This window comes from Pseudomonas sp. (genome assembly GCF_030150285.1).
Classification (GTDB): Bacteria; Pseudomonadota; Gammaproteobacteria; order Pseudomonadales; family Pseudomonadaceae; genus Aquipseudomonas.
In genome coordinates this window covers 1-56,641 of the sequence record NZ_JASLGE010000089.1, presented here as the reverse complement: position 1 = coordinate 56,641, position 56,641 = coordinate 1, and the positions used below count along the sequence as shown (strand labels likewise).

General features: G+C 55.2%; 53 protein-coding genes and 2 pseudogenes (1 of these 55 cut by a window edge). 9 read left to right on the top strand and 46 right to left on the bottom strand.

Annotated elements, in window-relative coordinates:
- A protein-coding gene (locus tag Q1W15_RS20940) for a DUF3696 domain-containing protein (protein ID WP_300731784.1) crosses the window boundary here: on the top strand, positions 1–1,464 show its 3' portion. The gene continues 60 nt to the left of window position 1, outside the view; 1,464 of the gene's 1,524 nt are visible here — the last part of the coding sequence; the start codon falls outside the window, past its left edge; the stop codon is at positions 1,462–1,464.
- A complete protein-coding gene (locus tag Q1W15_RS20935; RefSeq protein WP_300731782.1) occupies positions 1,461–2,447 on the top strand; it encodes a hypothetical protein in 987 nt (328 codons plus the stop codon). Before Q1W15_RS20940 ends, Q1W15_RS20935 begins: the two co-directional genes overlap by 4 nt.
- A 625-nt stretch (positions 2,448–3,072) precedes the next feature.
- Here the strand turns inward: Q1W15_RS20935 and Q1W15_RS24570 are convergent.
- Both Q1W15_RS24570 and Q1W15_RS20930 read right to left on the bottom strand, forming a co-directional pair.
- Positions 3,073–3,750 (bottom strand): HNH endonuclease, encoded by a 678-nt coding sequence (locus tag Q1W15_RS24570; protein WP_367280646.1) that lies wholly within the window; start codon positions 3,748–3,750, stop codon positions 3,073–3,075.
- On the bottom strand, positions 3,725–5,119 hold the full coding sequence (locus tag Q1W15_RS20930; RefSeq protein WP_300731780.1) for an AAA family ATPase: 1,395 nt from the start codon (positions 5,117–5,119) through the stop codon (positions 3,725–3,727). Before Q1W15_RS20930 ends, Q1W15_RS24570 begins: the two co-directional genes overlap by 26 nt.
- A gap of 177 nt (positions 5,120–5,296) precedes the next feature.
- Between Q1W15_RS20930 and Q1W15_RS24565 the strand changes: the two genes are divergently transcribed.
- Complete coding sequence (locus tag Q1W15_RS24565) at positions 5,297–5,506, top strand: ATP-binding protein (protein WP_367280645.1); 210 nt, start codon at positions 5,297–5,299, stop codon at positions 5,504–5,506.
- Positions 5,507–5,546: 40 nt separating this feature from the next.
- Here Q1W15_RS24565 and Q1W15_RS20925 read toward each other — a convergent pair.
- A pseudogene (locus Q1W15_RS20925) lies at positions 5,547–6,267 on the bottom strand (SOS response-associated peptidase family protein).
- A gap of 149 nt (positions 6,268–6,416) precedes the next feature.
- On the opposite strand from Q1W15_RS20925, the gene Q1W15_RS20920 reads away from it, so the two are divergent.
- The gene (locus tag Q1W15_RS20920) at positions 6,417–6,845 is read left to right on the top strand and encodes a LexA family transcriptional regulator (RefSeq protein WP_300731777.1); all 429 of its coding nucleotides are present in this window, start codon (positions 6,417–6,419) and stop codon (positions 6,843–6,845) included.
- A pseudogene (locus Q1W15_RS20915) lies at positions 6,835–8,120 on the top strand (Y-family DNA polymerase). The gene Q1W15_RS20920 and the pseudogene Q1W15_RS20915 overlap by 11 nt, the downstream one beginning before the upstream one ends.
- A gap of 51 nt (positions 8,121–8,171) precedes the next feature.
- On the opposite strand, the gene Q1W15_RS20910 reads toward Q1W15_RS20915, so the two are convergent.
- The 19 genes from Q1W15_RS20910 to Q1W15_RS20820 form a co-directional block, all read right to left on the bottom strand.
- Positions 8,172–8,444: a DUF3077 domain-containing protein gene (locus Q1W15_RS20910; protein WP_300731775.1), complete on the bottom strand. Its 273-nt coding sequence runs from the start codon at positions 8,442–8,444 to the stop codon at positions 8,172–8,174.
- A gap of 410 nt (positions 8,445–8,854) precedes the next feature.
- Entirely contained in the window at positions 8,855–9,148 is a 294-nt protein-coding gene (locus Q1W15_RS20905; RefSeq protein ID WP_300731772.1) for a hypothetical protein, read from the bottom strand.
- Entirely contained in the window at positions 9,145–12,063 is a 2,919-nt protein-coding gene (locus Q1W15_RS20900) for a conjugative transfer ATPase (protein ID WP_300731770.1), read from the bottom strand. The genes Q1W15_RS20905 and Q1W15_RS20900 overlap by 4 nt, the downstream gene beginning before the upstream one ends.
- Entirely contained in the window at positions 12,063–12,494 is a 432-nt protein-coding gene (locus Q1W15_RS20895) for a TIGR03751 family conjugal transfer lipoprotein (protein WP_300731768.1), read from the bottom strand. The genes Q1W15_RS20900 and Q1W15_RS20895 overlap by 1 nt, the downstream gene beginning before the upstream one ends.
- Complete coding sequence (locus Q1W15_RS20890) at positions 12,472–13,953, bottom strand: TIGR03752 family integrating conjugative element protein (RefSeq protein ID WP_300731765.1); 1,482 nt, start codon at positions 13,951–13,953, stop codon at positions 12,472–12,474. The genes Q1W15_RS20895 and Q1W15_RS20890 overlap by 23 nt, the downstream gene beginning before the upstream one ends.
- On the bottom strand, positions 13,943–14,809 hold the full coding sequence (locus Q1W15_RS20885) for a TIGR03749 family integrating conjugative element protein (protein WP_300731763.1): 867 nt from the start codon (positions 14,807–14,809) through the stop codon (positions 13,943–13,945). Before Q1W15_RS20885 ends, Q1W15_RS20890 begins: the two co-directional genes overlap by 11 nt.
- Entirely contained in the window at positions 14,806–15,462 is a 657-nt protein-coding gene (locus tag Q1W15_RS20880) for a PFL_4703 family integrating conjugative element protein (protein ID WP_300731760.1), read from the bottom strand. Before Q1W15_RS20880 ends, Q1W15_RS20885 begins: the two co-directional genes overlap by 4 nt.
- Positions 15,459–15,839, bottom strand: a complete 381-nt coding sequence (locus Q1W15_RS20875; RefSeq protein ID WP_300731758.1) for a TIGR03750 family conjugal transfer protein — start codon at positions 15,837–15,839, stop codon at positions 15,459–15,461. Before Q1W15_RS20875 ends, Q1W15_RS20880 begins: the two co-directional genes overlap by 4 nt.
- 12 nt (positions 15,840–15,851) lie before the next feature.
- A complete protein-coding gene (locus tag Q1W15_RS20870) occupies positions 15,852–16,190 on the bottom strand; it encodes a TIGR03745 family integrating conjugative element membrane protein (protein WP_300731756.1) in 339 nt (112 codons plus the stop codon).
- A gap of 18 nt (positions 16,191–16,208) precedes the next feature.
- Positions 16,209–16,448, bottom strand: a complete 240-nt coding sequence (locus Q1W15_RS20865; protein WP_300731754.1) for a TIGR03758 family integrating conjugative element protein — start codon at positions 16,446–16,448, stop codon at positions 16,209–16,211.
- Positions 16,445–16,753 carry an RAQPRD family integrative conjugative element protein gene (locus tag Q1W15_RS20860; RefSeq protein ID WP_300731835.1) on the bottom strand — a complete coding sequence of 103 codons (309 nt, stop codon included), beginning with the start codon at positions 16,751–16,753 and terminating at the stop codon, positions 16,445–16,447. Before Q1W15_RS20860 ends, Q1W15_RS20865 begins: the two co-directional genes overlap by 4 nt.
- Positions 16,754–16,981: 228 nt before the next feature.
- Positions 16,982–17,344, bottom strand: coding sequence for a DUF2931 family protein (locus Q1W15_RS20855; RefSeq protein ID WP_367280644.1), 363 nt, complete (start codon positions 17,342–17,344; stop codon positions 16,982–16,984).
- Between the two features lie 187 nt (positions 17,345–17,531).
- Entirely contained in the window at positions 17,532–21,620 is a 4,089-nt protein-coding gene (locus Q1W15_RS20850) for a P-loop NTPase fold protein (RefSeq protein ID WP_300731744.1), read from the bottom strand.
- 828 nt (positions 21,621–22,448) lie between these two features.
- A complete protein-coding gene (locus Q1W15_RS20845; RefSeq protein ID WP_300731743.1) occupies positions 22,449–23,204 on the bottom strand; it encodes a TIGR03747 family integrating conjugative element membrane protein in 756 nt (251 codons plus the stop codon).
- 12 nt (positions 23,205–23,216) lie between these two features.
- Positions 23,217–25,382, bottom strand: a complete 2,166-nt coding sequence (traD, locus tag Q1W15_RS20840; RefSeq protein WP_300731740.1) for a type IV conjugative transfer system coupling protein TraD — start codon at positions 25,380–25,382, stop codon at positions 23,217–23,219.
- A 13-nt stretch (positions 25,383–25,395) separates the two neighbouring features.
- Positions 25,396–25,893, bottom strand: coding sequence for an integrating conjugative element protein (locus tag Q1W15_RS20835; protein WP_300731737.1), 498 nt, complete (start codon positions 25,891–25,893; stop codon positions 25,396–25,398).
- Positions 25,890–26,447 (bottom strand): lytic transglycosylase domain-containing protein, encoded by a 558-nt coding sequence (locus Q1W15_RS20830; protein ID WP_300731734.1) that lies wholly within the window; start codon positions 26,445–26,447, stop codon positions 25,890–25,892. Before Q1W15_RS20830 ends, Q1W15_RS20835 begins: the two co-directional genes overlap by 4 nt.
- On the bottom strand, positions 26,432–27,097 hold the full coding sequence (locus Q1W15_RS20825) for a TIGR03759 family integrating conjugative element protein (RefSeq protein WP_300731833.1): 666 nt from the start codon (positions 27,095–27,097) through the stop codon (positions 26,432–26,434). Before Q1W15_RS20825 ends, Q1W15_RS20830 begins: the two co-directional genes overlap by 16 nt.
- Before the next feature lie 111 nt (positions 27,098–27,208).
- Positions 27,209–27,895, bottom strand: a complete 687-nt coding sequence (locus Q1W15_RS20820; RefSeq protein WP_300731731.1) for a methyl-accepting chemotaxis protein — start codon at positions 27,893–27,895, stop codon at positions 27,209–27,211.
- A gap of 1,205 nt (positions 27,896–29,100) precedes the next feature.
- On the opposite strand from Q1W15_RS20820, the gene Q1W15_RS20815 reads away from it, so the two are divergent.
- Positions 29,101–29,649: a 3'-5' exonuclease gene (locus tag Q1W15_RS20815; RefSeq protein WP_300731728.1), complete on the top strand. Its 549-nt coding sequence runs from the start codon at positions 29,101–29,103 to the stop codon at positions 29,647–29,649.
- A 28-nt stretch (positions 29,650–29,677) separates the two neighbouring features.
- On the opposite strand, the gene Q1W15_RS20810 is transcribed toward Q1W15_RS20815, so the two are convergent.
- From Q1W15_RS20810 to Q1W15_RS20700, 23 genes are all read right to left on the bottom strand, one after another.
- Positions 29,678–30,160, bottom strand: a complete 483-nt coding sequence (locus tag Q1W15_RS20810) for a Mov34/MPN/PAD-1 family protein (protein ID WP_300731726.1) — start codon at positions 30,158–30,160, stop codon at positions 29,678–29,680.
- Positions 30,157–31,941: a ThiF family adenylyltransferase gene (locus Q1W15_RS20805; protein WP_367280643.1), complete on the bottom strand. Its 1,785-nt coding sequence runs from the start codon at positions 31,939–31,941 to the stop codon at positions 30,157–30,159. The genes Q1W15_RS20810 and Q1W15_RS20805 overlap by 4 nt, the downstream gene beginning before the upstream one ends.
- A complete protein-coding gene (locus Q1W15_RS20800) occupies positions 31,925–33,175 on the bottom strand; it encodes a nucleotidyltransferase (RefSeq protein ID WP_300731720.1) in 1,251 nt (416 codons plus the stop codon). The genes Q1W15_RS20805 and Q1W15_RS20800 overlap by 17 nt, the downstream gene beginning before the upstream one ends.
- 12 nt (positions 33,176–33,187) lie before the next feature.
- Positions 33,188–34,342: an SAVED domain-containing protein gene (locus Q1W15_RS20795; protein ID WP_300731717.1), complete on the bottom strand. Its 1,155-nt coding sequence runs from the start codon at positions 34,340–34,342 to the stop codon at positions 33,188–33,190.
- Between the two features lie 808 nt (positions 34,343–35,150).
- Positions 35,151–37,403: a DEAD/DEAH box helicase gene (locus Q1W15_RS20790; RefSeq protein ID WP_300731714.1), complete on the bottom strand. Its 2,253-nt coding sequence runs from the start codon at positions 37,401–37,403 to the stop codon at positions 35,151–35,153.
- A gap of 99 nt (positions 37,404–37,502) precedes the next feature.
- Positions 37,503–38,939 carry a DUF6094 domain-containing protein gene (locus Q1W15_RS20785; RefSeq protein WP_300731711.1) on the bottom strand — a complete coding sequence of 479 codons (1,437 nt, stop codon included), beginning with the start codon at positions 38,937–38,939 and terminating at the stop codon, positions 37,503–37,505.
- A 23-nt stretch (positions 38,940–38,962) separates the two neighbouring features.
- On the bottom strand, positions 38,963–39,562 hold the full coding sequence (locus tag Q1W15_RS20780) for a hypothetical protein (RefSeq protein ID WP_300731708.1): 600 nt from the start codon (positions 39,560–39,562) through the stop codon (positions 38,963–38,965).
- A 77-nt stretch (positions 39,563–39,639) separates the two neighbouring features.
- Complete coding sequence (locus tag Q1W15_RS20775; RefSeq protein ID WP_300731706.1) at positions 39,640–39,921, bottom strand: hypothetical protein; 282 nt, start codon at positions 39,919–39,921, stop codon at positions 39,640–39,642.
- Positions 39,922–40,005: 84 nt separating this feature from the next.
- Entirely contained in the window at positions 40,006–40,611 is a 606-nt protein-coding gene (locus tag Q1W15_RS20770; protein WP_300731704.1) for a DUF3275 family protein, read from the bottom strand.
- A 197-nt stretch (positions 40,612–40,808) separates the two neighbouring features.
- Entirely contained in the window at positions 40,809–41,303 is a 495-nt protein-coding gene (locus Q1W15_RS20765) for an STY4534 family ICE replication protein (protein WP_300731701.1), read from the bottom strand.
- Between the two features lie 99 nt (positions 41,304–41,402).
- Positions 41,403–41,654, bottom strand: a complete 252-nt coding sequence (locus Q1W15_RS20760; RefSeq protein ID WP_300731698.1) for a hypothetical protein — start codon at positions 41,652–41,654, stop codon at positions 41,403–41,405.
- Between the two features lie 376 nt (positions 41,655–42,030).
- Positions 42,031–42,363, bottom strand: coding sequence for a hypothetical protein (locus Q1W15_RS20755; RefSeq protein ID WP_300731695.1), 333 nt, complete (start codon positions 42,361–42,363; stop codon positions 42,031–42,033).
- A gap of 74 nt (positions 42,364–42,437) precedes the next feature.
- Entirely contained in the window at positions 42,438–43,487 is a 1,050-nt protein-coding gene (locus tag Q1W15_RS20750) for a nucleotidyl transferase AbiEii/AbiGii toxin family protein (protein WP_300731693.1), read from the bottom strand.
- Positions 43,468–43,875, bottom strand: coding sequence for a DUF6088 family protein (locus Q1W15_RS20745; RefSeq protein ID WP_300731690.1), 408 nt, complete (start codon positions 43,873–43,875; stop codon positions 43,468–43,470). The genes Q1W15_RS20750 and Q1W15_RS20745 overlap by 20 nt, the downstream gene beginning before the upstream one ends.
- A gap of 820 nt (positions 43,876–44,695) precedes the next feature.
- Positions 44,696–45,136 carry a type IV pilus biogenesis protein PilM gene (gene pilM, locus Q1W15_RS20740; RefSeq protein WP_300731687.1) on the bottom strand — a complete coding sequence of 147 codons (441 nt, stop codon included), beginning with the start codon at positions 45,134–45,136 and terminating at the stop codon, positions 44,696–44,698.
- A 24-nt stretch (positions 45,137–45,160) separates the two neighbouring features.
- Positions 45,161–46,531, bottom strand: a complete 1,371-nt coding sequence (gene pilV, locus Q1W15_RS20735; protein WP_300731685.1) for a shufflon system plasmid conjugative transfer pilus tip adhesin PilV — start codon at positions 46,529–46,531, stop codon at positions 45,161–45,163.
- Positions 46,532–47,056: a type 4 pilus major pilin gene (locus Q1W15_RS20730; protein ID WP_300731683.1), complete on the bottom strand. Its 525-nt coding sequence runs from the start codon at positions 47,054–47,056 to the stop codon at positions 46,532–46,534.
- A gap of 20 nt (positions 47,057–47,076) precedes the next feature.
- Entirely contained in the window at positions 47,077–48,168 is a 1,092-nt protein-coding gene (locus Q1W15_RS20725; RefSeq protein WP_300731680.1) for a type II secretion system F family protein, read from the bottom strand.
- Positions 48,158–49,660 (bottom strand): GspE/PulE family protein, encoded by a 1,503-nt coding sequence (locus Q1W15_RS20720; protein WP_300731677.1) that lies wholly within the window; start codon positions 49,658–49,660, stop codon positions 48,158–48,160. The genes Q1W15_RS20725 and Q1W15_RS20720 overlap by 11 nt, the downstream gene beginning before the upstream one ends.
- A complete protein-coding gene (gene pilP / locus Q1W15_RS20715) occupies positions 49,657–50,157 on the bottom strand; it encodes a type IV pilus biogenesis protein PilP (RefSeq protein ID WP_300731675.1) in 501 nt (166 codons plus the stop codon). Before pilP ends, Q1W15_RS20720 begins: the two co-directional genes overlap by 4 nt.
- On the bottom strand, positions 50,147–51,466 hold the full coding sequence (gene pilO2, locus Q1W15_RS20710; protein ID WP_300731673.1) for a type 4b pilus protein PilO2: 1,320 nt from the start codon (positions 51,464–51,466) through the stop codon (positions 50,147–50,149). The genes pilP and pilO2 overlap by 11 nt, the downstream gene beginning before the upstream one ends.
- A gap of 1 nt (position 51,467) precedes the next feature.
- Positions 51,468–53,198 (bottom strand): PilN family type IVB pilus formation outer membrane protein, encoded by a 1,731-nt coding sequence (locus Q1W15_RS20705; protein ID WP_300731672.1) that lies wholly within the window; start codon positions 53,196–53,198, stop codon positions 51,468–51,470.
- Complete coding sequence (locus tag Q1W15_RS20700; RefSeq protein WP_300731671.1) at positions 53,195–54,193, bottom strand: TcpQ domain-containing protein; 999 nt, start codon at positions 54,191–54,193, stop codon at positions 53,195–53,197. Before Q1W15_RS20700 ends, Q1W15_RS20705 begins: the two co-directional genes overlap by 4 nt.
- Before the next feature lie 611 nt (positions 54,194–54,804).
- Between Q1W15_RS20700 and Q1W15_RS20695 the strand changes: the two genes are divergently transcribed.
- The 3 genes from Q1W15_RS20695 to Q1W15_RS20685 all read left to right on the top strand — a co-directional run bounded on the left by Q1W15_RS20695 (position 54,805) and on the right by Q1W15_RS20685 (position 56,353).
- A complete protein-coding gene (locus Q1W15_RS20695; protein WP_122552633.1) occupies positions 54,805–55,095 on the top strand; it encodes a DUF3892 domain-containing protein in 291 nt (96 codons plus the stop codon).
- A gap of 401 nt (positions 55,096–55,496) precedes the next feature.
- Positions 55,497–56,183: a hypothetical protein gene (locus Q1W15_RS20690; RefSeq protein ID WP_300731658.1), complete on the top strand. Its 687-nt coding sequence runs from the start codon at positions 55,497–55,499 to the stop codon at positions 56,181–56,183.
- Positions 56,183–56,353, top strand: a complete 171-nt coding sequence (locus Q1W15_RS20685) for a hypothetical protein (protein ID WP_300731655.1) — start codon at positions 56,183–56,185, stop codon at positions 56,351–56,353. Before Q1W15_RS20690 ends, Q1W15_RS20685 begins: the two co-directional genes overlap by 1 nt.
- Before the next feature lie 107 nt (positions 56,354–56,460).
- On the opposite strand, the gene Q1W15_RS20680 is transcribed toward Q1W15_RS20685, so the two are convergent.
- The coding region (locus Q1W15_RS20680; RefSeq protein ID WP_300731653.1) for a transposase domain-containing protein at positions 56,461–56,641 on the bottom strand (181 nt) is incomplete at its 5' end.

Here is a 56,641-nt window from a genome sequence, read left to right as displayed (position 1 = left end):
CTGGCTCCGATAACGTTGATTTACGGGCCTAATTCTTCAGGGAAAAGCTCAATCATTCATTCAATTATGCTACTAAAACAATCGCTGACGCGGCCGAATGTGCAAGGCGGACTGGTTTCTAACGGGGAGTTCGTCGATCTAGGCGATTATTCGTCCATGGTTCACGGCCATGAATTAAAGCGCGCAATTTCATTCGGCTTTTCATATCTCCCTAATAAAAAACAATCAATTGCCGAATATGGCTTTGACGTTTTTGGAAAGAACAGAAGAAAAGAGTTTGAGTTGGTTTATAATTATGCAGGAGGAAAGGTTGACTACAAGGGGTTTTCGTACCTCGATTCAATGTCTGTAAAGGTGAGTAACGAGTCAAATTCTTCTGTCGTTTTTGCAAGTACAGTAAAATCTACACTCTTGCGTGCTATGGAAATCGAGATGGCAGAGCTGAATAAGCTTGAAAAGCCATCGGAAATAATGACTTCCAAGGACAAAGCCGCGGCAGCAGATAAAGCCGAAGGGTTGAGGAAGCGGCTTCCAGCAAAGAGATTAGCTGCATCGAGAACATTTATTTTTGGTGATGGTGGCTATTCTGCAGCTTATGAATACTTAATTAACCATCCCAATGCAAACTCAAAAGATGCTAATCCGAAGAAAGTATTAGACTTTGTAAATTTCAGGAGTGACTTGAATTACGCTACGCCTTCGATGGCAGTAATGGAGGGGAGAACGAGCTCAAGTTTTTCAGTCGAAACCTTCGTTCAATTGAATTTTGCATTTAGCAGCCTGGCTTCTGACCTTAAAAACAAGTTTGGTGCCATTACATATCTTGGCCCTCTTAGAAGTCATCCAAGTCGGTTTTATGCACCTAAGGCAGATCAGGACGAATCAGTAGGTAAACAAGGTGAAAATGTCGCTAAGTTTATCTATGAACGACCTGAAATGCAGGATGATATAAACTCTTGGTTTACTCAGTTTGAAGTTCCTTATGAGCTCTCATCGGAAAGTATTGGTACGGATGTGACCGGGCCAGTCATCTGCCTTCAACTGAAAGACAAAAGAACTGGAGTTAAAGTCGGACCCTCAGACGTTGGCTTTGGTATCGGCCAAATGCTTCCTATATTAGTGGAGGGCTTAGTTAGAGATAATAGCATTATTTGTGTTGAACAGCCGGAGATCCATCTGCACCCTAGATTGCAAGCGCATCTAGCTAATTTTTTCGTGGCTACATGCAAAAGTAATCAATGGATTGTGGAGACTCACAGCGAATCGCTTATACTTAGACTTCAAGGAATGATGTCTCAAGGCTTAGTAACGCCAGAACAAGTCGCCGTTCTTTATGTGGAGCCTACATCTTCTGGTGGTGAGGTAACACAGATCAGGATGGATAGTGAAGGTGATTTCATTGACCCATGGCCTGAAGGTTTTTTTGAAGAGAGGCTGACGGAAAAATTCAGGGGGAGAAGATGATCTCCGAATTCTCTCTGGATCACGACTTCTTCAGTGCTAGAACATTGAATGACGATGCTAATAGTGCTGCGCACGACTTTATCACGCGTTCTTGGCTAGATGTAGGTGTGCTAGTTCTTCCACGCGGAGGAGTTTCTGATATCTTGAAATTAATTGATACGTTACCTCCGAAGTTTCGCCAAAGATGGCTTGAAGCTTTAGAGTACGGCAAGAAATACGAAGTCGATCGTGAGTGGTGGGATTTTTCTGACTATACGGACTTTTCAAAGATTCGTGAATTAAGCTCTGTTTTTAAAACGGCTTTCTCTGAAGAAACCGCAGGCCTGCAACTTGGTGCCCAAGATAGTTACAAGCAGTTCTGCACCGAAACGAATTTTGAATTACTTGCAGCTGGAGTGTGCAGCGAGTCAATAAATATCACCAACTCATTAGGCTTAAGTGAGTCGGAAATACTAGAATCGGATACTCCGAAAAAGGTTTGGGATACTCGATTTGAGGCGCTAGCGCGACATTCAAAGAAGATAACTATTGTAGATCGCTATTTTTTCGAAAATATTCGTAAAGCAGCGTCTCGCGACTCTACAGACGAGGCGATGAAAAATTTCTTTAGCTTTTTATCTAAGATTGATAAGAAATTTAATATTAGAATTATTTCACACGGTGGCGAGAAAGGCAGCGATTTTCATGCTGGAGTATATGACGCTTTTTATAAGGGAGTATACAAGATACCAGCTTATTGGAAGGTAATAGGAAGCTTGACGCTTGTGTCAGCAAAAGAGGATTTTTTTATAAAGAAATCGCATGATAGATTTTTAGGTTTTGATCGGCATATTTGTCAGGTGGGAAATGGCATGAGAATTTTAGGTGCGACCCCAATTCCAAGCAGTACGTTTTTGGCAAAATTTGATCGAGATGGGGATTTATCACGGCGCGAAAGCTTGGCAAGTAGTCGTGACTTCCAACTTTGGCACGAGATTTTTTAAACATTTAGAAGTATCCAAGAATGGGTTGGTCATCTGCCTTTTGGTTATTTCTATCTTGCATGTCCGGCAGCTGCGGGTCAATTTTATTTGAGCTAACCGGTCACTATTGGCCGGAAGTGGCCAGTGATAGAGCATGGGTGCCTTGAATAGACCACTATGTGGACAACGATTCGTGGTGCTTTTATTTTTCGTCTCATGCTGCGCACTTGGCAACACAATCAATCCGGACAAGAGGCAGCATGAGTAAATTGAATTAGCAAATACCCGCAACTGAATAGTTCGGATAGTTTCAGTCTTCTCACTCCGGCCAGGTAATATAGATATGATCAGCCTTGGGCACAGAGAAAAATTTCGGCGCGCACTCTATTATCTTGCGGTTGGTGACGGTGACACTGTTAGCTGGCATGTTAAATCCGTAAGGTCTAGTCTGCCCTAAGAAAGCTTTTTATCTCGCTCAGGTGTGTGCTTTAATATTTGTCTATTTCGTATGCATGAGTGAATGTGGTTGTCCCCTTATAAGGATTTAATGTTGCTCTGGGTTTTGAGTAGAGCTGCTTAAATATAGCCTCACCTTGATAGGCAAAGTGAGGCAGTATTATCGATTTGGTCGTTAAAAGGGAGAAGTCTATGCAATGTTCATTTTGCTTAAGGACGTTGCAAGCCGGCTTAATATTCTTGTTTTTTGAACGCTTGATGATGCGTCAATCCAATCGCTCATTATTTTATGCAATTGATCATCGTCAAGATACTCATCGTCCACATTAAAGTTGTTGTGGAAATACCTATTGAGCCTGCATGCCTGAATGGTGAATATCCCCTTCTCGGTTTTGTCGGTGTACCTGACTCCAAACTTTTCGATGTGGTCATCCCAGTCATCGAAGTGCGGATGAACAATTAAGAAAGCACTTGATGACCTTGGGTACTGTCTCCTGGGTACGTTGCCTGAAGGCGCGCTAAGCGTGTCGGGAATCTGGTTGAGAGTTTCCTGATTTCGTTTGATTACATTGCAATCTGCGCAAATCACACATAGGTTTTTCTCTTCAAACATAAAGTCTATATGCAACGACTTTGGGACAATATGTTCGACATGGGCGTTATCTGCTGCCCGCGTCGAAACTCGCTCTTTGCAGTAGGCACAAATCCCTCTCTGCTCATTTCGGTAGTGAGTCCTGATAAACGAGCGAACCGGTAACAACTCATCACACCCCCAGGATCTATGGCTGAAATCGCCACATGCCTTTGTAAGAGTGATGATTTCTAAATGTGCAGTCTCACACTTAACGGGATTTGCGATTAGTGGCATAATGGCTACCCATTTCGAGTGCGGAATTTATTAGTTCGTAAAGAGGCTCGCTTCTATCTAATGTATCTGCGAATTTACTAAGCTTCCTAAGCTCGTCGTAGGTCTCTTGATCGATCTTTTTATGTTTGCGAAGGCTAGACATAGTCTTGAATGCCAATCGAACGATATATTCGTTCATGCTTCCTGGGGCATCAAACAACTCGGCCAGTTGGTAGTCTGCCGACTTTTCCCTAAAATCGGAAGCGCTGTAAATTTCGCGTCTACTTAGTGACGTTATGAAGCAGTTTGTGCTGCTGAGCTTTGAGATTATTTGCGGCGAGTGTGTGGCAATATAAAAATTGCACCGTCTATAATCTGAAAACACATTGATTAATAGACTCATGAAGCGTTCTTGCCACTTGGGATGCAAGCTGATTTCAGGCTCGTCAATAAATACTTGTGATTCGTCTGTAATGTGACCAGCGATTCCTAGCATGATAACCAGCATGCACTGTTCACCCGAACTGGCTCGACGCAATGAGAAGTCGTAATTGTCTGGCTTAGCCAGTCGGAGATCCATTAGCTTGATTAGGCCATGTCTGAGCAGTGTTATCGTACACGCCAACAGGTGTTCGTTACCTCGGATGCTCCCACCGAAAGTATGTGTCCAATCTAGTCCATGTTCATAACTGACTGTTAGGGTGATATGCTTTCTATTTACACAGTACGTTATGAAATAACCTAGTGCGTTATCGATAGATTCGTACTCATCTAGAGATAGATTGGCTAGTGCTGATGCACCTCTTGAGTCAAATTTTATATTGTATTTGTTTTCGAAAAAGTTAATTGATTCGCTTGAAATGGTGATGTCAGAGTCGAATATTGCTCGATGTCTATTTGCTGGCTGGAATAAAGATTTAAATACGAAATCTAGTCGTGATTCGAAATTCAGCTCACGGAATACGTTGGCCAGCTTCTGCAAACCTTGTTTTGATTGCAGTTTGTCAAGTATTCCAATTGTTGCTGAAGAAATAAGTGAGATTGAACCAGAGCTCATGGAGCCCATTTCACGCATTCCAACATATCGGTAGTTGGAGTGTATGGCGTCGTAAGGACTGTTGTTTTTGGGGAGCTTAAATGTGTCAAATGGGCTGGTTGAAACGGTAATAACTTTGGGAATACCGCCGTTGTATCTCTCGCGATATTTCTTAATATAGTTGTCAGCCGTAAAATCATTACGCTCAGCGAGCATTGCCGAAATGTTCGTCAGCAGTCGACTCTTTCCAACCCCATTGCTGCCTACTAATATAGAATAACTATTTTCATACGGATCATAAAGATTTGGGATGATTAACGGTATGTCTTCAAAGTCATATACTACGCTGTTCAATTTAAGCTCCTTGCTTAAATCGCTATAGGGGTCGAAGGCCCTTAGCTTCGCTTTCTAATTTAGGTAAGACAGGATGATTGATTACGACGTTCTCAACGTTACCACTAATGGCCAATCGCTTTCTACGCCCCTGAAGCTACCCATTCACCTTCTTTTCAAAACGTCGTCCTGAACGGTGTGCCGATACCTGAATCTTTGATACCTCTCCTGTTCAGCTCTGATCGACGCTACTCCCATCAGCAAGACAGCTCACCATTCGCTTCGGAGGTGCTTGGATTAGGACTCTTCATAGTTCACGAACTGGTAGTGGGGCATGGTGGGCGAATTGACGTTACCTCTTTAGCCGCGAACGGCACTGCGTTCGATGTGCTCTTGCCCCTGGCGTGACGGCAAATGAGATACCAAGCACCTGACTACTTATTGCCCGTTATCGGATTGTCATCAAATGCATTTGTAGCTCATCCCCCACCGGCACAATCAATCTAGCCCTATCATTCCGCACATTCCGCACATTCCCCACCTCCTTACCAACCCGAAACCACTCAAACGCCTCAGTAGCCTGGCACCCGCCCAAATCCAATTCCTCAGCTCTCCCAGCATCCAAATCACGCGCCACCCATTCCCGAGCATACTCCGGGGCAAACACCAGCGGCCGCCGATCATGAATATCAACCATCCCTTGGTCACTCGCTGCGGTGATGATCACAAAGCCATCCCCGTCATGAGGCTCTAACCCCGGATGCACTTGTGCAAGCGCTGCAAAAAACATCGGCGCCTGGCTTTTCAAGCGTATGAAGTAGGGCTGTTTCTTTTTCGGGTCGTCCGGATCTTTGACCCACTCGTACCATCCATCTGCCATGACCAAAGCACGGCCATTGGGCCACAGTTGTTTGAAGAATTTGCCGGTGGTGACGGTTTCTGCGCGGGCGTTGATGGGGTCCGGGCGTTTGCCTTTTGCCCAGACCCCAGTGCACGGGATCAATCCGTAACCCGTCTTCCACGCCATGAAGAATGTTGACGCGGGAGCAGGGGGCGATGTTGTAGCGGCCAATGGGGTGGTTGTCATACCCGCTGACGATCTTTCTGTCGCTGGCCAATACGTCCAAGTAATCAGCGATGCCTCGGTACTGCACAAATCGTCCGCACATGGCGAGGACCTCGTGGGCTTTAGCGACTGCAGGGAGCGTAGACGCATTAAACGGGATGTTCCTCTCGTCTAAATCTCATGCGGACGTATTGCTCGGATCTGCCCTACGCTGTTAACTGTATATTCGTACAGTAATCGAGGGCGCAGGTCATGAGCTACACATTATTGGGTCCTTTGGTGGAGGGCGGAGTTCCTATTCCCCTGTGTTTGTTCAAGATTCCGGCTGGGTTTCCGTCACCGGCGGCGGATCATATCGAGCAGGTGATTTCTCTGGATCAAGTGCTCAATGTGCGTGCGCTGCATGTTTATCTGGCGTCTATTGATGGCGACAGCATGCAGGGGATCGGGATTTTTTCGAGGGATTTGGCGGTGATCGATCGTTCGGTCGAGCCCATTCATGGCCACGTGGTGGTGGCGTTGCTCAACAATGACCCCGTCTGCAAGCGTCTTTGTATGCGAGGCAAAGACGTCATCCTCAAGTCAGAGAACCCCAAATACCCGGACCGGCATGTGATGGAAGGGGATGATTTGTCTATCTGGGGTGTGGTGACTCACAGTGTGCGCAGCCATGGTCGCTAAGCCCAGTCCGGTTTTCGCGCTGATCGACTGCAACTGTTTCTATGCCAGTTGCGAGCGGGTGTTCAGGCCGGATTTGGCCAAAGTCCCCATCGTGGTGCTCAGTAATAACGATGGCTGTGTGATCGCCCGCAGTTATGACGCCAAGCCGTTTGTGAAAATGGGCGAGCCGTATTTTCAGATCAAGCAGCGGTTGGAGCAGCACGGCATTATTGCGTTCTCTTCGAACTACGCGCTGTATGGCGACATGAGCGAGCGGGTGATGAGCTTGATTGAGTCGATGGTGCCAGCGGCGGAGGTTTACAGCATCGATGAGTCTTTTGCTGACTTTACGGGCCTTCTGGATGCTACCGCGATGGGGCGGGCGTTGCGCGCCAGGATCCTGAAGTGCACGGGGATTCCTGTCGGGGTGGGGATCGGCCCCTCCAAGACGTTGGCCAAGCTGGCCAATCACACGGCCAAGCGCCTGCAGGCGCGCACCGGAGGCGTGGTCAATCTGTGTGGTGACTTTGAGCGCGCCTGGGTGCTGCGAAATACTGCGGTGTCTGAGGTGTGGGGAGTAGGGCGGCGTATGACCGTTCACCTGGAAAGCATGGGCATCAAAACCGCGATGGACCTGGCCAGGGCGGATCCTTGGACGTTGCGCAAAAAATTCAGTGTGGTGATTGAGAAAACCGCTCGCGAATTGGCCGGAACGCCCTGTCTGGAGCTCGATGAGCCGTATCCTCCGAAGCAGGAAATCTGTTGCAGCCGCATGTTTGGCAAAAGGCTGACAGAACTGGCTCCGATCAAAGAGGCCGTGGCCACCTACATGATGCGCGCCTCGGAAAAGCTGCGGGCACAAAAGTCCTACTGCAAGAAACTCCGGGTCAGCATTCGCACCGGCATGTTCAATCCGGATGAAGCGAAGTACGCCAAGGGCGTGGTGGTGACGCTGCCGCTGCCGAACCCGACCGATGATGTGCGGCTGCTGACCAAGGCTGCAGTCGATGCGCTCCAGCATGATTTTCAGCCCAAGTTCAAATACAGCAAAGCCGAGGTGTTGCTCATGGATCTGCGACACCCGGGCGACTTCTCGGATGATCTGTTTGCGGTCAATCAGCCGGCAGAGGCGACCAGGGTGATGGCCGTTCCGGATCAGATTAATGCGTGTTGGGGCAGGGGCACGCTGCGGGCTGCCAGCGTGCCGAGTCTCCCGGATTGGGCCATGCGCAGGGCAATGATGAGTCAAGCTATACGGCCCGGCTGGATCAGTTGTGGCGGTTGTCGTGCCTCTAACCGTAGGACACGACCCCATCCAATAGCGATGGGGCTGTCCAACCCATCCTGTTACGGTACGCCTTGAAGGCCCAAGGTCACGTCGTCGATGATCGCTTTGGCCATCTCACTGAGGTAGTGCGAGGCCCAGCGCAGGGTTTCGTGGCCATCGTCCATGGCACCCAGGTACGAGAGCGTGTTGACGCAGTTCAGCAGTAAAGAGGCGTGCTGCAAGGCTTCTTCGCCCGAAACGCCGGCATTGACGCTGAACAGACGCTGGTGCTGTGCGTTGCATTTGCCGAAGGTGGCACCGCCAACGGTTTTGATCAACGGAGAGACGTTCATAGGGCACCTCGGTTCGCAGTGAGGTGTTGGCTTTTGGGCAGGTTGATCGTGCGCGTTGAGTGATTGCTAGAGGGAGTGAGAGCGTGCATCTGGCATTACTCCTGTATGTGAGGAGCTGCCACGGTTCGCCGTCAAACGAATAAGGGTGGCAGCTGTGCGCAGGTTGACGGACCGGGCATACAGGACCCCGGCAGACCCGAAGGTCTCCCACACACAGCCGCCATAAACATATAAGCGGGCACAAAAAAAGCGCCTGCTATTGGAATGGTGGGCGCTGTGCGCCTGTATGAGCTCGGGCCGTCAAACCCGTTCGCTGAATGTGCAGCGAAGGCAAGAGAGTAAACCTCAGTATTCTTAAGTGCAACTGCGCGCTGGCCAGGAGCGTTTGCGCAATCGGGTTCAACACGGTCTCAAACCGGGGTATCACAGCGCTTCACTGCCAACCCGTGTTGACACAACGCCTCAAACAACGCGGCTTCTGCCTCTGACGGTTGCGGATGCTCCCTCATCCAGCCTTCAAGCACGGCCCGTAATTGGCCTTGAATATCGCGACGGTCAACGGCTCGGTTGAGCACTTCCTGGAGTTGTTCGATCAACACCGGCGCGCACACTTCCAATGTTTGCAGGGCATCTTCGCCAGGCTGTTGAAGCAACTGTGTCAGGCTTTCGATCAAGTTTTGGGTCAGGGTGTTGAGTGTTCTCATGCCGGTGGCTCCAGGGCCGAGTCGGGTTCGGGAAAGGTGAGGGTGTGGGGTTCAATTCCGCGGCTGCGATCCAGTGTCGCGGCGACGTTTATGGCGGCGTCGAGTTCGTTGCAGCCTGTGGCTTGCATGAGGTCGTAGCGTTGTTTTTTCTCTTCCGGTTCGGTCATGGCCAAGGCCAGGAACAGGCTGGGCGGTACGGCGCGAAAGAGCATTTCCAGGCTTTTGGAGAGGACGACGCCTTCGGTGAATTTGCCGCTTTCTTTGCGGGCGGACAGCATCATCGACTTTTGAGCCGAGCTCAGTTCTCGGAAACGGGCGATTTTCACCACTTCGTCCGGGGGCATGTTCAGGCAGATCCACCACTCGATCATGTTGAGCAGGGCTGAGGCTTCGGGCGGTACGTCGTCGACGTTCTGGGTCGCCATCCAGAACCACGCGCCCAGCTTTCGCCACATTTTGGTGATCTTGACGGAGTACGGGGAGAGCAGTGGCACCCGCAGTTGGATGTGGCCTTCGTCGGTGAAAAACACCAGGGGGCGGCCTTTGAATTGGTCCCGTTCAGCGATGTTGTTGACGGCGTTGAGCAGCGAAATATAGGCGATGGCCATCTGTGCACTGTAGCCCTCGCGCGCATAGGTGGCCAGGTCAACGATGGTGATATCCGCCTCTGGCCAGGGCGTGCCGGGGCGGTTGAACATCTCGCCTTCGCTGCCCATGCAGAACATGGACAGGGCTTCAGCCATTTCCAGAAAACGGGCGCTTCGAGCGGCCGGGATGCCGGGTTCCAGGCCTGTTTCGTGGAGGGCTTCGCGGATGTCTTGGGGAAGGACGATGCGTTGTTCGGCCACACATTTTTTCGCCGCGTTGAGAATGCATTGGCGGATGGCGCTGCGGTCGGCGCGGGTAAGGCGGGCGTCTTCTTTTTCTTCACCGCCGGTGATCATCAGCCTGGCGGTGATTTCCATCTCGCCCAGAATGTCCCGTTGTTCGTCTTCGGTCTGGCTGGCCAGGTGTTCGTCCGAGGCTTCGAGGTCGTCCGCCTTGAAGATTTTGACGTTATGGCTGGGCTCAATGAGTTTCACCGCGTCCGCGAAGGGCGCAAGGCTGACACCGGAACCCGGTGCCAAGCGGACGCGGTTGACCGTCAGGCCCAGACGTTTAGCGAAATCCCCGAGCAAGCCAAAGCTGTTACCCGCTTCGACGATAAACAGGCGGGGCCGGTAGATCGCCACGAGCTGGCTGAGCATGCCGGTCGCTGTGGCGGATTTGCCTGAGCCGGTGGGGCCAAAGATGAAGAGGTGCGCGTTCATTTGCCGATCGAGCCGATTCAGCGGATCGAAGGTCAGCGGCGCACCGCCGCGATTGAATAACGTAATGCCGGGGTGGCCTGTGCCCGTTGAGCGGCCCCATACGGGGGCGAGGTTGGCAATGTGTTGAGCGAACATCAATTGCGTGTACCAGTCCAGCGCGCGGCGTTGGTTGGGGTCGAAGTTGCCGGGCAGCCAGCGTAAATACGTGTTCAACGGCGCGACTTCATCCTGAGGGTCAACCGGCTCCATGCCTGCCCCGAGGAGGGCGGTACTGAGTTGCAGGCTGCGTTCCTGCAGTTGCGCGCGATCACGGCCGCGCAGGTAAAACGCCACGCTGCCCCGGTAGAGCTTGTGCTTGCGGCCGAGTAATTGGCGGGCGGTGTTTACGTCTTCGCGGGTGAGGATGGAGGCCTGGGTATCGCCCACGGCTTTGCGTGAGAGCTTTTCCAGATGGCTGTCCAGTGTGTCTTGTGGGGTGATGACCAGGGTTATGCACAGCAGGGTGTCTTCGGGCATTTTGTCGAACAGGGCATTGAGGGCATCGCCGCCCTTAAGGGTTTCACCCGTCAGGTGGCCGGTCTTGGGCGCTTCGCGCAAGCGATCAAGTACCACCACGCGATGGGGTAAATCGTCGAAGTACCACAGCCCGGTGTCGGGTTCCGACACGGGCTCGCGGTAGAGCAGGTTTTGCGAAAAGTCGGTTCCGCTGGCCAGCGGCAACTCGTCTTCTTGGGCTATGGGCACCTCTTTGCACACCAGGGCGTAGAAACGCCGGATGTCGGCCTCCGCAGGCCCGAGGTGGTCAGGGCGCGGGTTGAACCAATGAATCAGCCAGTGGCGGATCGCGTGGCCATCCATGCGATGGCTTTTAATGCCGGCGTTGGCCAGGCCTCCGGTCAGGCGATCGCAGATGATTTTCAAATAGGGGCCGGGAGCCTGGCCGCGCACGTCCAGGTCTGTGCGCTGAATGCGGCGATAAACGACCAGCCGTACGCGGCGCTGCTGGCCTTTCCAGGGCAGTTTGCTGACGGCGGTGTCTTCGAATAGGCCGCCGGGTTTGGAGATGGCCTCCAGGTGTTGCTTCATCAACGTCAGATACAGCTCGGTGAACGCCGTGCCTTGTGCGCGGGGCTGAATGTAGTCGTGCAGTTGCTGCAAATAATCGTCCCAATTGGTTTCGTCCTGGGCGTAGAGCTGAACGACCCAAGGCGAGGTTTCCAGTTCATCAAAAGAGTCCTGGAGTGCGTTTTCCAGCGCATCGCGGGCTTTGCGCAGCCACTCGGGGTCGCGGCCTTCGGTGCCGATGGGCGTCAGTTCGAAGAATGCAGCGCGGGAAACACCGTCCTCCAGCAGCATGGCTTTCTCTGCCGGTAAGTAGTCGACCCAGGGCAACAGGTCGACGAAGGACGCGTTGACGTCGTACAGCTTGGCCACGTCGGCGGTGGTAGCCGGTTTTTTCTTGAGGTTGTGCCAGTTGTCCGGGGAAGGAATGCCTGCCGTCGCGAGGCGCTCGAAGTAGCGTTCAGTGGCGGCTTCGCTGGCTTGAGCGTCATCAAGGTCAGGTTCTGTGCGCAGAGGTGCTGCGAAGCTATCCCAGAACTTCATCAATAGTCCTCCGTGCGTTCACCGGGCATGGCGTATTGCACCCGCTGATACAGCGGGAACACGGTGGAGTAGCCCGGAATCGGTGCCGGGTCGGAGCCCGCAAGGTGAGGGAAGACATACATCACCAGGTCCGGGTTGGGCAGGCGTTTGAACTGGCTGTAAATCTCGTTTTGAGCCGTGCGGGTGAACAGGGTGTTGTCGGCCGGATTGGCTTCCAGAGGTCTGCGCAGGCCTTGGCGGGCATCGAGCAATTGACGGCCCGCCGTGTTGCCGCCGGATCCGCCGGTGCCCTGATCCCAGACGTCCATCATCGTGTTGTTGCCGTGGGGCAGCAGTTCGTCCTTGCTGGTGGAGCAGGCTGAAACCAGCAGCGCGATGGCCAGCGCTGCGCCTGATTTCAGACCACGATTAATCAAGCGACGTCGAGGCATGGCGGGCTCCTGAGCGGTAATCGACCTTGCGGCCCTTGAGTTCGTAATCGAGGGTCAATTGCTGATCCAGGTGCACGGCAATTTGAGCGCCGGGCTGGACGTACACGGCGGCAAAGGCTTGCCCGTAGAGCTTGTTCACCCAACTGGAAATATCATTGACGCCCTGGCCAATGATCTTGCCCATGGCTTCGCTGCCGGACATGCCCACGGTGCCCATCGTGCCGGTCTGCGGATTGATGAAGGTACTGGCGTTGGGCTCTGACTTGATCAGCGAGGCGGCCCCGGCCCCTGCAGCGGTAATCAGCACTTGAGAGCCGATGTACTGCGAGGCGTTGCTTTTGCGTTCGCCGCTGATACAGGGAATGCCATAGGCATCGCTGATCCAGCCCAACCCGCCCTGGATCGTGGTCTGGTTGCCGCTCTGACTGGTCTGGTTGTTAGTCGCCTCGTCCTGCGGGGCGGGCAATGTGCGAACGGTGCCGTCGTTGAACACAAAGGTCAGGCTTTTGATCTGCCCGCGCACGCACGACAACGTCCAGTCGCCGGAAGCGGTGCCGCTGGCCACCGCACCGGCGACGTCGGGCAAGTCGATACCGTTGGCGGTGAGGTTGTCTGGACCGATCAGCACCTTGAAGGGGTAGGGATCGTTGACCGTGCCATCGATGGGAACCCGGCCGATCAACGCAGACATGGCCACCGAACCCATCAGGGTTGAGTTTTGCGGCAGGGTGTAGACCTTGCGCACGTGCTTGCGGGCTTCTTGCGATGAGGGCTCGCCCGTCACGGAGCGAGCCCCGACATTTAGAGCGTGCTGGCCCCGGTCCAGGGTTTCGCCAAATGAGCTGGGGAAGTTAAAGCCGTTGGCCGCTTGATTCGATCCAGCGGCAATGGGCTTGCCGTTGACATCGACGGGCGTCGCGTCCTGCGGATTGATCCAGATAACGTCGAGTTCGGGGGCACCCTGAAAGCCTTGGCCATCACCCGGCTGCACGCCGAAACCAATGGGTAAGTCGGAGCCAGGGGTACTGCCCGCTCCCGGCTGGGTGCTCAGGGTGTTGTAGTGCTGCTGCAGCGTGTCAAAGAACGTCTGGCTTTGTTGTTGCGACGTCTGCTTTAGAACGTTCTGAGCGTTTTGCAGCTGGGTGGCAACGTTGTCATCGATGTTTTGCAGGCGCTTTTGCAGCTCCAGATTCTGCTGTTTGAGCGCGTCATTAGTCTTCAGCGCCTGGCTGACCTGGTCCTTGAGTTGCCGGCTTTCCGCGACAATGGTGCGCAGCGTGTCGCCGGGCGTATCGCCGTCGACCCCAAGCTTTTTGGCCTCACCTGGATTGAGCGTCAGCGTGCCCGCGTCTTGACCGTCCGGCTCGGAACCGCCACTGCTGAAGAGTTTGACCAGGACGATAACCGCGAGGATCGCGAACGGAATCACCAGGAATTTAATCAGCGGATTATTCTTCACGGCGCGCTCCTTTCGGATCGATCTGCCCGACGGCCACGGGCAACAGCGATTCAGCCAGGCCGTGGTCACGGGTCACCAGATACACCGTTGTGGTATCGGTCGGCTCGCCCCTGGCCCCCAGATAGGGATGCTGAAAAGTTGCGGTGACGAAATCGCCCATCAGGTCACGCGGGTCGAGCGATACAGGCTGGGTGCTGGTATTGCGCAATTTCACGGCGGTTACCCAGAACGCATCAGCTCGCCAACTGCCCAGCGCAGAGGCTTCGACGGGTAAAGCGGGCAGTAGGGTTGTAAGGTTCAGGTTCCGCTTGATATTGACTTGAGCGATGCCGGTCACCGGCTCAACCGTGCGCAAAGGCGCGTAAAGCATCTGAGCCGCATAGCGCGTGATGACCACCGGTAATGGGGTTTCGCTACGGGCAGGTGGCGGGGGCTCTTCGGTATTTTGCTCTGCAGAAGGAGGTTCAGATTGGGCGCTGGTTTGCCCATATCGTTTAGGCGCGCTGTCACCGGCGACGATCTTTACGGGCTCCAGTAACGGCTGATTTGCCTGCTCCGTGGTGGCGATGATATCCACCAGCATGATCTCGCCGGTGCTCATGTTCTGCAGTTGCAGGCGGGTCGGCTCGATGGGCGTTTTCGCCAGTAAATACAGGGTGCCGCCGGTACTTTGTACGCGCAGTTTATCGACCAGATGGCGTGGCAGGCCCACACGAACATTTTGATCGACAAAGACAATGCGCTCTTGGCCGACGATCAAGGGCAAGGCCAGCGGAATGCGCTCCCAGCGCTGGATTTCCACGGCCTGGGCGAGAGTGCAGGCAAGAAGTGCAGCGATCAGCAGCAGACGCTTCATGATTGACCTCCCGGCTTGACAGGTTCTGCGGCGGCCTCGATACGCTGCGGATTACCGCTGTAGCAGTCCCAGGCCAGCCCGAAAGGGTTGCTTTCCGGGTCAACGTCGGAGCGAATGATGTGCAGCGGGTACCGCGCAAAGGCGCGCTTCACCCGTTCGCCGCCGTAATGCTCATCGGCGGTGATGTCCAGGTTGACGGTCCAGTCATTGATGCTGAGCTGCTGAACATGGGGCTCTTTTTTATCGTCGATCCCGCGCCCAGGAATCTCGAACACCCCGCGTTCGCGTTTGCGCAGTTCCCCACTGTTGCGGCGTAGTTCGAAGTCTTTCTGCAGATAGGCTTTACAACTCGGGGTCAAAAACCCGCCCAGGCGCGCGATATTGTCCTCGTAGTCGATTTCACCGTCTGTTGGCCAGCGGTTCATCTGCTGGAAGATGTACAACCCAAAGGCATACACCGACTCCGGGGGAACGTCCCACCATTGCCGGGTGCTGCCCGAGCGCAGGTCCGGCGGCACATGAATGGTCAGGTCGCGCGGCGCGCTCTGCCAGCCGTAAGCCATGTACAACCCCAGTGCTATCAGCAGGCCAATGACCAAGCGCAGGCTGTCGATATGGGCTCGTTGTGCATCCACTCGCTTGCGATACGTCATGCGGCCTCCGAACGATGGCACGTCCATGCACCCGTGCGTGTGATCAGGCGAGCCTTGCTCCAAACAGGAGCATGCCGGGCGATCACCCATTGCATGTGGCGGTATACCCACGTGTCCGGGCGACCGCGTTTCATCCGCCGCAAAACGCGACTGGCAACGACCAGCCCGAGCACGCCCCCGACCATGCCGCCGGCAATGATCAGCGCCCATATTTGGGTCAATATCGCGGCGGGAAGCCCTGCCACCAGCCCGGCCACGATACTGAGCAAAAGCGTGGTCCACATCTCATCAGCGGTCAGGCCGCCCATGATCACGGGCTGGTTGTTCAGCCTGCCGGGAAGGAAAACCAGCGTACCGTCAGTAAACAGCTCGGTCATGGCCCGTACTCCTTAAAGGATCGCGGTGGCCTTGGTCACCAGGAAAATGGCCACACCCAGAATTGCCACGCCGACAGCGGCAGTGCCCCCCAGGTCCATCCATTTCTTCTTGCCGAGCTGAATCTCGTGATACGTCCCAAAGGCATGCCACGCCACACCGCAGAAAATCACCGCACAAATGATCAGGCCGAGCAGCAAAAAGCCGTCATAGGCGTAGTTCTGCATCGTTTGAATCATGTTCGTGCCCTCGCCACGCGACGGAGGTTGGGCCACCGGCAGCCCGGCCAGCGCAAACCGGGGCAGGATGAGAGCGCCAATCGTGATGACGGGTACAACTGAAAGACGGGACATGGCGTAACTCCAGGGCGGTCAACTGAGAACAAAAGCGGTGAGGATCATGCAGAGCAGCAGAATGCGAATGGCCGCCGGGGCGGCGATAGAACGGTCCAAATTGCCGGAGGACCAGCCTCGGTAACAGCTCCACAACGCCCAAGCGCCCCACAGAAAGGTGATCGCCACCGTGAAGCCTACGAACAGCACATAACTGACAGAAGCCGAAAACCCGCCCGCTGCCTGAAAGGCCGAAGCCTGAGCGCCGGACATACTCATGGCTTAACCCCCTGCGTTGTGTAGCGACCGGAAAGCTCAACAGGATCCCGTGGCTGGGCGCGGCTGGGAGTCAGATAATTCTCCAGCCCGTGGCGGATACGCTCGATGTCAGCGGCCAAACGCGAGTAATCGAAGAAATAGCGCTGGCCGGGTTCGTCAGTGACCTGAGCGCTACGCCGAGCGGTGTCTTCCAAGGCGTTGAGCTGGCGAATCATGATGGCCAGGTTGGTGTGTTCGGAGGCGGAGGCGGCTGATGCCTGAGCGATTGGCAGGCCGCATACGAACAGCGCGACGAGGCCTGTCAGGGTTAAACGGCAAGTGAGTGGGGCTGGGCGCGGAAACTGGATCACGGCTGATCTCTGGTGATTCGTGTTGCTGCCAGATTGCCGATTTCAGGTAAGTGCTTGCCGCAAGAAAAGCATATTCAGAGTGGTAGGGATTTCTTCGCAGGGGAATGCTTCAGTTTTTCGTTCAGTGTGAGTCGTTTGAAATGCAACACCATGAGTATTGGCCGTGCAGTGCCTCAAGAGGCATTACCAACTGCCATAGGGGATGCCATAGCGTTCGACATAGCGTTTCGACGGTTCTTCTTGCTGACGGTATGTTCCATTTGATTTGCCTTGGTACGGGCCCAACGGCTCAATCTCTGCTTGGGCGCTGGAGACCAAGACCCTACCCAAGCAGTTGTTCTTCACCCAAGCCTTGATAACGCCTCCCGGTGCCACGCCAATCACTACCGATGCCGTGTAGTTCGCTTCGTCATCTGGCCAGTCAGGGCAACGACGCGCAGTGGACCCGTGCATGATGTCCCGAGCGTTTTCAGGAATATCGATCCAGCCTTTATACGTTTTCTGCTCAACGACGGATTGCCAACGCACGAAGATACGTTTGGGCAAATCAGCACCCGTGCTAGGTTTTTCGCGCTGGGCTAGACGATGGTGGTTCCTTAATGGCACCTGTGCTGCATGTCAGATTTATCATCACGCTTCCTGCCACGCGATTGTGCAGTTGATGTTGGATTTGGATGCCGACAGCTCAGTCAATTACGCCCTCGTGGCATCCAGAAGTATCATCACGACAGGGTCAATTCATGTTAATCCAGCGCTTCATCAATCCAGCCATGGGACGGCTCGTTCCGAATGCAGTGTTGATGATGTTGAGGTCGCCCTCCGAAAGCTGAGCGGGCTTGAGTTCCTTGAGAAGTGCTTCGGTACCAAGCGTTTTGGCCCAGGCCGCCATGAATCCTTTCGCCGTGTCCGACGCTGCGTTGGGTAGCTCGCGCAACAGAAGCTTCGCGTATGCCAAGCGCTCCTCATGAGAACGCAGTCTATTTCTGATCTCGTGACGCAGGTCGTTCACGGCACCCCAGGTGAGGGGGCTCTCTGGTATTTTGAACAGCTCGATGGCGAGCAGAGGTAACTCCTCTGTCTCCTTCTCGTTCTTGTCTGCCTGAAGGATGTGGCCGTAGACGCGCTTGCGGTGCTCATCATTGACCTCGTGGCTTTTCAGCAACGATCTGAGATCGTCGAATGCTTCGATCTGCAGTGCTCGGCACCAGACTGTTAAGGCCAGGTCAGGATCGTTCAAATTCCCCATCGGGCCTTTGAGCAATACTGCCTTACCAGCCTCAACATATTCATTTACTGGGAGCTCGGGAATCATGGCTGTCCACGCGCGCTCCAGCATGTCAACCTGCGCTTTATCGCTGAAATTAACCGCGTCGGCCAGTGCTGCCATTTGGCTGATACTCAGCCTTAGACCTCCAGTGGAGAGGTAATCGACCGCCTCATGAGGGCGCTTCTGCCAGACGAGGCAAGCCGTTTCGATCAGTTGCGTGCGCTGTGTATCCGGCACAACACCGCTTTTGATCATGCTGGCCATCGAAGCTAATGTGTGTTTGCCCACTACATCTGCAAATGCTCCGGCGTGCTGTCTTGCCTCATTGAATAACGCCGTCGGCGAGTAGCCGTTCGGGAGCTGAAATGCTGTAGGCCACCGTCCAATAAAGTGCTTGTGCAGATTGTCGAAGGCATCGTTATTCGATCTGGCACCGCTGAACATTTTCTGCAGCGATGGCCCCGCGAGTGATGGCGTTGCTTGTAGGAAGACGCGGGCGATTCCCGGTATGAGCTGACTGAGATAGCTATTCCAGTTTGGAATTTTTCCAGGGGCTGCTGAAATGACGGCATCGAGGTGTGGACGCAGGTGCTTGCCGCCCCATTCCTCTATAGGTATGTGAATGGCCGCATCGGTGTAGAGCGCTGCATCCTCTGCATCAATCTGGATCTGGGCGACGAGTGTAGCCAGTTGATTGACCAAGGAGGCTTGGTCATTCTCATTGAGTAACCCGAATACCTTGAACACCAAGGCTCGGCATCCGCTAGATACGCTTCTGAGAGAATTACTGATCCAATGGTTTACCACTTTACTGAGGCCGTGCGGGCTGTCCAGAATGAATTTCTGGAGCACCTCTTCGGCGTCTTGATAATGGCCTTCGGTGGTGCTCAGGCTGATGGCAAGATCGGCATAGCTATTCAGCCCATCATCATTGAGGTACGACTTGCGCTCGGCACCAAGATCAACGATCAAGCGGAATGCGCGCCGGAAATCGATCGGCTGGTTCTGGAAATCCGCGACGCGGATACTGAACCGGGTCAGGCACTTCAACAGTTGCTCTTCGCTTGAGTAAGGTACGTACCGCTCCACTGCCTGGGTCACGCACTCAATGATGATGGGGTTTCCCATCGTCGTGAGGTTGGTTATCTGCTCCCAGAGTGCGCTTCGGCTCTCGTCACCTTCGTTCGACAATCGATCCCAAACGATGCTGACCTGAGAGACCGTCTTCTGCATATCTAGACCGTCAATTACATCGTCATCATCATGGGGGTCTTCATGGCCGTGAAGCGCTGTGATCAACTGATTCACGTACGCAGTTCCGATCACAGGCAGCAAGGAGGTCTCGAACTCATCCACCCAAGCATGCAGGCGGGAGAAGGGAAGCGTAATGGATCCTGAGCCAGTTTTTACCGTACGCGTCGATAGCCAATCCATCAGAGTGTCTTTTGATGCGGGCGGGAGACCATGGTCGGCAAGCACGGTGAGCGCTATCTGAGCCGCGCTTTCGGCCATGGTGATGGTCTCCTCGATGTTGGGCATCTGCCCTGACTGGAGGCGCATGGCACAAATCTTGTTCACCGTCAGTAGCTCGTCGATCAAAACCGAGGCGATTTGCTTTTGATCCGTTGGGTTCGAGATGGCGGTGATGCGTCCTATCTTCTCTACGCCTAGCAGTGCACGCAGCTCGTTAGATGTCACGATATCGTTGCTCAAAATGCCCAGCACCAGGTCGCGCGTGCGAATCGGCAAGCGATCAATGATGTCGGCTACCACACGCATCGCATTGAACTTGAGGGTGTCTTCGGTTCGGTGCAGCTCGCTTAGCATGCCGTGAAGCAGTTGGGTTTCTTGATCGCTCAAAGACTCGTTGGAGCGAGGAGAAAGGGCTTCCAGAAAGCCGTGCGAGTCACCAGAAACCAGGTAGCTGTAGATACGTGAAGCATGGGGGCCGTACTGCCGTGTAGCGAAGTCTTCAGAAAGCAACAGTAAGCTTTGCAGCGATGCTGGCCACTGAATGCCGACCAGGCTGGCAAGGAACTGACGCAGATCGCGCTGGCCTTCCAATAGGACAGTTTTTTCTTGTCCCGCTTGCCCTGTCTCTTGAGTGGTTACATACCGCTTGAGTACATGAAGTGTTTCCAGGGGCTCGTCCTTCAGGGGCGTTTGTCTCAACATCAAGTTTGTAAGCCGTTGCAGCAACTGCGGGTCGCCCTGAAGGTCTTGGTAGAATCCGGGAAAACTCACGCGTGCCGCGCTCAGTGCACCCAATGCGACGGGGTATTGAGTCACCGCACCCTCATGCAGGCCGCCTGGCCGCTCACTGCCAATGGCGTCCAATTCCCTTTTTTTTGCCAGCCACCAAGTCTGGGTGAAAGCGTTGACGATCTGCAGGGCGTTGCGGGGATCGGTAACGTTGATGTGAATCATCCGATCCACCACCTGCTCAACTGAGGCACCTTTCTCGGTAATATCTTTCACCAGTTCCGGAAAGCCCATCAGTTTGGCGAGAGCAAATTGGCGCATGTCGCTTCTCGGTGGTGGGGGAATCTCCAATCTGAACTGGAAGATCCGATCGAGGTAGCGCCGCGCGTCGGTGGGATTAAAGACGGAGCCAGGCTGTTCAGGGTTGCCACGTCGACGTGAGAGCGCATCTGCAACCTTGCCCTCATCGCATGAAATCACGAATACCAAACCAAGATTGTTGGGTAGCTTGTTGACCGGAATTTCCATAAAGGTGCGCACGGCATCCAGGCCCAGAACCATCTCCTCTGCTGAAAGGCGATCAAGGTCGTCCACGAAGATAACCAGGCGCTCGTAAGGCACTGCATTACGATTTGACGTTTTGAACTTGCGCAGTTGCTGGAGTAGCATTTCTTCATACTGTTCAGCACTGGCGCTGGGGAGGTGCACCCGCGTGATTGTGTTGGCGGGGCTCACCGCCGATGGTTTCATGACCTTAATCAAGTAGGCATAGATGCCAGTGACCGCTGCGACGAAGAGTGCTTGGACAACGCTATTATCAAGCGGCAGCCACTTCAATCCTGCGGCGACAAAAAGTAGATAGGTGCACACGGCGATCAGGAATGCCGGCACCGGCGCCACCCAGCTCAGCAGATGCTGCTTGGTCAGTTCTCCCACACTTTTGGGAACTGATTCGGTGTGGGTAACATTGCGGTAGAGTTCATCATGGAGCTTGCCTTCGTCGCCGCCTAGCTCCAGGAACACATGGCGCAGCAGCGCACGTTTGATGTCCTGTTCCTTTCCACCAAAACGCCAGGCGTTAAAGGTGATGCTCTTGAAGCGCTGGCTGCGTGGATGGCGCCCACCAGCCGTAGAGGTGTCGTCCGTCAAGGTGTGGGTGTACATCTCTTTGATGGAACTCTTCCCGGTACCCCAGCCGCCCAAGAGGCCAATGCTGAATGGCGGTCGATGACCTTCATTCTCGATCAGGCTACGTAGCGCCTGCGCATAGTGCCTATGCCCGAAGGCATCATCCTCTTCTTTCTCGATGTGGCGATCCAGCACGGCAGGCATGGAGCTGCGTGTGTCTAACATCCCGTCTTCCCTAGTAGTGTATGGCACATGGCTATCTAGAGCGTGAAGCTTACTCGCCCTGCCAATCGCTCGCTAGGTTATGACTGAAATTGAGAGAAACCGAACTACAGTGCCGAGAACGCTGAGATTTTTTTAAGGTTTTCAGCCATCTATGGAAAGAAATCCTGTGATGGCTCAATTCAATTGGCGGTAGATATGCACAGTGCATTGTGTTCCTGACGCTCACAAACCCTTACTGCGTGGAGCAAGGTTGCTGTCATCACACCTGCACTGCAAAAGCTGGGCGTGGTGCCCATCCTGGAGGAGGGACTGTCTCTCAGAAGCCACAGCTGACTAATTTGATAAACCTCGAAACATGTGCCGTCTCTCCAATGAGAGTCGAGGCTATTCTTGACTATTCAGCCTTCAGGGGAATATCCAAGCACGCACACGGAATGAAGTGCCTGCTGTGCCAGTGACTTATTTGGGGAGTAGGTCGGAGATCGGTTGGTGTTGTTGACGAAGTCGTTCCAAATGTACATGTCCGTTAGGATTGGACCATGCGTGAGAGGTGACCGCGCTGCAGAAATCGGAATCGGCTCAAATCCGGCTAAGGTCGAGTAGATCCCAACTGCCGGACAGGGTGAGTGTTGAACGGGCACATCGTATGGGAGAGAGACGGCGTAGCCTGTCTCCACCAAAAGCTTTATCCGCCGCCGGGGTTCAACCCTAGTCAAGGTCTACGGCATTCGGATTGGGCTCGACGTATCCTCTGCGGTTTTCGACGGAGCGTCGGTAGGGCTGATTAACCTATCAGTAGAATTTATTTCGAGAGTCTACAGGATTGAGTTAAAGATACTTCTTGAAGCTTGAAACAGTGACATAAACAGCCACCCCCAACATCACCGCACACGGCCCCAAAATCAACAACGGGCTGACACTGACCGGCAGGGCCAGATAGACCGTCCAGGGCACCACCGTCAGCGGAACAATCGTCGCCCGGGCCTTGTGGTACAGGTAACTCGATTCACGGCCCGAGCCAAATTTGCGCAAGTCCCGCCGCACCAACCCGTCCACCAATCCGGTAAATCCCGCCAACACAAACAGCGGAATGGTCAGCGTCAGGATGACGATCCGCACGCAGAAGGTCAGTACGGTGTAGAGCGCGGCCAGGCCGTAGTCTTGCAGTTTGATCATCACTCGGCCGATTTCGTAGCGCAGGTCGAAGTTCGCGATCTGTTGTGCTGAGGCGTTGCGGGTGTACTGGGTCAGTGCGTTGAGGGTGTCCTGCAAGCCGGTTTTGATCATCAGCCAGTCGTAGACGGTGTGGGCCAGCCAGGTGGCGGTTCGCCCGGGTTCTTTGATGACGATGCTGTTGAGGATGTCTTGTGACAACCAGTCCAGTTCATAGTCAAACATCTGCTGGGCATGTTTCCAGCCCGCTTCCGGCCAGATGAAATACAGGCAGAGCCATTCGACCAGGATGGCGACCAGTAATGAGCCGAACATCACGCCCAGGAAGTGGAAGGGGGTTGTGAACAGGATGCCCAGAAAGGTTTTTTGACCTTCCTGCTGTTGTTGGGCTTTCTCGGCGATGTCAGCCATGGTTTAGCGCCCTCAGGCTTGATCGCTTTTTTCTGCGAGGGTGATGTGCCGAAAGTCGTCCATCAAGTCATCAGGTAGCGACTCGCTCAGTACGTGATACCCCGGTGCTTGCCACCACTCGCTGCTGGTGGTTGAGCCTTTGCGCATGCCTTCGGCCAGCGCCTGGAGGTCTTTGGGCATGACTTCATCGGGATCGCTCGCGGGTAACGGCATGCGGATTTTCCACAGGTTGCCGCCTTCAATCAGCGCAAAGCATTGACCTTTGGGCAGGCTCACCACATGCGCCGGTTCGATCATCGGCACGCTGACGGTTTGGATCTGGTCGTGGGTGTTGGAGGTGAAGGCGGTGTTGCCGGTGATTGCGTCGTTGGCGCTGCTGGCGGTGGTGCTGGTGTACACCTGAACCTTGGGGAGTTGGTTGGTCAGCAGCTCGGCGGTGGCGGTTTCTCGAACACGCAGCATAAAGAGGTTGTTGAAGTTGCCGATGACTTGGCCCGCCTTGGCGCGGCTGCCGATTTTGGCTTCGATGTCGCTCATGGTTTGGGTGTAGGCGGTCACTTGCATGCCCGCGCCGCCGCCTTTGTTGATCATGGGGATGAACTCGTCGCCCATCAGTTCGTTGAATTCGTCGGCATGTACGTTGATTGCGACCTTGCCGCTGGTGGCACCGGGCAAGCCGTCATCGATGCCGAATTTGTAGATGTGGCCCGCAACGGACACCAGGTCGCTGAACATTGAGTTACCGACGGCAGCGGCGACTTCGGTATCGGACAAGGCATCGAGCCCCACGTACACCACCGCGCGTTTTCGGATGACTTGCATCCAGTCGAAGATTGGCCGTGGGTCATTGAGGTCCATATAGTCGGGAGACAGCAGCTCGGCGATGCGCCCGGTGGTCAGTTTTTCCAGCAGGGGCAGCAGGCTGGCGACGATCTTGTCGAAGTAGGTTTTGTCGTAACGCACGGCTGAGCGTAGGCCGTCCATGACCGGATCCGACAGGCGTTGTTGGGTGAGGTACATGTCGAGTGCGACCACACGCAGCGGGCGATCTTTCATGGCGAAGCTGAGGTTTTTGCGATCGATCTTGCCTTCGATTTCGACGATGGTTTGCCAGGCTTTGGGATCATGCTCTGCGAAGTAGCTCTTGGCGTATTCCTCGAACAGCGCGTCGATATTGATCACATGTTTGAGGATTTGCTCGTAGTCGGGTCGGCGGCCGAGGGCGACCAAGGCGCGGGCGATGATGTTGACGAATCGCCAGGCAAACTCGCGGAATGCAGCAGAGTTGCCTTCCCCGGATAACTGCCCGGCAATCCGGGTCGCAACCTCGGAGATCCGGCCAAAACGGCCTACGGCGTTATAGCGGGCCGAGTAATCTGGCCAGCCCAGATGAAACACGTAGAACTCGTCGAGTCGGCCAGCGCGTTTGCATTCGATGTACATGCGCTTTAACAGGTCGGCGTCGCCTTTGGGGTCGAAGACAATCACCACCTCGCGATCGAGGTTTTGATGCGCCTTTAAGGATCGGGTTCGTCGAATATCCTGGGTGATAAACAGCTCGGCCAAGCGCGTTTTGCCCACGCGTGTAGTGCCCAACACCAGGGAATGGCCCACCCGTTCTCCCAGCGGCAAGCTGACGTCGTTTTCGTGCAGTTCAATGCCGTGTAACCGTGGCAAGCCGCCGACCGGTGGCAGTGGCCGCGCCGGGTTGAGGGCCACGTCCCACGCCGTCGCCTTGGCCAGCAGCTTGAGTGGGAAGGGCGCGAACTCCAATCGCTCCTCCATGCGGCGAGCCCACTGATACAGCGAGGTCGGTTCAACATACTCAGCGTACTTGGGCAGATAGGTATCCATCAGCCGTTGGGTATGTTTTTGCGTCCAGCGAAAGCCTTTGCCGATAAACAGACGTTCGTTGCTGACGGGCATGTCTTTGCTGGTCATGGTGTAGTGCGGCAGGCGGCGGATATTGCGTCGGTAGCGCAGCACTACAAACGCTTGTTGCAGGCGAACCAAGCCCAAGCTTGCGAAACCGGCTGCTGCGACCATGCCGAACAGCGGCGTCAGGGCAAATGCCCACGGCGCGAAAATACACAGCAACGCTGCGGTCACGCACACAAGCACGGTGTAAAGCTCAACGGCGGGCCGTAGCAGCGACTCAATGGTGTAGGGGCTGGCCATGTTTATGCCCTGGTTACTGCTGCAGCGTGGTGGCGGTGATAAGCAGCGGGTAGTGACGGATGCCTAAGCGTTGAGCCAGGTCGTCTGCCTGAACCGGGGCAATTTGCAGGCCTTCGGCCCAGCGTTGAACCTCGGCCAGGCGTTCTGCGCTGGCTACGTTTGTGACCAGCCCAACAGCATTCAACTGCTGCAGTAGTTCGCGACGCTGCAGCAACCACGCTTTTGATTGCTCGTCGTCACCCACCAAAAACATCGGCTGAAGGCCGGGTGCGTTGATCACTCGACCTTGTTCCTGGCCGGGTGAAAGTAGCGCTGAACGCACAGGAAACGCACCTGCGTCCCGGATCCCGATTGAGGGTGGCGGTGGCAATCGATCGGCCGGTTCCGGTGCCAGATCCTGGTAATAGGGCAGGGCCGAAACACCGCCACGGTCCTCCACCACGATCAGCGAACTGGCCTGTGCTGATTGAGTCAGGCCCAGGAGTAGCACGAGATAAACGAGTCGATTCATGGGGTAGTCGCCATCAGGTTAATGCCGGTGACACGGCTAAGGTGTTTGGCAAAGTCACGGCGATAACGGGCAGCAGGTTTGCCCCCGGCCGGGCGGTGATAGCGTCCGGCGGCGGTGATCCAGTCGCCGCCTTTGGATTTTTGCTCTGCCAGAATCTGGGCTGTGACCGAAAGGTTTTTGTACGGATCAAGCCCTTCGCACGGCGAGCTGTAACGATGGCCATTAGCGCCAATATTGGTTTGGCCCAAGCCCACATCGACCCTGTGCGGGCCTGCCGTATTGATCGCTGCAATCAATGCGGTGCAGGCATCGCTGCGGGTTGCAAAGCGATAACCCGCCCCCGCGACATTCAGTGTCCAGGGCCAGGGTACAAGTTGGCCCCTGAGTCGGGTGCCGCTTTCCTGTAGGGCAACGGAATACAGCACCTCAGACGGAACACCTGCCGGCAACGCAATCAGTTGATACGCCGGTGGCGGTATTTCGGCCGCGTAGGTGAACGGAGCGCCCACCAGAAGGCAACCGACCAGCACCGTGTGAGCTACTGACGTTGCCATTGGCCATTGACCTCGCGCACCACGGCCGGTAGATCGCCGGTGAGTTCAAGGGACTGCCAGCGCCCCGCATCGTGGTTTAGCGTGATCGTGCGGCTAAGAACACTGGCCGGCTCGACCCCGGCCACAATGGCCCAGCGTCGAATCCTCTGGTCATCATCCTGGCTGTCGACGAAGTACAGATCAAAAGGCTGCCTCTGAACCTGAAGGGCCCTGACACGGGCGATGCAGGGTGCGCAGTTGTCCTTCACAAAGATGGCCAGCCGACCGTCGCTTTTCAGCGATAAGGGTTGGCGGGTCATGGGAGAGGCGGGCGTGGCGGAGAGCTGGATGATCTTCTCGTCCGGATACATCCGCTTAAAGGCCTGGTCATAGGCGTGTTGGTAGGCCAGCTCTTTCTCGACGCGCTGGCGTTCTGCTTTGACCTGCAACTCCGCGTAGCGACGACGCTCTTCAGTGGAAGTGGCTTCAATGCCTAACGCGGTCAGTGGATCAAGCCCCGGCGAGTAAATGCCGCGTGGGCCAGCCATCACGGTTTGATAACGACTCCACTCCTCTGGCGTCAGCCCCCATTCGCGAGCGGCCTCAACTGAGCGGCTGTTTTGGGTCGAGCTGAACGCCTCAAGGGTATCCTTATGGGGCGTCGACGTCATGGCGGCGTTCGCCCAAGGCAAGGTTGATACAGCGAAACCCACTATCAACAGCCGGGCTACGGCCAATCTCGGGTGGAGCAAAGGCGTGGTTGGGTCAGTCACGGAGGCCTCCTAAGGCGCGATAGTCAGGGTTTTGGGCAGACCTGCGACGTCGAAATGGGCCAACTGCTGGTCCAGAGCTTTAAGCCGCCAGACCGTGCCCGTAACCCCGTCCCCGGGGCGGAGCAGATTGACCTGGCTTAACTGCGTACTACCCGGCGGAGCCACAGACAAAAATCGCTCGCCACCGCGATATTCAATGCCGATCACGGTGAAAGGAGGCGGTTGCGGCGGCGGTGGAGGTTTTTTACGCGGGGCGGGTTTGGTCGGTGGCACAACAGGCGGGACCGAAGCGTGAGCCATGCTCAACGCTTCGAGCCTGGCATCGATCAGTTCGAGACTCGCCTTGAGCTGCAACACCTGCTGCTCGGCGGCCATCACACTGCGAGAGAGTTCCTCAGTCGATCCCGTCGCTTGCTTGGCATACGCCTGAACAGCGTCGATGCGATTGGACAGCGCTTGCTGACTGGAGCGGAAATCATCGTTGGACACCAAGTGCTTACCGTCCACGGTATCCAGCCGCTCATCCACCTTGGCCATTCGTGCCAGAAGCGCATCAAGCGAATCCTTGTCGGCGGTGGCTGCCAGGCTGTTGGTCAGGTTCGAGAGTTGGTGATGTTCATAACCCAGCGCACCTGCCAGAAGGGCCAGGCAGAGGCTGAAAGCCAGCGTAGTACGGGTAGTGCGTGGAAAGTTCATGGGCGGCCTCGCGTGAGAACGAGGACAGGGTGTCAGGGTGATTTAGAGGGCGCAGCAGGAAATAGGTTTTCTGCGGATACAGTTTTTTGATTTTCAGTGTGCCCTACAGGAGGAGTATTGCGAATAGGGCAATAGAGGCATGCTCAACAGCCTTGAGCTGGAAGCTTCGCAAGTGAAGAACATCTTTCCCGTACCGACGGCTGAAAAAATGAAGGGATTACTCCTATCCCCCGGCATTAAGCTGTTTTTGAATATCAAGTCGTGTTGTCGCTGGTACCTACAACATAGTTTGGCACAACCAGCTAGATCAATCAGTCAGACGGGAGCTGCGTACGGTTGGTTACGATCAACGCCTCAAATTGCTCTTTGGCAAGCGCACATAACAAATCGTGTGTTTCAACAGCGAGCGCATGCTATTCAGATGTCTGCTCGATCACAGTGGCGATTGAAATCGCCTCCCTTGACCTAATCGACCAGCTTCGCTGTCCATCACCATCAACCTCGGTTTCTGCCACAGATGCTGTGAGGCCAGCCCAATTTTTGACTTAGCAGCGTTGCCAAGGCGTTCCCGCTCGCCAGGGCCCCAGCGTTAAAGCTGATCGCCTGTCAATTTTGTTTTGAGCGTTTTGAGGTGAATGATTCAGTCGCGTTCTTGCAGATTTATGGTTCAATTTGTACACAGCAATGTAATCAGGCTGGCCGAAAAGCCAGCAACTATCATGTCGTGAATGTCTTGATCCGAAGCGTTGGAAGACATATGGAGATACGCCTCTAACCACTTGCGGTAAGCATGACAGGCATCATCACGCAGGACTCCATTAAACATGGGCCGCATTGATGTGTAATTCGCTATTGTTAGCTTTAAATGGTCACCAAAACTTAAAACATTTGGTCAAGCAACACTGGAGGTATGTCAATGGTGATGTCTCCAGTACCGTCCTCAGTATTCTGGCACTTGACGATCCAACGCTCGCTCATCATCGTCCGATCCTCATCCGCCATTAGAGAATGACACACATCATTATGCTCGGGCGCAGAGCTGACCAAAGGAACGTACAATCCTCCGGTAGGTATGCACTGCCGCTGCTCGAAAGCCGGATAGCAAGTAAAACAGCAAAAAATTGGTCAATGGCTTTGCCGCCTTTCCACCGTCATATGGTTAAGAGCTTGAGCGTGATCTGGCAACTAAACTAAAAGGATACGATATGAACCTTGATGAGCTTTATGTTTCCGTCGACGTCGAGACTTCTGGGCCTATACCAGGCGAATACAGCCTGCTTTCAATTGGAGCTTGTCTTGTAGCCCAACCTGCCACGTCCATCTATCTTGAACTACGACCTGACAGTCCAAAACACGATCCTGAAGCACTGGCAGTATCGGGGCTCAGTCTGGAAAAGCTGGAGAGCGAGGGCCTCGCTCCGCGAGAGGCTTTGCTGACATTTAGTCAATGGCTGAAATCGTCCTGCCAAACGGGGCAGAAGGTCATTTTCGTAGGGCTCAATGCACCGTTTGACTGGTCATTCGTCAATTACTACTTCCACAAATACTTGGAAACCAACCCCTTTGGTTTTACTGCTATCGACATGAAGGCCTACTACATGGGAGCTGTAGGTTGCAGTTGGCAGGAAACAAAATCATCCAAGATGACTGTTGCGCTTAAGCCACTCAGCGAACCGAACCATAACGCATTGGATGATGCTCGCTTTCAGGCAGAGCTCTTCGCGCTAATGCTGGCGGGTGAAGGTAACCGCTGACCTGCCTCCCACGGCATGGACTTGAAGCTTATCTGAGCCAGGTTGCCTCAACATATCTGCCGCCCCTGAAAGACCACGCCTTGATGCCTTCTGGTTTTATGGACTTGCCTACGATAACGGCTATTGGGTGCGGCAGATCCTGTGTGTAACGCGCAGCAAATCTGGAGAAACTTCCTACGTCTGCCGGAGAGATCACCGGAACAGATTGGGGATGCGTATGCCAATAGCCCACCAGCCGCAAACCTTGCTCGTTGGCAGCCTGGATCTCCCGACGGCACCGCTCCGCATCCAACTCAAGCCAAGACCAGCCAGATTGATCGGAGCGATGAGGCCGCGTGGCCAAGGCCAGCAGCAACCCTTTCGGATTAACGGGGTTGACGAATAACTGTCCGCCTCGCTCCACGCCAAAAAGGCCCTGCCGATGACTATCCAAGACGTCCGCGACGGCTTGCGATACTAATAGCTCGGAATCCACTTCCGGCCATCTCCAGCGCCAAGCGATATCGGTCATGCCGTTTCATCCATATGTTCCGGCCATCCGCGCTCCAGTAGAATTTGCTGCGCCCCCTCTGGCAGTTTGGGTCCATGGTATAGACCTCCTAGGCTCGGCACATCTTCAGGTCTGTAAATACTGCTGACCCAAACTGCATTGTCGATGTTGCCGGTCAATGCGCGTAAAGCTGTGTGCGACACCATTGAGGCGATATTGGTCATCCCCAGCGATCCGCCTGGGATGAAGCTCTCCCCACACGCGGGGAGTGGAATAACACCCCCTCCCGGCCACTCTGTAAATTTATGTAGGAAATCTCCGATGTCCGTGAACAAATGACGGCCATCAAATGTACCGGCTGGTGCGAATAGCGCATGGCCTACTTGGGTGTACGGTTCGCTCCAGGCTTGTAACAACCCCCAAGTAACACCGCTGGATTTGGCTCGCCATACAGTGACCTCCGATTCCCAGTCTGCTGTCGTGATCACCACTAGATCTGCGGTATCGAATACTTCTGGTTTGCTGCTCATAACTACTTCGGCATAAGTCGGAAAAGCGGTGCATTCTGTAGTCGGAAGATCTAAAAGAATTTTGTCTCTCAACGCTGAGGCTTTCGGTCTACCTAGGCTATCCGCTCCCAGAACGTGCCTCCCTAGATTGGCTGACACCAAAGTGTCGGGATCGATGAGGGTAAGGTGTCCGACCCCGGATCGCGCTAATTGTATTGCCACCGCACTGCCTAACGAGCCAACGCCTACACAAACTACCCGAGCATTTTCAAGGTGCTTTACAGTGCCGCTTATATCGCGGGACAGAATGGAGGCACGATCAAGTACATCCAAGGCAGTTGCTCGGACGAGCGCTGGAGGATGTGCATCTGTGATAGCTGGCCGGCGGCGCGCCGTGCGCAAGCCAAACTTTGCCCCCCGCTCTTGCTGTACACCAAGCGTGCGTACATTGAGGCAATAAGTTGGAGCATCTGCCCCTCCTGGAAGCTCCAGGACTATCCATCGGCTTGCCAACGTTCCGTGCAGCTCAAACCATGTCAGCAACTGCTCGGCATCGTCTGGTTGAAGATGTGGTTTAAGCCACAGCAATAAATTTTCTGGATCTGGGGTACGAATATCCGGATAAGTTTGAAGTTTGACGTAAAAACCCGGAGATTCAGCCGCGCGAATTACAGTGGAGCGCCCGACAACCCGTCGGTAATGCCATTTGAGTGCAGCTATGTTAGATGCTAGCCAAACCGTTTCCTGACCGGATGGCACAGCCCTGCGCGGATCGCTGAGAGCAAACAACTGCGAGGCAACCTGAGGTCGGTCCAGAAGTAAGAGGTTTTGGAATGATTGACCGTGCTGAAAAGACCAGTACGTAGTTATCTCATTTTGAAATTCGATATCGCGCGTTGCCTGACTTGATCCCATCTTGGATAACGAAACGATCTTGGCCAAGCGAGCAAGGCTGTCCTCTACAACGACCTCCGGGGAGCCCATAATTGGGCGCTCCTGAAAGCCATGAAGGCAAAGCCCTGACTTGGTGGCATGCGGCCAAACCAACCATGGGGAGGGTTCGACGTTCAGCCGCAAAAGCCCACGGGGGAAGTTGGAGGGGAAACCAATACGCAGTCGCCGCTCGTGACCCGTGTAATCGACGGGCAAGGGAAAGTGAAAGCACGCCGCTTCGTCAGCCCGCATGGGTGCGGGCTGGAGCAGTGCATCGGCAGCATCATGACCTAAGATATTTCGCAGTGCGGCGATTCCGCGCTGCAATGGTGTCTTAATAGGATCAGCCAAGGCGTCCAACTGGCTTTACGCTCGATTGAGAGGTTTCACCCAGGCTAGCCCCTCCGAAGAGCGAGCCCATCGAAGCCGAGTTTCGAGTAGTGCCATCCGGTCGACCAGGCATCGTCCAATTCGCTGGTATCTCATTATTTACTGCTGTGATGAATGCTGGCGCAATACCGAAGTTCTTTTTCACTGCCTCGGCAAAAGAATCATTGGACTCAAAGCTTTCCAAGCCTAATGACACCGATGAACTTGCGTTCGCATGCCACTTGGCAAATGCCTGACGATAGCCTTGCCCCTCGCTGGGTCTATTCCACTTCTCTGCAAAGTTTTCGCCGTTATCAGCAGGGTTGCAGACGAAGTAATCGTTACCTCTATGCGCAATATGTTGCGGCATCCTGCGAACGATTTCCAAAATTGCATCGAGCGGTGCCAAAGGTTTCGACTTGGACTCTTTTACGACATCCAAGTATGCGTGAGTGGCCAAGGTCGTGATGATCGCAGATATGGGGCGAGTATCAGCGCTTTTTGTCTTGATGGCCCATTCATCGCGATGCCGCTTAAGCAGCTTTATTGTCGCGCGCAGAGGGTCTTGATCGATGTAATCCTGATAATGCGGCAAAGGATCTTGCGTTGCTGCATCAAGCATCCGCTGGCTTTTGGCAACCACCAAGCTTTCCAGAAAGATTTCCTGGGCAGAAGCAACCTGCAACCAATTAGAGTAAGGAATGGGGCTGCTTGCTTTCCAACCTGTGACCCGATCCGGAACTTCCAGCTTACCCTCACCTTTTGCTTCGCCATTTCCATTAATCGCGCGGGCAGGCGTGATATCGATGTGGAAACCTGGATTTTCGTCGGCATAAATGACCCGAATGCCACGACGGAGTTGCTTAACTTCTTCCTGAACGCGGGAGCCTTCCCGAAAGCGCTCTTCAATGGCTTCTAAAATTTCCTGAGCACCAGCGCCTTGAGCATAAGGGAGCCAAATGATCGCGTCCGCATCAATGGTGTCCAGATCCGCAGGCGCGCCGGGGATTGGCTTAATGGTCGTTTTCAGCCTCATAGAGCCTTGAACGAAAATATGGGCCTCAGCGAGCAGGGGATTGTCAGAAACGGAGAGGATTTTTTCCAGTTGGGAGTAGCGATCATTGATTTTTTCGTACTGTGCCTCCGACAACGAGATTTCCCGCGCGGCGCGAAGCAGAAAATATTCCCAACTGCTGCGCTTGGTCTGTTCGTTGCTCAATAGCATTACTTATGCCTCCTAGGCCGTGGGGCCTAATTGCAGTGTTTGCGTAAACCGACCTTGGTTTTCTTTGTCCCGATCGAAGATCAGGTACGTATGTTGATGCTCTGTTGTGAGCAACGCGCCAAACTCGATCGCCAATGCTGCGGGAATTGCGGCGAAGACGTGGATAGGGTCAGGAGTCAGAGCCTCAAGCTGGCTCAGTCGTATTTGAAGTGCGTCGCGAAAGGCATGAATCACCCGACGGTTCTGTACCATCGCGTAGCTTGGTTCTGGGATCGACAGCTCTGCAATACATGCGCCGGGTAGAGCGTCAGTCACGTCGCGAACTGGAACTTGCGCAGAAATGGAAAGCACCAACGCCAGTGGGCCATCGCCGTTGGGTGGAGGCGTAAACAGAAAATCAGGCGGCTCAGCAGACTGATTGGGCCAACGCAAAAGATGCTCGCGGTGAAAAGAGAAGATTAAGCGTTTGGAACGGTCGCCGATACTCTGGCCCAACATCATCAAAGCAGGGATATCGGCCAAACCTACTAGTGCTAACGCGGGCGAGTCGCCATAGGTGCCGCCGCGACGCTTGAGTTGCTGCTCCAGTTCATACTGGACGCTGTCTTTGACGTTCTGCCAATAGGTAGTGTCCCTGCCACGTGGTCCAGGCGCAGCGAAGGTGATTTTGATGCCTTGATCGAAGGCGGTTAATCCCTCGGCGGACATCGCAGTCAACAGATCGCGAACGGGAATATCGTTGATCGTCTGGAAATGCTGACTCTGGACAATGAGAGGAATGGCTCTGCCACCATCGGGGGTCGTTGCGGCGAGTCGGATGCGTTCCAGATACGCTTGGTGTAAACCACTCAAATCATTTTCAGGATAACCATCTCCGTCACGATCAATTTTATCATGACAGCCTGGGCACAGGAGCATCAGGTTAGCGGTATCGTTTGTGTGTGCCTCAGCGTCATGATCTGCGCGTCCCCGAGGACCTTTGGGGCTGGCTGGTAGGATATGCGCCACTTCGCCCCATTTCATTGGTTTGCCGGCACGATAGTCGAACGTTAGATCTGTGCCACACAGTTCACAATGACCGGCGCTCTGTATCCATACGATCCGCTTAGTCTCATCATTTGTGTTAAAGCGCCCGCTCGCGGGCTTAGCGTCTTCATGTTCTGCCATTTCGACCTAACCCCGAGAAACACCCATGATTGAAAATAATGATGGCCAGATAAGATCATATTAAGGTCATTTGCCTCGATTTCAAGAGAGATCTGAGGGTGTAGTGTTCTAAATGAAACAGGACACCCTTTTAGGCGAGAATGCTCGCCAGAACGAGGTGTCAGATGACCAAGTAACCACCTTGCATAGCTTTAAGGGATAGTAGTCCCGTCTTCTGGTGGTCTATGTAACAGATGCGGCCAACGCCCAAAGCCCAAAGCCTAGCGTTGGTTTATGCCGGTCTGACACGGCTGAAGCGCAGCCAGTTAGGAAGCGGGCTCACGGTCGTTTGTTCCGCACCTGAATTACACCGTTTTGGAAAGCATTTCCCAGACCATACTATTACGGGTTCAGAACACAGCTATACATCCTCGGCAAACGTCGATCTCAGGATCTCATGACAGAGCCGCAGTCGTGATGCGTTAATGGTTCACCAACAACGAGCCGATATTGACCTATGCACATCTCAGTCAGCGACACCGTTATCAAGGCCATCACCGATTGCTTCCAAGACGAACATCGGATTCAAGAAGGTCTGGCGATTTGGGAGCGTCACAAGCCTGATCTCTCGTCCGATCAGACCCTAGATCTCAAAGCTGCTTATGCTGCAGCACAGGCCAAACTCAGTGATCCGTTGAGGTTCTTACGAAGGGATCAATAGCTAGGTAGCCGATACCCGATCAATGGGTGACTTGAATTGATAATGTTGCGTAGAGTGCCAGCCGAGCGATGCGCATAAATAATGGCCACCCCAAAGGGTGGCCATCCCTTACATCCCAATCAACTGCCGCGCCAACGCCATTTCCACCGAATCCCCATCCTGATTCAGCGAGTCCAGCCCTGACTCGGGCACATCTCCTGACGTGCTCTGCGCTACCGCAATCTTCTTGGCCATCAACTGCAGGCAGGTCATCTGCGAGCTGCCGGCATAGCCAAAAAAGATCACGCGCACCGGGTGCTTTTGCCCTATCCGCCATGACCTTCGTGCCGCCTGTTGCAACGTGTAGACGTTGTAACCGGTCTGCAGAAAGGCAATGGTGGAAAAGTCGAGCAGGTCCAATCCAGTCTTTACCAGCTCCGGGTTGGTGATCAGCACGTCGATCCCTCGGTCTACCTGGTCGAGTATCCAATCCTCGCGTCTGGCGGTATCCACTGACGCTCTCAACACTGCTACCTTCAGTCCGGCCTGTTCCAGCAACCGTTTCAGGCGTGCGGTGGTGTCGCGGGTGCCGCTGTAGACGGTGTAGGCCAGGACCTTGCGGCCCTTGGCTTTTTCCGTGAGGCAGAGGTCGAGTAACGCCTGTTCCTTGGGCATTATGTCTTCATCCGCAAATAGCGCGGGCACAAAGGCCAGCGTGTCTTTGCTGCGTGGATGTTTGATGATTTCCGGTCGGAAGCAGCAGTCCGGCCAGGCCAGAAGCACGTTGAGTACCACGCCTAGAAGGGTGGTGTCTCGACGAGCCAGTGCCTGACGCAGTTCTGCGGTGAGTTTGCCCGCCAGTTGCTGGTAGGCCGAGGCCTGTGTTGTCGACATGGCGATGTCGATGAATTCCTCTTGGTAGGTCGGCAGGATGTTGCCGCCGATGTCTTTGAGCTTGAGAAACACGGTAAAGGGGAGCACGTAGCGGTGAATGCCTTTGGGGCCGAAGCCGGGGGCTTTTACCGTGCGTACCGAGAGTTTTTTGCCTTTGGCGGTTTTGTGCGATTGGTTGTCTCGCTCGGTGTAGATGTCTTTCAACACCCCGTGGTCGCGCATAAATGACATGGCCGAGGGGGCCATGCTGCCGCGTGCGTTAGGTCTGTAGCCGTCCTCGATCATGCTGCGTGTGAGGATGCGGAACAGGAGGTAGAACAGGTCGTCGGCGTAGCCGCCCATCAAGGTGCCGGTCAGCAAGACGGTTTTACGCGCTTTGGCTGCCAATACGCCCATGGCCTGGCCTTGAGCAGAGCCACTGTTTTTGTACTCGTGTCCTTCGTCTACGACCAGCAGGTCGAAGTAGCCATCAGGCAGGTAGCGCTTGATGAACTCGGTGGGTTGGTAACCGCCTTCGCCAAAACCGAACTCGATGTTGGCCATGGCGCGTTCCATGCGTTTGGCCTGGCGGTCGTTGAAGATGAAGTGGCCTTGGGCGTCCATCAGGTTGATAAATTCGCTGACATTGTCGATCAGCATCGAGGCGAGAAAATCCTCCCCGAAATCGTTCAGCAAGCGGTCGGCGCGTATCGGGCCAATGGTCGGAATACGGCACATTGATTTGAGGATGGTTGCCCGACGAGTGCCGTTTTCAGCTTTGCCCGGACGCATCAGCGTCCACAGTGGGCTTTGGCAATGAGGGCAATTTCGTCGGCGTTCTTCTTGGTTAAAGGCTTCGACAGTGATCCGTTGACTGTCCTGGTCTTCAAGTACGCGGCCGCAGTTGGAGCAGCTTGCAAGGTGATGACCCCCGCCAGTACGACGAGGCCAACAGGCTGGACGCCAGTGGAACCCCATCCGCATGCGCACGCGCCCCAGGATAAAGAACTCTTGTCGCCCGTCGTAGGCATCGCCCAGTTGATCGCGCAACGTGAGGAGTTTGACCAGGGTATCGGGCCCGTTCAGTACCCAAACCCGAGCATCCGGTAGGGTTTCAAGGATCTCGCGTCGCCACTTGTAGACCAGGTGCGGCGGCGCAATGACCAGCGTGCGGCGATAACCTTCGCTGTGCAGCACGGCTGCAGTGGCGATGGCCATCATGGTTTTACCGGTGCCCATTTCGGCGTTGATGATGGCGGCCTGTTCATTGCGATCGAGCAGCAAGGCAGCGACGGCTTGAACCACCTCGGCCTGTGCGGGAAACGGTTGGCGTTTGAGGCCGTCCATTACCCGTTGGCGTGCAGGGTTCAAGTGTCCGGCGTAGACCGGCGGGTTGGAGCGGTTGAGGGAGTCGAGTAGTTCATCGCCGAACTCGTTGATGAAATCAGTCAGGCCAATGGACAGGGTTGAGAGAGGGGCTTGGGTAAAGCCTTGGGGCAAGTCGTTCATGGGTGTTTCTCCGGGAAGGGTGAAACAGGGCATGCACGACACCCCGGCGGGTATGGTGAATACCCTGTGGGTGAGGAAGTGCCGGATAGGCGTGGTAGGTCAGTATTCCGATGGCAGCAACACGGTGGTTGCACTTCGGTCGGCTTCGGTGATGATCCAGAGTTCAGGTTCGAGGTCATCGTCTAGGGTGTATCTGGAGAGCAAGCGACCTCCGTTTGCCAACGCGTGTTGGTTACTGGTCCGGTCGTAATACTCGAGGTCGCCCCAGTCGCCCGCAAAGTGACGTTTGAGGTAATGGGTTACGTCGAGAGTGTCTTTATCCGCCAGTTCAGCAACGCCCTGAGTCATTACCAAACGTCCGGGCTCAAATAGCGAGGCCGTCGGGTGTGGCTCATCAGGCTGGGCTGGCGTGTCGGCCGAGGAGCTGATGGTGATGACACGTCCAAGTTCAGGTGAGTCTGACGTCATGTCCCATGCCCGGATAATGGGCACGAAACGATCCGTCAGGATGCAGACCTCGGAGACGTTGCCGTCCTGGTCTTCGGTAAACTCAGTCTTGCGGACCTTGTCTTTGTAGGTGTCGCCCTTGAGCACTAAAACGCGCCCATTTTTTGAGGTGACAACCCCCGATATCGCCCCGGCAGCCAAAGCTAACGCCAGGTGCCAGCTCGACAGTTTGCGTACAGGTGGCCTTGGTGGTATGCCGCTTTGACCAAAGTGCAGGGTGAAGTCCGGCCATAAGCCACGCAGCCGTTTGACCTCTTGGCTCAATTGCTCCGGTTCCAGTGTGATGCGGTAAAAGTGTTCCAGCTCTGTGGTCGCCGACAAGACTCTGTAGGGCTCCCGCGGCCAGTTTTCGGGTAACGCTTCTGCCGTTAATGCCCCCGTGCCAATCGCCTGAAGGCGGGCGCGGGTGTATTTGACGTCTTGTGGTCGGGCCAGATCCTGGCGTCGAATGCGGATGCCGAATATCACCACTTGTTTGAAGGTCGGATCAGACGCGCTGTAGATCCGCAGCTCAGTGAAGTGGCTGCACAACCAGCCGCACAGTTCGTCGTCCAGCACAGAGTACGGGACGATAAACACCAGCACGCCGCCGTATTGCAGCAGAGGAAGCGCCCGTTGATAGAACGCTTTCTCCAGTCGTTGGCGACCGTTGCCTTGGTACTGTGAAGCACCGCAATGGTCGCTGACCAAGTCTCCGTAAGGTGGGTTGAGCCACAGCAGCCCGAAGGACTGGCGGCTGATGAGGGTGTCCATCAGGTCGCTGTGCAACACGCGATCAAGCAGTGTTTTGCAGTGCTCTGCACGTTCCTGGTCGTACTCGACCGCGTAAGTCTCTACGCGGTCACGTCCCAGTGCATGGGCGGTTTCGGCCAGTGCGGCACCTTCGCCGGCACACGGGTCAAAGATCCGCATTTTGCCGTTCGGAGAGGGCGCTAAAGCCAGCAACACGCGTTCCAGTGTGGTTTCGTCGGTGGGGTAATAGCCGTTGCGGGCGAAATTGTGCGCCAGGCGCGTAAACATCAAAGCCATGATAGGGCCCCCTGTTTGAAGGCTCAGGATTGAGCGTGAGTAGTGAGGTGTCCCGCGCGAATCAAATCGCCCAAGGAAGGTTCAAGCACGTCGAGTTGCAGCGATAAACGCCAGGCTGTGAGTGGGCCTGACGTCCCTGGAAGGGGCTGCAACATGTCGTGTCGGGTCAGGACGTCCATAACCGGTTCACGCCAGTGCGGCAGAAGCGGTAACGGGCAGGTTTCGGTGATCAGTGGCCAAAGCCGTTGATAAGGGGATTGCCCGTTTTCAAGCAGGGCGTAAGCGAAGTGGTTTGCGCGGTCAGGTTGAACGCAGCGCCGGTCGAACAGCCACAGATGCAGCAGGCTCCCGAACAAGGTGCCGCGAAACTGCCGTGTGGTGCGTTTTTCCAGCAAGTCGGTGTTAGGAAATACCGGAAGACTGCGGCCGTCGGCCACGATATGAAATTGATCCAGACCGTTTTCGGATGAGCCGAGTGTGAGCCTGGCCAGAAACTCCTGCAGCGCCGTGTCGCGGCCCCAGGCGGAGAGAAAGACCAGATTGCGCTGCTCATCGCACGCGCACGCGTCGACAAACAGGTCGGGGCACTCCTCAATGGGGAAGAGCGGGGTAGGGTTGGGCATGTGAACCTCCAGAGTGGAGGGCTTCACCGCCCTGAAGGGCAGTGAAGCCCTTCGGGTTATTGGCGGTGAATGACGTGTTATTGCTCGGTAGCCAGTGATGCGTCGGACTTGAACGTGTTGTCGTTCGGATCAAACCAGATGGCATTTTCCTGGAACAACGGGCTGTGCCCCTTCAGAAATGTTCGTACCCAGTATTGGGGGCGAAGCTCCACGGCGGCATCGGCTTGCTCGGCGGTTAAGTCGAGGTCCTCTATAAAAAGGTCCCACAGCTCTTCATCCGTCGACACCTGGTTGTTGGCAAGGTGGTCGTCGATGTTGTCCAGCGTTTTGGCGGTCAGGTGGTTGAAAATGGGATTCATGTGATGCTCCTGGTGTGAAGAGGAGCGCCCAAGAGGGAGTTCCTCATGGGTGTGCCGATTGGCGTGGTTGAGTGGCGGACTCTGTCAGGTGTTGGACAGGTTCCAGAGTTGCAGTTTGAAGTCGTGCAGGTAGCCGAGGTCTGAGAGCCGACGACACTGTTGGCGTAATTGCTGACGGTCAACGGTGGTGTCTAGCCTGACTGTTTCGCTCAGTGGCCAAAGGGTGCCGAACAGCGCAGCATCTGCCTGCGGGTCTGTTGTGGTGTTGGCCGGTGCCATGCCAAACGGGGCATCTTCCAGTGATGCCTGTTGAGTGGCGGCTGTTACGGGTCGCTCAGTTGGCCGGTGTTCTGGCGTTGAGAGAGAAGCCGAAGGCTCTTCATCAATGGGGTCCGGTTCGTTTGGCGAGAGCTTGGCGGCCTCTTCTGTGGTCAGATTGTCGACGTCATCAAGGCTCATGCTGTCCAGCTTTGCACGAATCTCAACGACCAAACGACCTGCAGTGGAGTAATACGAAGGACGGATTTCCGTTATCAGAAAGTCGCCTTTGTATTTGCCTTCATCGTATTGATCGAGGAGGGCATCTTTGATGATGAACTCACCGATTGAGGTGGAAAGTCGCCCCACGTTGAAGTCGCCATTGCGACCGCTAATGGTGCGGATGGCCAGTTGGCCAGGGATGTTAATCATGCGTGGCTCCGGGCAACGCTTTATCGGACTGACAAGCGCGTTGCGGGCAAGAGGAGAGGCCAGAATCGCTCGGGCCATAAGGTCTCTCCAAGTATGTGAACGCACCCGAACCGGCGTGGATGTCGGTAATGGAAGTGCCTTGGATAGGGCGATGAACATGGATTGATAAGGCACCCAAGAGGGTGCCTTGATTTCAATCAAGCGGGCTGACGTTGTTTTTCATCAGCCTGTGGTGTTGCACTTGCCGAACCGGATTCAGCGTTGCCTTCAAGGGGTTCAGCCGCGTCTTTTGGTTTGGCTTCGTAGACGGTGTCGCCATCCACTTTGATCCAGCCGATAAATAGCAGGCGTCCTTTGAGACTGGCTCCCGGTTGGCCTTGTTTATCGCCTTTCTCGTAGGTAAAGGCATCAGCCCAGAGGTCGCCGATACGAAAGCTGACAAGCACTTTCTTCCCGGCCTCGACGGCTTCCTGGCAACGACGAATCAGCTTTTCAGCCTCAGCGCCGACGACATTGCAGTCGATGTAGGAATATTCGACGTCATCGGATGAACCGTGCAGTGCAGCAACCGCGACAGCCATAAAAGGCTTGCCCTTGCCGCGAGGTTTCACTTCACGGATACGGTTGAGGTAACCGATGCCCGTGGTGTGCAGGTCGAAGAATTTGCTTTCGTGGGTGAGAGAAGTGCTCATGGTGAATCTCCAATTTCAAAGAAGCAGAAAGCGGAGAAACACTTCGCCCTTGGGGGAAAGTATTCCCCGCGAAGGTGGGTAAAGCTGGTGTAGCGGTGTTTAGAGCATCAGTTTTATTGCAGCAAGCATGACACCCGCGGTTGCTGACAGCATCAGGCCCATGCGGAGGGTGAGTTTGACTTCAAGCTGAGCCAAATCGGCTTTAAGTTCAGCGTGAAGGGCGGCCAGATCAGCTTTGGTTGCCAGCAGTGAATGCATATCGGACTCCAACGCTTCAATGACTGCATTAGCTTTCTGCTCGGGAACGTTAATCGAGATCAACGCTTGATAGAGAGCCAGTTCGGTTTTCATCAGACCTCCAAAAAAGTCGAGAGGCCTGCCCTGACGGGGGAGGCCCGTCATGGGTGGGTAATTTAGATGCTTCCATCGACTTGCGTCGATTGATCGCGCTACCGGAAGCTATGGCGATCTTGGGCGTGGATCAATGCGGTAAACCGCATCGTAGTCTTGAAGATCCTGACTACTGGGCATGTTGCTGACGACGTCAGCGATACATAGGGTAAGCATGGAAACGACACCGGGCTCTGTCAATAATCGTTACGTTTAAAGTTTGAGTGGATGTTTCGGTGAAGGCTAAGGAATTCATACCGCTTAGCTATTGTGATCTCTTGGCGTTACTGGCAGCGTTTTTACTGAAGTCGTTTTTTGAAGGGATTTCGAACAGAGATTAGTCTCGAATTATAAGACCATGTTTCTTTTCTAAGAAGGTTAATATCCGATCAATGCCTGACATAACATCAAGCTGATTCGCTCCAAAAGCGTAGTACCCACTGCGTACGGCCTCGTCAGAGGCATTGTCTGGAATCGTAGGTGAGTTTATTTTTTGTTTGTTTCCGTCAATTTCTCGGATTGTAACCGGGTATCTATAGCTGCGGCCAGCGGCCTCTCGTATTCCGCCGGGGCCATAATTTTGGATGCTGGCGTTGTAGCATTCCTGTCCAAGAATGCCTTCAAGTTGCACTAGGAGTGTGCGCCTGGATTTGGAAAGTTTTTCTGTCATGATGGTTTCTCTAAAGGGTAATGACTATCTAGGTGTTGGGTGTCTAATGAGCCTTCCAACTTTAATGAATTCGCTCATACGGTGTAATTCAGCAGACGCCTTGCGACATCAGCGAAAACCACATAGCAGCTTTGATAATCCGGTTTATCGACGGTGTACAGTAACGGTTTCAGACGCTGCTCGAAGTTCGCTTTCAACTCTTCGTGGGTAGCAGCCGCGGCCAAGGTTCTGTGAAGCACGGTGTATGGATCCTGATCAAATTCTGGATGCTGTCCTCTGAACTCTTCCACATCCATTTGGACCAGCGCGTCAAAGATCAGACAAGCGGGCTCTATTGCATCAGGCTTGCTCTCTGCGATCCGCCAGACATCGTAGATGTGGCGAACCAAGGCGGTATCAAAGTCTCCGCGTTGATGTCCGTCCCAGTTCCAGGCACAACGGCGCAGTAGCGACAGTACTTTTTCAGCCAAGGTCTCTGCCACGGTAATGCAACTCATGGAAAACCGGACGGGAGCATGGCGATCGATAAATGGGTCAAGCATGTACCCCATTTCGCACATCTCGTCAGCCAGCATTGGAGGCCGATGAATTAGCTCAAGCTTAAGTTGGGGGCGAAGTACGCCAGACACGTCCTGGAAATGTGCACCGTACGAGACCAATAGGCAGTAGTAGCGACGGCTGTCTCGTAGGACCGGGTTTTCTTGGTTGTCGTGGACGACGTATTCGAAGCCCATTTGCGTCAGGCTGCGCTCTACCTCTTTTTGCAAATCCTTTAAGCGCCCTCGGTTCGCCTTTTCCATAGCGTAGCCTTCAGGCACTTTTTCTAATATGACCTTGATGTCAATGTCTTCAGACATTCTCTCGATAAGGCCGTGAGCTTTCGAAAGGCAGGTACCCCCAGCAAAAATCAGCCGTGTTGCCAGGTTGATCGTCGCAGGCTTGACGTCTCCCTTCTGGCGATCCTGCTGATGCGCAGTGTGCATGATTTGGATTTGGGACAAAACGCGCAGTGCATCGGTGATGTGCTGGTCTTTTTCAACGACGACAGCAGGCAGGTTTCCAAGCAGTTCTGCGGTGGCGGCATCTTCGATGTCAGACTTCAGATCATCTGGAATTGTTTTCATAAGTTAAGGTGCTATTCCCTACAGTCACTTTCCGCGAAATGCGTCGACCACCTGTGTTAACAGTTGCTCCCATGGGGATCTGCGTTGATCTGCCGCTGTTGTACTCTGAAACGAGTGAGCTTGGAGTCACCGAAATATTGAGCTTACGGAAAAGCTCCGCTGCGATCATTTCCAGCGTCCCCGCTGGGGTGGGCTTGCCGGTGAACTTGTTGATGCGGGTCTTGGCGAACGCTCCCTTACTCACGCGAACAAGCATTCCGTCATTCACAAAGCGGGCCAGCACTCGCCCGACCTGAGAGTCACTCCCCATCAGGGCAAATTCCGAACGCAAGACGACCACGCTTTTACGCTGCTTAATCGAGCGGCTCATGCGGTCTTCGAGTTTCATACCTCACCTCCCAGGTGGAACTGAAATTAACAGGGTCACTATAGGCTCCTATAGTCTTTTTTCCTAGTATTTACGGGTATTTTATTGATCAAAAACTGCGCATAGATGCGCAGTTTTTGCATGGTAAAAGCGAGCTTCTGACTGCTTTTTAAACGCCCACTCGGCTGGTTCCGCTGACAATAAAGTCGCGAAAGCTTATTAGCACCTCATTCACAATTTGAAAAACCACCGAGAGCAACGAACCAAACCCTGCTCTCGGTTACAGTCCAACGCACTGTCTGAAAAGCATGCCACCTGCAAGTCATGAAGCGCCTTTGATCTCTGGGCTGTGATCGTGACGGTTCAATGTCGCCTGGCCGATTATCGTGGCTGGGGCCAGTAAGCTTAAGGCACGCATCCGCGCACAAAGGGAGCCCTGCGTTTCGCCGGCGGGCCACCGGCCAGGAAAAGTCGCTACCAATGGGTAGCCTCATGAGCCTTCGCAAGGTCATCAGGCTACCCATCGGGGGTGCTTTAAAAAGAGTGAGCCGCAACACCCGTGCGGCTCTTGGATGACGATGCTTCGAACCTCAAGAAAACCCTATGTGCCTTTGGACTCGCTATTCACGAGTTGACGGCTGCGTGTCTGGCTTGGAACAGGGAGACACAGGGAGAGCTTTCGACCAGATCCGCACGCGCTTCCCGGAGCTCAGCGTGCTTTGGGGTGGTGACGGGTAAACCGCGTCACCGAGCGCTACTGATGACCGCCAGTAGCCAGCGAGGTGAAATCTGTGAACTAAAACAGTGTGCCACACGCTAATTCGGTCTGCCAAATTCTCTGTTATCGATAAAGCACCGCCGCTCCCATGGGGAGGGCAGGCGGCAGCACGATTATCGTTTCTCCCGCGCTTGGGCTGACTAATCGGCCTTGCACATTGAGCCCCACGGCGGTGGAGTTGGTTGTTAATTCAGCCAGCCGAGTGGCCAACCCGGCTGGCGGTTGTGCATAAAACGTATAGCTCGCCCCTCCAGAAACATAACCCTCAACCCCCGGCAGGTGCTCAAACCAGCCCGGTAGTTTCAAGGCGAAATCTTCCACCGCGCCTTCGGCTTCACTATGGGCTTGTGCATAGATGGCTAAGGCTTGGCGATAGATCAACAGGTTGTGCGCGATGGCAGAGGTGTCACCTTGCAGAGCAACGGTCTCGGCGCGATCCGAGTGTTCGCTCAACAGGTTGAGGGCAATGCCTGTGATTAACATCACAAGCCAGTAAAAAGGCATACCAGGTGCTCGTCAGGTCTGGGCTCAGGGGGTGAACTCGGTCAGATAAATCACGCCGGCTCCACACTGGAAAGGGTAGGACGACACCCGGTAAGCGCTGCCACCTGGCACCATAAAGCCCGTGGAGGTGGACTTTGAGCCCAGGTCGTAGGTGTGTACCGAGCCGGAGACGGTAATCCAACTGCCGTAAAAAACAGCAGCACTCATCTGGTAGACGTTGCCGCAGGTTCCGCCGACGCCATTGCCGCCGAAAGCGTTGACATAAATCGGGGACGTTGACGTATTGGTACGCGTGACGATTCCCCAATAGGTACCGACATTGGCCAGTTTGCCTGGCCCGGCGCGCGCACCTTTCCAGAGGCCGGATTGGCATGACAGGGTTAAGCCCGCAGAGTCGCGGCCGATCAATCCATCGGGTGAACACGCGGTGTTTTCGGTGGCCACGCCGACCAGTTGGAGGTATTCGCCTATCTCTGCACGTCCTTCCGAGGCCAGTGTTCCGGCGCGGATCTGTCCTGGCGTGTAGACGCTTTTATCGCCATAGGCGCGGACCCAACTGGCGTCGGACATGTACCAGCCACCGCCCCATTTTTCGTTGTACCAGCCCGTGTCGCCCAGCGTGCGAAACCAGTTGCCGGTGTAGGTCTCACCCGCTATACGGGCGGTGTTGGTGTTTATTTCGTCGGCTGCCGTTACAGTGCCCGAGGCACTGATATTGGCCGCGTTGGTCACATCACTGTTGCCCATGTCCAGAGCCGTGTTCATCCGGTTGAGCTCAGGTTTGCCGGGGATGGCGTTGCGGTAGAGGTAGTCATTGGCCAGCGTGCCGTCCTGCAGAAACAGCGCGCTGGCGGTGTGGCCCACCCCTGGGTTGATCCCGAAGTGATTCAAGGCGATCTGCCAACCGCCCCGAATACCCTGCACGGTATCGGTCTTGTTGACGGGGATAAATCCGCCCGTACCGCCCAGGTTTTCAGCGATTTCTCGGGTGCCGATTTCATCAATAGATTCCCCTCCCGTGGTGATCAGAATCGATTCCAGTTGGTCGGGAACAGGGCTGCGAGCCAGCACCAGAAACCGTTGGCCGAAGGTGTTGGTATCGTTAAAGCCTTCAGGCAGATAACGCGTGTTGCGCAGCATCTCAACGGTGATTTGTGCCGGGACCGTAGGCGTCGCAGCGGCCAATACCGCGCGGTAATGGTCTTTAATGTACCGAGCGGCCGCATCAGCAACGATTTGCTGCTGTTGGGCTGCTATCTGATAGTTTTGCGAATCCATACGGCTGGCCAGAAGGCGAGCGCCCAGGGCACTCAACAGACTGAAAGCGATGATTGCGAATATCAGTTCCACGGCCATGAAGCCGCGCTGATGACCGCCCGGGACGGAGGTGTTCATCTAATAAACCGTCCACGCGACGGTGTTTTCATCCGAATCAGTGCAGTTGGCAGCAGCAATTGCGGATGAGACTTCTCCTGTAACACGAGTGCCGCCATTGATTGAGGTACTGACTTTTTGCCCGCGGCTGATTTTGGTTGCCAGTGTCATGCAGGCATCCACTGGCAGGCCGTTTTCGGTGAGGGTGAAGGTCATGCCACCGGACGCCACGGTGACGGTACCGTTCCAGGCGTTGTACAGCGTGCCGCCGGACACGCTCATGTTGGGCAGGCCTTTACTGGCGATCAGTTGGTCCACCAGGTTGCTGCCGGAAGGCCCGTAGCCGTCGCTGCCTTTGAGCTTGCGGGTGTTGGCGACCAATTGGCCGATGTTGGATTGTTCGTTGCTGACGTCAGAACTGCCGAGCAACGAGCCCCCGTTGTAGATCGCGTAGCCAATACCAATGGCAATACAGATCAGCACAAATAACATCGACAGATCGATAAAGCCTCGTTGGTCAGCGGGATTGCGCAGAGTGGAATGCATGGAAATTACCTCGTCGAAATTCAGCGCTGCAACGCGCTGGTGATGTCGCTTTGCAGGCTGTAGGTCCCCACGAGTACGAGGATCATCAGTGAGCCAATGGCGACGGATGAAAAAATCAGCAGGCCCTTTGAATAGCGCTCGATGCGCTTGAGCGAGTTTTCCAGCCAGCGTTGGCTGAAGCGGTGAATGGCCTCGGAAAACCCTTTTCGCGTGGCCAGCACGCACAAAAACTGCACCGCCTGCTTGTCCGGAAAGTCATGCCTGGCCAGTTGCAGCGCTTCGCCAAAGTTTTTGCCCATGCGCACGCCATAGCGCACGGCCACAAGGCGTTCACGAAGCCAGGGTTTGGCGTTGAGTTTGAGGGTATCGAGGGCTTCAACCTGATTGATGTTGGCGCGCAGCATCACCGAGATATTCAGCAGAAAGGTCGAGCCGTGCAGGGTTTTGTAGATCGACCACGGTGGAAACCGCTCCAGCATCACCCGCAGCGTCCCGCAGAAGTACGGCAAGGTAATGATCGACACCGCCAGTAAAATAACCGCGACGCTCAACGTGAGCAGGCCCCATTGTTCAACGTAGTGGGCAATGGCGTAGAGCAAGGCGGGCACGCCTGTCCACGATTCAGGGTCCGAGCGGCGTGACATGGCCGGGACCATGCGCGTGGCAATGATGTGCAGCAGGTAAGCCATCAGGCTCCACAGCAGTGTCGGATACAGCGCCGATGACAGCACCAGTGAGAGGATTTTTTGCTGGGCTTCGAGCACGCGCACGCAATCAAAAAATGCCTGCAGCAAGTGACCTGTGCGTTCACCAGCCGCGATAATCGCCACCTCCTGATACGACATCCAGCTCTGGCAGGCGTCCGCCAGCGGTTTACCGTTTTGAACACTTCGGGCCATGGCCGAGCAGGCCAGCGAGATCGGGTGACGGGGCTGTTTGCCCTGATCGCTGTACACCCCGGCAACCTCTTTGAGCGCTTCATTGAGGGTGACGCCGTTTTCCAGCAACGCGATCATGCTTTCGTAAAACTGTATCTTTTCCGGCGTCCCGAATTGGCGTCGATACCAGCCCTCGGCCACGGCGTTGTAGCCGTCCAGCCACCTAGTCAGCATGCTGCCCCTCCAGAATGTACTGATCAAAATCCAGAGGGCCGACGATGGTTTCAGCCATGCGTGGGTCGATCAAACCGGCGCGCACCTTGCTTAGGGTGTGGCTGGTTTTGGTGATGCCGCCCATTTCACGAACCCAATAATTGCGGGCTTCCCCAGCGCCCTGTTCGCGGAAGACACGCATAAAACCGTGGGTGCTGACCAACACCTCAGCTACCACGGTACGGGTCGTGACACCCAACTGTTGGCACTGCGGGCAACCGTCACCTTGTAGCCAGACTTCCTCAATCGTCGTCAGCCGCTGCAGGCGCTGCACCAGGGCGCTGTCGAGCTCGGGCAGGTGGTCGCTTGCCGGCTTGCGACAGTGCGTGCAAAGCACCGGCAACAGGGACTGATTGATGATGCCGGTCAACAGTGCAGGGTCGGTGACCAGGCTGATGTCCATGCCCATGTCGATCACCCGCTGAATCGAGGCGATCGCGTTATTGGTGTGCAAGGTCGAAAGCACCAGGTGCCCCGTCAACCCGCCGGTAAATGCGGCGATGCACGACGGCAAATCCCGTACCTCGCCGTACATCAAAATATCCGGGTCGAGGCGCATGGAGTTGGCGATTGCGTTTACCCAGGTTTCTCCGGGCCCCAAGGGTGACTGATTAGCCAAGAGCGGGTATTCGGGCGGGTCTTCAACGGTCAGGATATGCCGTGTGCCCCCCGTTTCCTGTGCCAGGAGGTTGAGGTTGACCTGCAAGGTTTTGGACTTGCCGGACCCGGTGGGGCCGGTGATGAAATTCACACCGTAAGGCAGTCGGCACAGGCGTTTGATTTGTGCGATTTGGCTGGGCAAAAAGCCCAGGTCTTCCAGTGATTGCCTGGACTTGTCGTCCGACAGCAATCGCAACACCATCAAGGGCCCGTTTACCAAGGGGCGGGTAGAGACGCGTGCACCGAACAGCCCCAGTTGATCGACAAACTGACGGCTGACCCGGGCGTCCTGGCTTATTTCCGGCTGAAAGTGTTCTTTGGCCACATCGCACATGCTGTTGTACAGCGCAGAACACAGCTCACGGCCTTTGGAACTGGGGATTTCCCCGGCGGCAGTCAGCAGGCCATGCACGCGGAAAAAGATCCGCGTGATCTCGTGGCCCACTACAAAATGAATATCACTGGCCCTGGCCTGATGCGCCCGGCCCATCAGGGCAATGACTTCTTGCTGACGTTGAGTGCTGGTGGGCGCAGTGAGCGTGTCGGCATTCACCGTCTGCGCTTGATAGAGCGCCTGGATTTCGCTCATGCACGACGCCTTGACCTCAAAGGCGACATTGGCGCGATCGAGGCGATCCATCAGGGCCATGACAAAGGGGTCAGTGAGGTGCTGTTCAGAGACAAACAGCAGCCCGGACTCCGTCAACGCGCAGAACTGACGCAACTCGGCATTAAGCGCCCACGGCTCGCCCACCGCGGTGAGCAGGCGCGAGGGGAGTGTGTATGAGGTCATGGCGCAAACACCGGAGCAGGTTGACCTGGCGGCATGCCCGGCAACCCCATGGCTGGGGGCAGCAATGCCCCACCGTTGCTGGTGGCCATGGGTGGCGTGGTGGCAAACCCCAAGGGGTAGCGCTTGTCGGCACGGCGTAACACCACGCGATCAACGCTGATGCTGACCACGGAATAGCCGCCAGGTAACTCGGGGCCGCCGACGAGCGCATCAACTTCATAACCCCCGCTGTACAGCAGAGTTGCGCGCAGCGCCTGACGGGGCCCAGACACCATTTTGACCACGGGCAGATGCTCGCTGATGCTGGAGACCGCCGTGCTGCTTGGCAGGCTCAAGCCGTCGCCCTCCAATGCGCGTAACGCTTTGGCGCGTTCGCCCTGGGCTTTATACAGATAGGTTTCGCTCTGTACCGTGGACAGTTCGCCCACCGAGATGGCGGTTTCGGCGTGACTCAGGCCGGTGACGCACAACAGCAGAAGGATCGATTTAGCGCGCATACACATCTCCTGTCACGGTCCAGGTCAGTTGGTGGTTGTGCAGGTGGGTGGTGATGCTGCGCAGTCGAAAGCCAGTGCCGGGCACTTCATGAAGTACCGTGGCCGGCGGTAAGGCGCTGCTGAACTTCAGCTCATAGTGCTTCCAGTCCGGCGGGGGCGGTGTGGGCGGTTCGGGTTGGCCAGGCAGGGCTTTAGGCTTTTTGATCTGCACCGGGATCTCTTTCAGGGTCGGCTCCAGATTCTGGCCATGGAGCCACGACGTCATAGTGGCCAAGGCCTCGTTGACGTTCTGCAACGGCTCATCACCCGCCGGGGTGAGCGAGAGGGCGTTTTTAAGGGCCGCACTGTTGCCCTCATCAAAAAACGCCGGGCTGTCGTCAAAGTGCCCGTTTGCGGCGCTGATAAAAGCTTCTGCCGTGCTGTTGCCTGTGCGTTTGAACGTGGCGGATGCCCGCTCGCCATCGCATTGCGCGGTCGTAAACAACCAGCCCGCGAGGCTCAGTGGCAGCCGGTCGATGGCGCTGTGACAGGCATCGATAAAGGTCTCCACAGAAGCTTGCCTGGCCCACGGATGCTCCAGGGCCTGAATGGATTGCTCTGTTGGAGGATGGGCATCGAGTGCCGCCAACTCCGCTAGCCGTCTCTGTTCGGCAACACGATCAGTGTCCTGAGCCTGGCGGGTGCTGTAAGCGTGCCATTGCTGCCAACCGAGCAGCCCAACGACCAGCGCAGTACCAAGCCCGGCAAGCTTGAATCGTTCTCGTGGCGACAGACCAAAGGCAAGAGGCCGCAGGCGGTCTTCACGGCGTAAATGGCGCGGCTCAAGCAAGGCCTCAATGTCCAGTGGGCGGCCGCCCAGTTGAAACTCGGGCGGTAAAAAAGTTTCGGCAAAGTGCAGTGAACGGCCCTGTAACTGCGCGACCTTACGCTGAATGTCTTCGGCGTTGCCGACCCGGTCACTGCCCGGAATAACCGCCCCTTCAAACAGCGCGACCAGCCCATAGCGGTCTTCGTCGGCTGCAATCCGCCACGCGGCAATCCACGAGTCCCCCAGTTGCCTGGCAAGTGTGGACGCCAGTGAATACATACCCTTGACGGCCCCGGTACTGCGCGCCGCAAACCCCGCCTGAATAATGAAGTCGGTGCGCCGAATAGCCGCCATGTCCAGACCGTGTTCGCGGCCGAACTGGCGAGCTTCGCGCTTATAACCTGCCAGGCTGCTGAGCGGGTGCCACAGCAAGCCCAGCACAAAGCCATGACCGTGGTAACGAAGGATGTGAATCTGAGGCAGAGCCGTCGGGTTCTCCATATCAGCCCCTCCACGGTGCAGGGTCGCCGAGCAGAATCGGCGTGATCAACACCACCAACACGCTATGGGTCGAGGTACGACTTTGTGCCCCGCCCAGCCCCCAGAACCGTGGCTTGCCGACACCGCTAAACGTAGCGTCTTCGGTTTTCTCATCAAACCCCGACAGAATCAGCGTTTGCCCACTGCGCAGTTTGACCTTGGGGCTCAACACCTTGGTGTCGTAATCCGCCGTCTGGACGCTGGAGTCGTTGCTGGTGAAGGTTTGAAAGATGGGTTTTGAACTCATATTGATCGAAATCATCACCAGCACTTCATCGTCCTGGGTGATTCGCGGCAACAGCGTCATATTGAACCCAGAGGTAATAGTGCCGGCGTTCAACGAGGTACTGGTGCCCACCGAGGCGGTGGTGGAGGTGGTGCTCGACGGGATATAGCCCTTCACATTGCCAATCTGAATGGGGGCAGGCTGCAGATTGAGCGTGGTCACGGAGGGGGAGCGCACATTCGACACCCGGCCTTGTTCGGCCAAGGCCTTGATGATCGCGGTCGAGCCCGCCCAAGGCGAATTCGCGCCATCAACGATGCCGATTGAGCCAGACACCGCATTGTCACTCAGGCCGGCCAGGGTGTTACTCAGCGAAAAGCCCCAGTTGCTGCTCAAGGATTTATAGACCGCTGACCAGTCCAGGCCCAACTGGTCCTTGTCGGTCAGCGTGACCTCAAACACCTTAACGTTGAACAGCACCTGCCGGGTGATGGCGCGGTTGGTTTTGGCCAGATACGCCTCTACACGGGCCAGCACCTCCGGGCGGTCCGTCACCGTCAGAGTGCCGGTAGACGCGGCCATAAACAGACGCCCGGGCGGCGAAGGGCTGAGCATGGCCTGCACATTTTGCTCGATATCGCTCAGGATCGAGGTATTGAGCGTGACCTGCGTACTTTGATGGCTACCCGACTCGCCACTGGCCCCGGAACCGCTGCCAGTGCTGCCCCCAGACGTGCCCGAGGTGGTTGTCATACCGGATTTAACGGTGTTTTCAATGACCTGCTGATCGCCAAAGGCATACACCTCAAACACCCGCGTATCGAAGTCATACACCCGCACGGCGCGCTCGGTAGGCGAGTACTGCCAGGCCAGCCCCAAGCGAGACGTTACAAGGTCCAGCAAGGCCGACACTCGGCCATTGAACTTGATCCCGCTGACCGTTTTCGGGGCTACCTGACCCAGGAAGTCCATGCCATGCAAATTTGACCCAGCCTGTTGGCTTAGGCCCGGCGGGAAAAGTCCGGCCAGACTCTCCGGATTCGGGGTTATAGCAGGAGGAGCCCCAGTGGCTGGCTGACTGCTTTTGGAAGGGCGTGCATTCACCTGAGGATTGATGGCATCCGGCGATACCTGCACAGACAGCCCGCACTCCTGAGAGATGAACTGCGCCACCTCGCTGATCGTCACGGCTCCGGCCGGGCGATAAGTGCGCTCACAATCCAGTGCCGCCGGCAGACCACGCTTGGCGATCATCGGCTGGGTGGAGACCCAGGGCTTGGTGCTGAAAATCACCGTATCCCGTGGCGGTTCGGCTTGCTGGTTTCGTAAGAGACCGGCGTGGCGAGAGGCATCAGCCGCCTCGGCTTCAGCGCGTGTTATCGAATCGCTGACCGGTTGCAGCGAACAACTGGTGCAGAGTTGCATGCTCGCAATGAGGCAACTCATCTTAAAGAGAGCACGCATCATCTCGCCCTCTCGGACACGTAAACCATCCGCTGGACAGGGTTACCGTCTACGGCGAAGCGGCGGGGTGCGTGGTCGTACAGCGGGAAAATCTGCGCAATCGCTTCCTGAAATGAACCGTTGAAACTCAAAGGTGCCTCAATCGGATAGTCCAGATCCTCCTGACTCCAGACCAACTGCCAGCCCGCCTGCTTGCACCAGTCGGTAATGGTTTTATGCAACGTGCTCCCGACGGGAGCCGTCCACCTCGTAGTGCCGGTTGCTGGCCCAGTGGCGCGCGCAATGTCGGTTGGCACAGGGCGCGTAACAGCCAGCTCGTCCTGCGGCAAAGTAACCTTCTGGGTGGGGGCGGTGGGGGTAGAAACGGCTGGCGATGTCGCAATACCGGGGACTGTCGGTACAGCCGCAATGGCCACAGCCTCTTTTACCGGCGGTAACGGCTTCGCAACTGCAGGCTGTGTAGCGACCAAAGTTGAAGCCGGTGAGGGCGCATCAGGAAGTTGATAGCCGGGTCGCAACACATAACACACCTGACGATTGACCTCATCGACCTTCACCTGCCAGGCGGGCCCGGCCAGCACCTGCAGCGTGTTACGCAACGTCATTGGCCCCAGCTTGAACTGCGCGGCTGGTAGCGGCCGGGTATACAGAATATTGACGTGACCAGAGGTGGCCGCACACAGCGAAAACCCCGAACGATCCATAACGTACTGCATCGCATCACGCACATTCGGCTTCATATTCGCCGGGATATTCACATCGATAATCTGCGCCATCAGATCCCGCTGCCATGACGTAGGCAGCGTACTCACCAACGTATAGCGCCCATAGCGAACGACCGGCTCCTTCTCCGATATAGCACCGTTCGGGTACAAATCCGGAGCGAGCAGGTCAGGGTTGCGACTGCTGTCGAAGGCAGGCTTGAGTGCCGGCTCAGTCTGGCTCGTGCAACTGGCGAGAAGCGCGAATAGGGACAGTGTGGTGAAGTGCCTGATCATATGCCGAAAGGCCCCCTTTGATGATGGAGGGACAGTGGCAGGTCAGTTAATGCGGGACATCAGGAAATAGGTTTTTGAGGGGGTGGGCTTTTTTGTGTAGGGGCTGAGTTGTTATTTCATTGAGTCGATTGCAGTGTTCGTTTGAAGGGGGGCAAGCGGCCAAATGCAGACCTTCGAATGAGCCCAGGAAACTAGGGGCAATTCAGCCATCGTAATCCATGATTCTTTTCCTACTTACTTCGCCGTGTAGGGAGAGTGCTTCCTACCATGCTCTCGCGCAGCTTTTATCAAATCAGTTGTTGACATCTTCTGGCTTTCGGCACTGTTTTGTTTCGCAAACATTACGATGCGATCCTTCCAGCGCCCTGATGTTGCTTGTGGCGCAATTAAATCAACGAGTTAGAGCGCACGAGATATCTTGAAACCGCCCTAAATCGTGCTGATTGGTATTATCCCCGCCCTTCGAACTGAACCCATCAGCAACGAAAAAAAGCCCCGCAGCCGTTGTAGGCTCAGGGGCTTTATAATTTCTTCCAATACACCCACTTGCAAAACTCAAGTCAGCTCCCCACTTCATCAAAGGCACTTTGCCATGACAGCGAGGATTGACCATGACTGACTTTTGCATCACAGCAGTTCGATACAACGCCGACAAAAAACATATTGACTACGTCCTGGTAAGCGAAAATCTCCCAAAGGCTTTCGGCACTAAACGCGCCGTGCCAAGGGGTTTTGTTGCCGATCTGATCCGTTTGAAAAAGGCAACGTTCTCTACGTGGGTTAGCAATGGAAAAGGGGAGTCGGAGAAAGGGTCCGATGTGCATGTGGTGGAAGAGATTTACCTTTCCACTGACGCAAACAGCAAGAAGCGGGACAACCTCGAAAACCTGCCAACGTTTTGATCGGGGCTAATTGTGTATGTCAGGTCGAACAGCTCTGACATACGCCGATTGCGCTGCAGTATTTCGGTCGTTAAGCCCCAATCCCATGTGTTTATTGAGGCTCAACGCATATCACTACTGCATGCACAAACGTATGATTGGCATTGATTGGCATTGATTGGCATTGATTGGCATTGAATGGCATTGAATGGCATGGATTGGCGTACGGTTTGCCCATTTTTGCCCCACCCTCGCCAGCTCCTCCTCCCGGGCTCACGGTCTCGACAGTAATCCTAACGATGGGTAAACCAGTCCTCTGACAGGCAGCATTCGGCCAAAAGCGAACCTGAACTTAGCCATGGCTAAGGCACCATCTATTAGCGATAAAATACGTTATCACCAATTAATCCCAAGGACGCGTGATGGGCACGACCGAACCGTTTCAGATCCGTGATACCTACATCCGTGTCGATACCATGGCCGACACCTACGCAGAAATTGCTGAGGAGGCCTTTGCTCAGTTCTTGTCTGAAATGGCCAATCCTGTTCCTCATCCAGAATTGCGACACGACTATGCAGCCTACGACGAACACGAAAAAATAAAGAGTGAGGCGGGGATAAAAACCATCGTTTTCTCCGCGATGGCCCTCGAAGCCGCTGTATTTGACTTAGCTGCCATTCAGCTGAGCGATAAAGTGGCCACCGATTACCTGGACAAGATGGATTTGTTGGGTAAGTGGATGATTGTCCCTCGACTCATTTGCGGCCGATCCCTCAGGGAGGACGGCCCTGCAATCAACGGCCTAAAAGGACTGGTTAAAGCGCGGAATGCGCTGGTGCACCATAAATCCAAGGAATGGGATAAAGCGGGTAAGGCTGAACGAGCCATGACTGATAGATGGGCCAGATTTGAAAAAGACCAGGTACCCAACGCCTTCAAGACACTGGTCCTGCTTTCGCTCGAGGTGGATGCCGTGCTGGAAAACTTCCTGGGCGCTCTTCCCTTCTATGGAAGAGAGATCTACACGGACTCGCCGCGTCATCCTCACGTAGAAGAAGTCGTGCAACGCTGCCTCAACATCCACCAGAAAAACTGGGAGGAAACTTGATGCCCGGCCTTGTTATTCAGAGTGAACGCCGGCTAACCGCGGCAGAGTTCCAGCAACTGGCCGAAGTGCTGGCGGCGATCGAGTGGTTCGCCAATTTCGAAATTAGGACCGACGGCTTTGGGTCGATTGCATCCTTTCGCGAAGGGCAGCAACCGGCCCAGAGTGTATAAAAACGCTGAGTCAAAATTGAAGTCTGCGCTTCTATGTCAAATCTGAAATTTATCGGCTGGTTGGCAGACCTGGATTTGTATCCGTTCGGGCATCCCATCTTGCGTAACTAAGTCGGTTGCCAACGATGTGGCAATAGCTCTCCGATATCACTTGCCCGCTGCGTCGGCAGGCGCGTGAAAACGTCCTTCAAGTAGGCGTACGGATCATGCCCGTTGAGCTTGGCCGATTGGATCAAGCTCATCAACGCAGCAGCGCGTTTGCCACTACGTAACGACCCTGCGAAGAGC

What these genes read in the sequence shown, in the direction of transcription:
- Q1W15_RS20935 (WP_300731782.1), top strand. Translation starts at nt 1,461, where the DNA reads ATGATCTCCGAATTCTCTCTGGATCACGACTTCTTCAGTGCTAGAACA.
- Q1W15_RS24570 (WP_367280646.1), bottom strand. Translation starts at nt 3,750, where the DNA reads ATGCCACTAATCGCAAATCCCGTTAAGTGTGAGACTGCACATTTAGAA.
- Q1W15_RS20920 (WP_300731777.1), top strand. Translation starts at nt 6,417, where the DNA reads ATGAGCTACACATTATTGGGTCCTTTGGTGGAGGGCGGAGTTCCTATT.
- Q1W15_RS20910 (WP_300731775.1), bottom strand. Translation starts at nt 8,444, where the DNA reads ATGAACGTCTCTCCGTTGATCAAAACCGTTGGCGGTGCCACCTTCGGC.
- Q1W15_RS20905 (WP_300731772.1), bottom strand. Translation starts at nt 9,148, where the DNA reads ATGAGAACACTCAACACCCTGACCCAAAACTTGATCGAAAGCCTGACA.
- Q1W15_RS20900 (WP_300731770.1), bottom strand. Translation starts at nt 12,063, where the DNA reads ATGAAGTTCTGGGATAGCTTCGCAGCACCTCTGCGCACAGAACCTGAC.
- Q1W15_RS20895 (WP_300731768.1), bottom strand. Translation starts at nt 12,494, where the DNA reads ATGCCTCGACGTCGCTTGATTAATCGTGGTCTGAAATCAGGCGCAGCG.
- Q1W15_RS20885 (WP_300731763.1), bottom strand. Translation starts at nt 14,809, where the DNA reads ATGAAGCGTCTGCTGCTGATCGCTGCACTTCTTGCCTGCACTCTCGCC.
- Q1W15_RS20880 (WP_300731760.1), bottom strand. Translation starts at nt 15,462, where the DNA reads ATGACGTATCGCAAGCGAGTGGATGCACAACGAGCCCATATCGACAGC.
- Q1W15_RS20875 (WP_300731758.1), bottom strand. Translation starts at nt 15,839, where the DNA reads ATGACCGAGCTGTTTACTGACGGTACGCTGGTTTTCCTTCCCGGCAGG.
- Q1W15_RS20870 (WP_300731756.1), bottom strand. Translation starts at nt 16,190, where the DNA reads ATGTCCCGTCTTTCAGTTGTACCCGTCATCACGATTGGCGCTCTCATC.
- Q1W15_RS20865 (WP_300731754.1), bottom strand. Translation starts at nt 16,448, where the DNA reads ATGAGTATGTCCGGCGCTCAGGCTTCGGCCTTTCAGGCAGCGGGCGGG.
- Q1W15_RS20850 (WP_300731744.1), bottom strand. Translation starts at nt 21,620, where the DNA reads ATGTTAGACACACGCAGCTCCATGCCTGCCGTGCTGGATCGCCACATC.
- Q1W15_RS20845 (WP_300731743.1), bottom strand. Translation starts at nt 23,204, where the DNA reads ATGGCTGACATCGCCGAGAAAGCCCAACAACAGCAGGAAGGTCAAAAA.
- traD (WP_300731740.1), bottom strand. Translation starts at nt 25,382, where the DNA reads ATGGCCAGCCCCTACACCATTGAGTCGCTGCTACGGCCCGCCGTTGAG.
- Q1W15_RS20835 (WP_300731737.1), bottom strand. Translation starts at nt 25,893, where the DNA reads ATGAATCGACTCGTTTATCTCGTGCTACTCCTGGGCCTGACTCAATCA.
- Q1W15_RS20830 (WP_300731734.1), bottom strand. Translation starts at nt 26,447, where the DNA reads ATGGCAACGTCAGTAGCTCACACGGTGCTGGTCGGTTGCCTTCTGGTG.
- Q1W15_RS20825 (WP_300731833.1), bottom strand. Translation starts at nt 27,097, where the DNA reads ATGACGTCGACGCCCCATAAGGATACCCTTGAGGCGTTCAGCTCGACC.
- Q1W15_RS20820 (WP_300731731.1), bottom strand. Translation starts at nt 27,895, where the DNA reads ATGAACTTTCCACGCACTACCCGTACTACGCTGGCTTTCAGCCTCTGC.
- Q1W15_RS20815 (WP_300731728.1), top strand. Translation starts at nt 29,101, where the DNA reads ATGAACCTTGATGAGCTTTATGTTTCCGTCGACGTCGAGACTTCTGGG.
- Q1W15_RS20810 (WP_300731726.1), bottom strand. Translation starts at nt 30,160, where the DNA reads ATGACCGATATCGCTTGGCGCTGGAGATGGCCGGAAGTGGATTCCGAG.
- Q1W15_RS20800 (WP_300731720.1), bottom strand. Translation starts at nt 33,175, where the DNA reads ATGCTATTGAGCAACGAACAGACCAAGCGCAGCAGTTGGGAATATTTT.
- Q1W15_RS20795 (WP_300731717.1), bottom strand. Translation starts at nt 34,342, where the DNA reads ATGGCAGAACATGAAGACGCTAAGCCCGCGAGCGGGCGCTTTAACACA.
- Q1W15_RS20790 (WP_300731714.1), bottom strand. Translation starts at nt 37,403, where the DNA reads ATGAACGACTTGCCCCAAGGCTTTACCCAAGCCCCTCTCTCAACCCTG.
- Q1W15_RS20785 (WP_300731711.1), bottom strand. Translation starts at nt 38,939, where the DNA reads ATGGCTTTGATGTTTACGCGCCTGGCGCACAATTTCGCCCGCAACGGC.
- Q1W15_RS20780 (WP_300731708.1), bottom strand. Translation starts at nt 39,562, where the DNA reads ATGCCCAACCCTACCCCGCTCTTCCCCATTGAGGAGTGCCCCGACCTG.
- Q1W15_RS20775 (WP_300731706.1), bottom strand. Translation starts at nt 39,921, where the DNA reads ATGAATCCCATTTTCAACCACCTGACCGCCAAAACGCTGGACAACATC.
- Q1W15_RS20770 (WP_300731704.1), bottom strand. Translation starts at nt 40,611, where the DNA reads ATGATTAACATCCCTGGCCAACTGGCCATCCGCACCATTAGCGGTCGC.
- Q1W15_RS20765 (WP_300731701.1), bottom strand. Translation starts at nt 41,303, where the DNA reads ATGAGCACTTCTCTCACCCACGAAAGCAAATTCTTCGACCTGCACACC.
- Q1W15_RS20760 (WP_300731698.1), bottom strand. Translation starts at nt 41,654, where the DNA reads ATGAAAACCGAACTGGCTCTCTATCAAGCGTTGATCTCGATTAACGTT.
- Q1W15_RS20755 (WP_300731695.1), bottom strand. Translation starts at nt 42,363, where the DNA reads ATGACAGAAAAACTTTCCAAATCCAGGCGCACACTCCTAGTGCAACTT.
- Q1W15_RS20750 (WP_300731693.1), bottom strand. Translation starts at nt 43,487, where the DNA reads ATGAAAACAATTCCAGATGATCTGAAGTCTGACATCGAAGATGCCGCC.
- Q1W15_RS20745 (WP_300731690.1), bottom strand. Translation starts at nt 43,875, where the DNA reads ATGAAACTCGAAGACCGCATGAGCCGCTCGATTAAGCAGCGTAAAAGC.
- pilM (WP_300731687.1), bottom strand. Translation starts at nt 45,136, where the DNA reads ATGCCTTTTTACTGGCTTGTGATGTTAATCACAGGCATTGCCCTCAAC.
- pilV (WP_300731685.1), bottom strand. Translation starts at nt 46,531, where the DNA reads ATGAACACCTCCGTCCCGGGCGGTCATCAGCGCGGCTTCATGGCCGTG.
- Q1W15_RS20730 (WP_300731683.1), bottom strand. Translation starts at nt 47,056, where the DNA reads ATGCATTCCACTCTGCGCAATCCCGCTGACCAACGAGGCTTTATCGAT.
- Q1W15_RS20725 (WP_300731680.1), bottom strand. Translation starts at nt 48,168, where the DNA reads ATGCTGACTAGGTGGCTGGACGGCTACAACGCCGTGGCCGAGGGCTGG.
- Q1W15_RS20720 (WP_300731677.1), bottom strand. Translation starts at nt 49,660, where the DNA reads ATGACCTCATACACACTCCCCTCGCGCCTGCTCACCGCGGTGGGCGAG.
- pilP (WP_300731675.1), bottom strand. Translation starts at nt 50,157, where the DNA reads ATGCGCGCTAAATCGATCCTTCTGCTGTTGTGCGTCACCGGCCTGAGT.
- pilO2 (WP_300731673.1), bottom strand. Translation starts at nt 51,466, where the DNA reads ATGGAGAACCCGACGGCTCTGCCTCAGATTCACATCCTTCGTTACCAC.
- Q1W15_RS20705 (WP_300731672.1), bottom strand. Translation starts at nt 53,198, where the DNA reads ATGATGCGTGCTCTCTTTAAGATGAGTTGCCTCATTGCGAGCATGCAA.
- Q1W15_RS20700 (WP_300731671.1), bottom strand. Translation starts at nt 54,193, where the DNA reads ATGATCAGGCACTTCACCACACTGTCCCTATTCGCGCTTCTCGCCAGT.
- Q1W15_RS20695 (WP_122552633.1), top strand. Translation starts at nt 54,805, where the DNA reads ATGACTGACTTTTGCATCACAGCAGTTCGATACAACGCCGACAAAAAA.
- Q1W15_RS20690 (WP_300731658.1), top strand. Translation starts at nt 55,497, where the DNA reads ATGGGCACGACCGAACCGTTTCAGATCCGTGATACCTACATCCGTGTC.
- Q1W15_RS20685 (WP_300731655.1), top strand. Translation starts at nt 56,183, where the DNA reads ATGCCCGGCCTTGTTATTCAGAGTGAACGCCGGCTAACCGCGGCAGAG.